Source organism: Streptomyces sp. NPDC048258 (genome assembly GCF_043201995.1).
Lineage (GTDB): Bacteria > Actinomycetota > Actinomycetes > Streptomycetales > Streptomycetaceae > Streptomyces.
Genome location: NZ_JBICZH010000018.1, coordinates 50,561 through 105,777, shown reverse-complemented (window position 1 = coordinate 105,777; position 55,217 = coordinate 50,561). Strand labels below are relative to the sequence as shown.

The 55,217-nt window shown below is 71.1% G+C and carries 52 protein-coding genes and 5 pseudogenes (1 of these 57 cut by a window edge); 29 read left to right on the top strand and 28 right to left on the bottom strand.

Annotation, left to right across the window (positions count from 1 at the left end; translation table 11 throughout):
• On the top strand, nt 1–881 hold the 3' portion of the coding sequence (locus ACGFYQ_RS32100; protein ID WP_393749689.1) for a hypothetical protein. The gene continues 232 nt to the left of window position 1, outside the view; 881 of the gene's 1,113 nt are visible here — the last part of the coding sequence; the start codon falls outside the window, past its left edge; its stop codon occupies nt 879–881.
• A 331-nt stretch (nt 882–1,212) separates the two neighbouring features.
• Here ACGFYQ_RS32100 and ACGFYQ_RS32095 read toward each other — a convergent pair whose 3' ends face one another.
• From ACGFYQ_RS32095 to ACGFYQ_RS32055, 9 genes are all read right to left on the bottom strand, one after another.
• Nucleotides 1,213–2,658 (bottom strand): cytochrome P450, encoded by a 1,446-nt coding sequence (locus ACGFYQ_RS32095; protein ID WP_393749688.1) that lies wholly within the window; start codon nt 2,656–2,658, stop codon nt 1,213–1,215.
• Entirely contained in the window at nt 2,655–3,278 is a 624-nt protein-coding gene (locus ACGFYQ_RS32090) for an ATP/GTP-binding protein (RefSeq protein ID WP_393749687.1), read from the bottom strand. Before ACGFYQ_RS32090 ends, ACGFYQ_RS32095 begins: the two co-directional genes overlap by 4 nt.
• Nucleotides 3,259–3,615 carry a DUF742 domain-containing protein gene (locus ACGFYQ_RS32085; protein ID WP_393749686.1) on the bottom strand — a complete coding sequence of 119 codons (357 nt, stop codon included), beginning with the start codon at nt 3,613–3,615 and terminating at the stop codon, nt 3,259–3,261. The genes ACGFYQ_RS32090 and ACGFYQ_RS32085 overlap by 20 nt, the downstream gene beginning before the upstream one ends.
• Complete coding sequence (locus ACGFYQ_RS32080; protein ID WP_053788756.1) at nt 3,612–4,001, bottom strand: roadblock/LC7 domain-containing protein; 390 nt, start codon at nt 3,999–4,001, stop codon at nt 3,612–3,614. The genes ACGFYQ_RS32085 and ACGFYQ_RS32080 overlap by 4 nt, the downstream gene beginning before the upstream one ends.
• Before the next feature lie 20 nt (nt 4,002–4,021).
• Entirely contained in the window at nt 4,022–5,425 is a 1,404-nt protein-coding gene (locus ACGFYQ_RS32075; RefSeq protein WP_393749685.1) for a sensor histidine kinase, read from the bottom strand.
• 662 nt (nt 5,426–6,087) lie between these two features.
• Nucleotides 6,088–6,735 carry an endonuclease gene (locus ACGFYQ_RS32070; RefSeq protein ID WP_393749684.1) on the bottom strand — a complete coding sequence of 216 codons (648 nt, stop codon included), beginning with the start codon at nt 6,733–6,735 and terminating at the stop codon, nt 6,088–6,090.
• A gap of 18 nt (nt 6,736–6,753) precedes the next feature.
• Nucleotides 6,754–7,674, bottom strand: a complete 921-nt coding sequence (gene ligD, locus ACGFYQ_RS32065) for a non-homologous end-joining DNA ligase (protein WP_393749683.1) — start codon at nt 7,672–7,674, stop codon at nt 6,754–6,756.
• Complete coding sequence (gene ligD / locus ACGFYQ_RS32060) at nt 7,671–8,606, bottom strand: non-homologous end-joining DNA ligase (RefSeq protein WP_393749682.1); 936 nt, start codon at nt 8,604–8,606, stop codon at nt 7,671–7,673. Before ligD (ACGFYQ_RS32060) ends, ligD (ACGFYQ_RS32065) begins: the two co-directional genes overlap by 4 nt.
• A gap of 74 nt (nt 8,607–8,680) precedes the next feature.
• Entirely contained in the window at nt 8,681–9,310 is a 630-nt protein-coding gene (locus tag ACGFYQ_RS32055) for a DNA polymerase ligase N-terminal domain-containing protein (RefSeq protein WP_393749681.1), read from the bottom strand.
• 294 nt (nt 9,311–9,604) lie between these two features.
• Here ACGFYQ_RS32055 and ACGFYQ_RS32050 point away from each other — a divergent pair, with 294 nt between their 5' ends.
• Together ACGFYQ_RS32050 and ACGFYQ_RS32045 are read left to right on the top strand one after the other, a co-directional pair.
• Nucleotides 9,605–10,018, top strand: coding sequence for a CBS domain-containing protein (locus tag ACGFYQ_RS32050; protein ID WP_365957164.1), 414 nt, complete (start codon nt 9,605–9,607; stop codon nt 10,016–10,018).
• A gap of 246 nt (nt 10,019–10,264) precedes the next feature.
• Nucleotides 10,265–11,449: a zinc-dependent alcohol dehydrogenase gene (locus ACGFYQ_RS32045; RefSeq protein ID WP_393749744.1), complete on the top strand. Its 1,185-nt coding sequence runs from the start codon at nt 10,265–10,267 to the stop codon at nt 11,447–11,449.
• 41 nt (nt 11,450–11,490) lie between these two features.
• Here the strand turns inward: ACGFYQ_RS32045 and ACGFYQ_RS32040 are convergent, their stop codons facing one another.
• Entirely contained in the window at nt 11,491–12,006 is a 516-nt protein-coding gene (locus ACGFYQ_RS32040; protein ID WP_393749743.1) for a PP2C family protein-serine/threonine phosphatase, read from the bottom strand.
• Between the two features lie 360 nt (nt 12,007–12,366).
• Between ACGFYQ_RS32040 and ACGFYQ_RS32035 the strand changes: the two are divergent.
• The 3 genes and pseudogenes from ACGFYQ_RS32035 to ACGFYQ_RS32025 form a co-directional block, all read left to right on the top strand.
• Nucleotides 12,367–12,750: pseudogene (locus ACGFYQ_RS32035) on the top strand (ornithine decarboxylase); the annotation flags it as partial.
• 62 nt (nt 12,751–12,812) lie between these two features.
• Nucleotides 12,813–13,025 (top strand): annotated as a pseudogene (locus ACGFYQ_RS32030) (SixA phosphatase family protein); the annotation flags it as partial.
• Between the two features lie 70 nt (nt 13,026–13,095).
• Entirely contained in the window at nt 13,096–13,371 is a 276-nt protein-coding gene (locus ACGFYQ_RS32025; RefSeq protein WP_393749747.1) for a hypothetical protein, read from the top strand.
• Nucleotides 13,372–13,431: 60 nt separating this feature from the next.
• Here the strand turns inward: ACGFYQ_RS32025 and ACGFYQ_RS32020 are convergent, their stop codons facing one another.
• The 5 genes from ACGFYQ_RS32020 to ACGFYQ_RS32000 all read right to left on the bottom strand — a co-directional run bounded on the left by ACGFYQ_RS32020 (nt 13,432) and on the right by ACGFYQ_RS32000 (nt 17,376).
• Nucleotides 13,432–13,935, bottom strand: coding sequence for a hypothetical protein (locus ACGFYQ_RS32020; RefSeq protein ID WP_393749680.1), 504 nt, complete (start codon nt 13,933–13,935; stop codon nt 13,432–13,434).
• A 190-nt stretch (nt 13,936–14,125) separates the two neighbouring features.
• Nucleotides 14,126–14,686 (bottom strand): hemerythrin domain-containing protein, encoded by a 561-nt coding sequence (locus tag ACGFYQ_RS32015; protein WP_393749679.1) that lies wholly within the window; start codon nt 14,684–14,686, stop codon nt 14,126–14,128.
• 134 nt (nt 14,687–14,820) lie between these two features.
• A complete protein-coding gene (locus ACGFYQ_RS32010) occupies nt 14,821–15,822 on the bottom strand; it encodes a PHP domain-containing protein (protein ID WP_393749678.1) in 1,002 nt (333 codons plus the stop codon).
• A complete protein-coding gene (locus ACGFYQ_RS32005) occupies nt 15,819–16,712 on the bottom strand; it encodes an SDR family oxidoreductase (protein WP_393749677.1) in 894 nt (297 codons plus the stop codon). The genes ACGFYQ_RS32010 and ACGFYQ_RS32005 overlap by 4 nt, the downstream gene beginning before the upstream one ends.
• Before the next feature lie 34 nt (nt 16,713–16,746).
• Nucleotides 16,747–17,376 (bottom strand): flavodoxin family protein, encoded by a 630-nt coding sequence (locus ACGFYQ_RS32000; RefSeq protein ID WP_393749676.1) that lies wholly within the window; start codon nt 17,374–17,376, stop codon nt 16,747–16,749.
• Nucleotides 17,377–17,962: 586 nt separating this feature from the next.
• Between ACGFYQ_RS32000 and ACGFYQ_RS31995 the strand changes: the two genes are divergently transcribed.
• Nucleotides 17,963–18,487 carry an isochorismatase family cysteine hydrolase gene (locus ACGFYQ_RS31995; RefSeq protein WP_393749675.1) on the top strand — a complete coding sequence of 175 codons (525 nt, stop codon included), beginning with the start codon at nt 17,963–17,965 and terminating at the stop codon, nt 18,485–18,487.
• On the opposite strand, the gene ACGFYQ_RS31990 is transcribed toward ACGFYQ_RS31995, so the two are convergent.
• Nucleotides 18,479–20,881, bottom strand: a complete 2,403-nt coding sequence (locus ACGFYQ_RS31990) for a molybdopterin oxidoreductase family protein (protein WP_393749674.1) — start codon at nt 20,879–20,881, stop codon at nt 18,479–18,481. The two genes, ACGFYQ_RS31995 and ACGFYQ_RS31990, sit on opposite strands and share 9 nt — an antisense overlap.
• Before the next feature lie 192 nt (nt 20,882–21,073).
• Here ACGFYQ_RS31990 and ACGFYQ_RS31985 point away from each other — a divergent pair, with 192 nt between their 5' ends.
• Entirely contained in the window at nt 21,074–21,724 is a 651-nt protein-coding gene (locus tag ACGFYQ_RS31985; RefSeq protein ID WP_393749673.1) for a hypothetical protein, read from the top strand.
• An 842-nt stretch (nt 21,725–22,566) separates the two neighbouring features.
• Nucleotides 22,567–22,893, top strand: a complete 327-nt coding sequence (locus ACGFYQ_RS31980; RefSeq protein ID WP_393749742.1) for a plasmid stabilization protein — start codon at nt 22,567–22,569, stop codon at nt 22,891–22,893.
• A 127-nt stretch (nt 22,894–23,020) separates the two neighbouring features.
• On the opposite strand, the gene ACGFYQ_RS31975 is transcribed toward ACGFYQ_RS31980, so the two are convergent.
• The gene (locus ACGFYQ_RS31975; protein WP_393749672.1) at nt 23,021–23,425 is read right to left on the bottom strand and encodes a hypothetical protein; all 405 of its coding nucleotides are present in this window, start codon (nt 23,423–23,425) and stop codon (nt 23,021–23,023) included.
• 272 nt (nt 23,426–23,697) lie between these two features.
• Between ACGFYQ_RS31975 and ACGFYQ_RS31970 the strand changes: the two genes are divergently transcribed.
• The 4 genes from ACGFYQ_RS31970 to ACGFYQ_RS31955 all read left to right on the top strand — a co-directional run bounded on the left by ACGFYQ_RS31970 (nt 23,698) and on the right by ACGFYQ_RS31955 (nt 25,670).
• Complete coding sequence (locus ACGFYQ_RS31970; protein ID WP_393749671.1) at nt 23,698–23,973, top strand: isoamylase early set domain-containing protein; 276 nt, start codon at nt 23,698–23,700, stop codon at nt 23,971–23,973.
• A gap of 13 nt (nt 23,974–23,986) precedes the next feature.
• Nucleotides 23,987–24,463: a hemerythrin domain-containing protein gene (locus ACGFYQ_RS31965; protein ID WP_393749670.1), complete on the top strand. Its 477-nt coding sequence runs from the start codon at nt 23,987–23,989 to the stop codon at nt 24,461–24,463.
• A gap of 50 nt (nt 24,464–24,513) precedes the next feature.
• Nucleotides 24,514–24,891: a hypothetical protein gene (locus ACGFYQ_RS31960; protein WP_393749669.1), complete on the top strand. Its 378-nt coding sequence runs from the start codon at nt 24,514–24,516 to the stop codon at nt 24,889–24,891.
• An 83-nt stretch (nt 24,892–24,974) separates the two neighbouring features.
• Nucleotides 24,975–25,670 (top strand): DUF6766 family protein, encoded by a 696-nt coding sequence (locus ACGFYQ_RS31955; RefSeq protein WP_393749668.1) that lies wholly within the window; start codon nt 24,975–24,977, stop codon nt 25,668–25,670.
• 518 nt (nt 25,671–26,188) lie between these two features.
• Here the strand turns inward: ACGFYQ_RS31955 and ACGFYQ_RS31950 are convergent.
• Nucleotides 26,189–26,770: pseudogene (locus tag ACGFYQ_RS31950) on the bottom strand (integrase core domain-containing protein); the annotation flags it as partial.
• A gap of 441 nt (nt 26,771–27,211) precedes the next feature.
• Between ACGFYQ_RS31950 and ACGFYQ_RS31945 the strand changes: the two are divergent.
• The 3 genes from ACGFYQ_RS31945 to ACGFYQ_RS31935 all read left to right on the top strand — a co-directional run bounded on the left by ACGFYQ_RS31945 (nt 27,212) and on the right by ACGFYQ_RS31935 (nt 28,672).
• On the top strand, nt 27,212–27,448 hold the full coding sequence (locus ACGFYQ_RS31945; RefSeq protein ID WP_393749667.1) for a hypothetical protein: 237 nt from the start codon (nt 27,212–27,214) through the stop codon (nt 27,446–27,448).
• Between the two features lie 436 nt (nt 27,449–27,884).
• Nucleotides 27,885–28,304, top strand: coding sequence for an aspartate 1-decarboxylase (gene panD, locus ACGFYQ_RS31940; RefSeq protein WP_393749666.1), 420 nt, complete (start codon nt 27,885–27,887; stop codon nt 28,302–28,304).
• 29 nt (nt 28,305–28,333) lie between these two features.
• Nucleotides 28,334–28,672 (top strand): GNAT family N-acetyltransferase, encoded by a 339-nt coding sequence (locus ACGFYQ_RS31935; RefSeq protein ID WP_393749665.1) that lies wholly within the window; start codon nt 28,334–28,336, stop codon nt 28,670–28,672.
• Between the two features lie 304 nt (nt 28,673–28,976).
• Here ACGFYQ_RS31935 and gndA read toward each other — a convergent pair whose 3' ends face one another.
• Nucleotides 28,977–30,422: an NADP-dependent phosphogluconate dehydrogenase gene (gene gndA / locus ACGFYQ_RS31930; RefSeq protein ID WP_393749664.1), complete on the bottom strand. Its 1,446-nt coding sequence runs from the start codon at nt 30,420–30,422 to the stop codon at nt 28,977–28,979.
• A gap of 185 nt (nt 30,423–30,607) precedes the next feature.
• Here gndA and ACGFYQ_RS31925 point away from each other — a divergent pair, with 185 nt between their 5' ends.
• Complete coding sequence (locus ACGFYQ_RS31925; RefSeq protein WP_393749663.1) at nt 30,608–31,870, top strand: transglycosylase family protein; 1,263 nt, start codon at nt 30,608–30,610, stop codon at nt 31,868–31,870.
• Between the two features lie 105 nt (nt 31,871–31,975).
• Here the strand turns inward: ACGFYQ_RS31925 and ACGFYQ_RS31920 are convergent.
• Nucleotides 31,976–32,719: pseudogene (locus ACGFYQ_RS31920) on the bottom strand (DMT family transporter); the annotation flags it as partial.
• A 270-nt stretch (nt 32,720–32,989) separates the two neighbouring features.
• Between ACGFYQ_RS31920 and ACGFYQ_RS31915 the strand changes: the two are divergent.
• Nucleotides 32,990–34,477 (top strand): SDR family NAD(P)-dependent oxidoreductase, encoded by a 1,488-nt coding sequence (locus tag ACGFYQ_RS31915; protein WP_393749662.1) that lies wholly within the window; start codon nt 32,990–32,992, stop codon nt 34,475–34,477.
• 19 nt (nt 34,478–34,496) lie between these two features.
• On the opposite strand, the gene ACGFYQ_RS31910 is transcribed toward ACGFYQ_RS31915, so the two are convergent.
• Nucleotides 34,497–34,955, bottom strand: a complete 459-nt coding sequence (locus ACGFYQ_RS31910; protein WP_393749661.1) for a hypothetical protein — start codon at nt 34,953–34,955, stop codon at nt 34,497–34,499.
• A gap of 341 nt (nt 34,956–35,296) precedes the next feature.
• Between ACGFYQ_RS31910 and ACGFYQ_RS31905 the strand changes: the two genes are divergently transcribed.
• Nucleotides 35,297–35,470, top strand: a complete 174-nt coding sequence (locus ACGFYQ_RS31905) for a hypothetical protein (RefSeq protein WP_393749660.1) — start codon at nt 35,297–35,299, stop codon at nt 35,468–35,470.
• A gap of 244 nt (nt 35,471–35,714) precedes the next feature.
• On the top strand, nt 35,715–36,698 hold the full coding sequence (locus ACGFYQ_RS31900; protein ID WP_393749659.1) for an NAD-dependent epimerase/dehydratase family protein: 984 nt from the start codon (nt 35,715–35,717) through the stop codon (nt 36,696–36,698).
• On the opposite strand, the gene ACGFYQ_RS31895 is transcribed toward ACGFYQ_RS31900, so the two are convergent.
• The 3 genes from ACGFYQ_RS31895 to ACGFYQ_RS31885 are packed head-to-tail and all read right to left on the bottom strand — an operon-like array spanning nt 36,684 to nt 39,516.
• Nucleotides 36,684–38,123 (bottom strand): lipase maturation factor family protein, encoded by a 1,440-nt coding sequence (locus ACGFYQ_RS31895; protein ID WP_393749658.1) that lies wholly within the window; start codon nt 38,121–38,123, stop codon nt 36,684–36,686. The genes ACGFYQ_RS31900 and ACGFYQ_RS31895 overlap by 15 nt on opposite strands.
• Nucleotides 38,124–38,143: 20 nt before the next feature.
• The gene (locus ACGFYQ_RS31890) at nt 38,144–38,686 is read right to left on the bottom strand and encodes a DUF1990 family protein (RefSeq protein WP_393749657.1); all 543 of its coding nucleotides are present in this window, start codon (nt 38,684–38,686) and stop codon (nt 38,144–38,146) included.
• On the bottom strand, nt 38,683–39,516 hold the full coding sequence (locus tag ACGFYQ_RS31885; protein ID WP_393749656.1) for a YndJ family protein: 834 nt from the start codon (nt 39,514–39,516) through the stop codon (nt 38,683–38,685). Before ACGFYQ_RS31885 ends, ACGFYQ_RS31890 begins: the two co-directional genes overlap by 4 nt.
• 163 nt (nt 39,517–39,679) lie before the next feature.
• Here ACGFYQ_RS31885 and ACGFYQ_RS31880 point away from each other — a divergent pair, with 163 nt between their 5' ends.
• The 5 genes from ACGFYQ_RS31880 to ACGFYQ_RS31860 all read left to right on the top strand — a co-directional run bounded on the left by ACGFYQ_RS31880 (nt 39,680) and on the right by ACGFYQ_RS31860 (nt 45,908).
• Nucleotides 39,680–40,936, top strand: a complete 1,257-nt coding sequence (locus tag ACGFYQ_RS31880) for a DUF6777 domain-containing protein (protein WP_393749655.1) — start codon at nt 39,680–39,682, stop codon at nt 40,934–40,936.
• Between the two features lie 7 nt (nt 40,937–40,943).
• A complete protein-coding gene (locus ACGFYQ_RS31875) occupies nt 40,944–43,007 on the top strand; it encodes a SpoIIE family protein phosphatase (protein WP_393749654.1) in 2,064 nt (687 codons plus the stop codon).
• Nucleotides 43,008–43,366: 359 nt separating this feature from the next.
• A complete protein-coding gene (locus ACGFYQ_RS31870) occupies nt 43,367–44,599 on the top strand; it encodes a hypothetical protein (RefSeq protein WP_393749653.1) in 1,233 nt (410 codons plus the stop codon).
• A gap of 20 nt (nt 44,600–44,619) precedes the next feature.
• On the top strand, nt 44,620–45,480 hold the full coding sequence (locus tag ACGFYQ_RS31865) for an Fpg/Nei family DNA glycosylase (RefSeq protein ID WP_393749652.1): 861 nt from the start codon (nt 44,620–44,622) through the stop codon (nt 45,478–45,480).
• 26 nt (nt 45,481–45,506) lie between these two features.
• The gene (locus ACGFYQ_RS31860; RefSeq protein ID WP_393749651.1) at nt 45,507–45,908 is read left to right on the top strand and encodes a hypothetical protein; all 402 of its coding nucleotides are present in this window, start codon (nt 45,507–45,509) and stop codon (nt 45,906–45,908) included.
• A 10-nt stretch (nt 45,909–45,918) separates the two neighbouring features.
• Here the strand turns inward: ACGFYQ_RS31860 and ACGFYQ_RS31855 are convergent, their stop codons facing one another.
• Nucleotides 45,919–46,419 carry a hypothetical protein gene (locus ACGFYQ_RS31855; RefSeq protein ID WP_355416818.1) on the bottom strand — a complete coding sequence of 167 codons (501 nt, stop codon included), beginning with the start codon at nt 46,417–46,419 and terminating at the stop codon, nt 45,919–45,921.
• A 195-nt stretch (nt 46,420–46,614) separates the two neighbouring features.
• Entirely contained in the window at nt 46,615–47,154 is a 540-nt protein-coding gene (locus ACGFYQ_RS31850; protein ID WP_393749650.1) for a sigma-70 family RNA polymerase sigma factor, read from the bottom strand.
• A 286-nt stretch (nt 47,155–47,440) separates the two neighbouring features.
• Here ACGFYQ_RS31850 and ACGFYQ_RS31845 point away from each other — a divergent pair, with 286 nt between their 5' ends.
• Complete coding sequence (locus ACGFYQ_RS31845; protein WP_393749649.1) at nt 47,441–48,634, top strand: CapA family protein; 1,194 nt, start codon at nt 47,441–47,443, stop codon at nt 48,632–48,634.
• A gap of 25 nt (nt 48,635–48,659) precedes the next feature.
• Here the strand turns inward: ACGFYQ_RS31845 and ACGFYQ_RS31840 are convergent.
• Nucleotides 48,660–49,147 (bottom strand): annotated as a pseudogene (locus ACGFYQ_RS31840) (universal stress protein).
• A 60-nt stretch (nt 49,148–49,207) separates the two neighbouring features.
• Here ACGFYQ_RS31840 and lysX point away from each other — a divergent pair.
• Together lysX and ACGFYQ_RS31830 are read left to right on the top strand one after the other, a co-directional pair.
• On the top strand, nt 49,208–52,522 hold the full coding sequence (gene lysX, locus ACGFYQ_RS31835; protein WP_393749648.1) for a bifunctional lysylphosphatidylglycerol synthetase/lysine--tRNA ligase LysX: 3,315 nt from the start codon (nt 49,208–49,210) through the stop codon (nt 52,520–52,522).
• A 70-nt stretch (nt 52,523–52,592) separates the two neighbouring features.
• Nucleotides 52,593–53,501 (top strand): polysaccharide deacetylase family protein, encoded by a 909-nt coding sequence (locus ACGFYQ_RS31830; protein WP_393749647.1) that lies wholly within the window; start codon nt 52,593–52,595, stop codon nt 53,499–53,501.
• A 36-nt stretch (nt 53,502–53,537) separates the two neighbouring features.
• On the opposite strand, the gene ACGFYQ_RS31825 is transcribed toward ACGFYQ_RS31830, so the two are convergent.
• Entirely contained in the window at nt 53,538–54,200 is a 663-nt protein-coding gene (locus tag ACGFYQ_RS31825) for a class F sortase (protein WP_393749646.1), read from the bottom strand.
• 364 nt (nt 54,201–54,564) lie between these two features.
• On the opposite strand from ACGFYQ_RS31825, the gene ACGFYQ_RS31820 reads away from it, so the two are divergent.
• Nucleotides 54,565–55,065: a hypothetical protein gene (locus tag ACGFYQ_RS31820; RefSeq protein WP_393749645.1), complete on the top strand. Its 501-nt coding sequence runs from the start codon at nt 54,565–54,567 to the stop codon at nt 55,063–55,065.
• Nucleotides 55,066–55,217 lie beyond the last annotated feature (152 nt).

The window sequence follows — 55,217 nt, the reverse complement described above, 5'->3', positions numbered from 1 at the left end:
ACCTCCGGCTCAATCACCGGTTCAACCTCTGGGCTCTGGCCTGGGACGACTACTTCGCCTCCGCCTTCAAACGGACGGGCGACCTCACAGGCGCACAAGCCTTCACCGCCCGCCTCCATGCCTTCCTGCCGCCGGAGCCGGGCGCCCGGTTGCCGGAGCCGACCAATGCCGTCGAACGGGGCATGGCCTACCTCCAGCAACGGCTGTTCCCCCCGAGAATGGCGCACTGGCAGCAGGGGCTCAACCGTGCCCTGGCAAGGTACATCGACGCGGGAGTTCAGGAACTGGCCAACAGCCGCGCCGGCCGTGTCCCGGACCTCATCGAGTATGCCCAGTTCCGCCGTGAGAGCTTTGCCGCCTATACCGCCCCCTATTCCGTCGAACTCTCCACTGGCGCACGGATCCCTGAGCAGATCCGGCACAGCCGAGCCTTCTGCGCATTGCTCGACGCCTTCATGGACTACATGGGAATGGCGAACGACATTGCCTCCTATCAGCGGGAAGTCCATGACGAACACGACGTCAACAACCTCGTCATAGTCCTCCAAACATCCCTGAGCATCACCGTCCAGGAGGCGATGCGTGCGGCCGCCGATCTGGTGACCGCCCGACTGCGCCACTTCGAGCACCTCATACGGAGCGAACTGCCCCCGGTCGTCCAGCGAGCCGGGTTGAACCACGGCGAACGGATCGAGCTGGAGGCGTGGCTCCGGGGAGCCTGCAGTTTCCTGTCCGGCCTCCATGCGTGGTACACCGGGGCGCCCCGCTACGCTCCGGCAGACGGTCCGTTCCGAGAGCAACAAACTTCCACCGCCGCTGCGCCCACCGGCGAGCGGTATGTCTCAGCGTCATCAGGCCTCACAACGTCGACGCACGCGTGAAGGGCGCCGTACGACGAGCGCGACGTGGGCGCCGAGTGGTTCATCGTGGTCCACCTGTCCGCACTGGATACGCGGCAACTACGACCGGGCGAGCGCTGCCCACCGGGCGCTGCACCGCGGAGAGAGTCCCGCCCGGCCGCAGACGCCGAACGCCTGGGCCGGGGAGCTGTGGACGACCTGCTGTTCCCGCACAGCCGCTTTCGACTCAGGAGCCGCGCCCGACGGTACGAGCACTTGGCCGGTGCTCGCCCAGCTCGGAGGAGGCTGCCGACCCACGCCGTCGGGCAGTCTCCTCGGCTGTGGTGCTCGGCTCTGATGCGAGCTGCGAGGCCTACAGCCTCCGCAGAAACCGCCTCAGCCGCGCCCGCCACGAGGTGCGGGGTTCGGTTAGGCGCGACAACTCGGGCTCGGATACCGGCCATTGGGACGCCGTCGGAATACTGCTGCTCGGCGGGGGCGCGGCCGGCAGCGGTGTCAGCACATCATGGGCTTCCCGACTGCGGGACGCGAACTTCACGGGCAGCGCCGTCAGATGCCGGGACCAGGTGGAGGAGCGCCAGGTGAGCTCTTCCTCGGGCACCGCCAGGCTGATGTCGGGAAGCCGGGTGAGCAGGATGTCGATGCCGGTATCGGCGATGACACGGCCGATGTCCTGGCCCGGGCACTCATGGGCGCCGGCGCTGAAGGACAGGTGCGCGCGGTTGTGGTGCACGCGGGTCGAGGGGTCCGGGCGGACCACCTGATCGACGTTCCCGGCGGCCAGGCCCAGCAGGAGCATGTCTCCCGCCTTGATCTCCTGTCCTCCGAGAGAGGTGTCACCGGTGGCCCAGCGGCCCGGGCACACCATCAGCGGTGGCTCGTCCCAGAGCACTTGCTCCACTGCTTCAGGCAAGGTCATCTGGCCGCCGGCCAACGACCCGCGGAACCGCGGGTCGGTGACCACCATTCGGAGCACGTTGGACATGAGATTGGCGGTCGTCTCATAGCCCGCGAGCAGGATGAGGCGCAGGTGGTGCTGAACCTCCTCGTCCGTGAGGCCGGCCGGGTGGGCCATCAGCACGGATGCGATGTCCTGCCCGGGCAGGGCGCGCTTGGCGACGACAAGCTGCTCGAGGGTCTCCAGCACATAGGCGTTGCTCGCGAGCGACGTTTCGGTGCCCTTGAAGAGGTCCCGGGCGGCGTGCACGAGCTTGGGGCCGTACTCGTCCGGCATTCCGAGCAGGTGGGTGAGAACGAGCATGGGCAGGTGCTCGGTGAACTGACCGACCAGCTCCGCGTTGCCCGTTTCGCAGAACTCATCGACCAGCTGGTGCGCGAAGCGGGTGATGTGGCGGCGGATTCCGCGTTGGTCGAACTGGTTGAGGCCGGCCGTGACCGCGCCGCGCAGGCGCTGGTGCTCTTCGCCGTCCGCACATACGCAGTCGGGTCGCCAGCCGATCATCGGCACCAGCGGCGAGGTGGTGGCGTCGATCTCGCCACTCTTCCAGCCGTGCCAGGTGCGGGGGTCGCGGGAGAACTGGGTGGAGCGGCTGGCCACATCACGGTTCTCGAGGTATCCCAGGACGAGCCAGGCCCGTACATTCCCGTCGAGCAGGACGGGCGCCACCGGACCATGGGCGGCACGCAACTTTTCGTACAGGCCCATGGGGTCGGTCTCGGCAGCGGCGCCCCAGAGCGGGGTCGCTGCGTCGAGTCCCGTGGCGGTGTGGGCCGGACAACCCGGGGGCGGGGTGAGCCCTGGTTCCGTGGTGGTGTGGTCAGTGGGTGGGACGGTCATACGGTCTCCTGAGCGGCGGCGAGGGTGCACAGGTAGCCCATCAGCGAGAGCAGGGCGTCGCGGCTGGACGACCGGTCGCGTGCGTCACAGGTGATGATGGGCACCGATTCGTTGAGCGCCAGAGCAGTACGCAGGGCTGGTACCGGGTGCTGCGGCGCCTCGGGGAAGGTGTTGACGGCCACGACGAAGGGGACGCGGCGGTCTTCCAGACGGGTGATGATCTCGAAACAGACTTCGATCCTCCGGGTGTCGACGAGGACCACGGCACCGAGCGCGCCTTCGAAGATGCCGTTCCACAGGAACCAGAAGCGCTCCTGTCCCGGCGTCCCGAAGAGATAGAGGATCAGCTCCTCGTTGATGGTGATGCGGCCGAAGTCCAGAGCAACGGTCGTGGTGTTCTTACCTTCCGCACCGGGATTGTGGTCGATCCCGACGCCGGCCTGAGTCATGGTTTCTTCGGTGGTCAGGGGCGGGATCTCGCTCACCGCCCCGACCATGGTCGTCTTGCCCACCCCGAAGCCGCCGACAATCACGACCTTGACTCCCCTGGCGCCGTGCGGCAGCAGCACGTCCGAGCGGCGGGGGCGGGCGGCGGGTGCATCAGAGCCTGCGTAGTCCATGGATCACCGCCTCCAGAAGGCCAAGTTCGGGGACCGCCGCGACAGGAACGGGAGCAGTAGCCTGAACTCGCTCGTTGTCCACGAGCTTGGAGAGCAGCACCGTGATGACGCTGAACGGCAGGCTGAGATACGCGGAAATCTCGGCCACCGACAGCGGGTATTGGCACATGGTGAGGATGGCTGCCTGCTCGGGCTGCATACCGGGTTCGGGTGCGGACCTCGATGCGACGAGGGTGACCAGGTTGAAGGCTTTGGCTGAGGAACCTGGGCCACCGGAGATGACATAAAGCGGCACGGGACTGCCTTCGTCCCATGCGTCCTGGTTCTGTGACGTCACATCGCCTGCCCGACGTCCTCACGAGGCGGGCTGGTCATGTGCTGGCCGATCCGGACCACCAGCGTACGCATGCGGTCGCCCAGCAACCCCGCGTCCACCTCCGCATCGGCCAGCACCGCGAGATAGGCCCCGGGTCCGGCCGCCATGAGGGAGAAGTATCCGCCGTCGACCTCGATCCCGACCATGTGGGTCGAGCCGTCTCCGTGCGGGAACTTCTGTGCGATGGCCTTCGCCAGGCTTTGGATGCCCGAGCAGGCAGCGGCGATCGCGTCAGCGGTGTCGGGCTCCGTGTTCGCTTGACCGATGCACAGACCGTCCGACGACAACACGACCACGTGTCGCACGTACGGGACGCTGGCTGCGAGCTCCTTGAGCATCCAGTCCATGTTGGGCAGTGGCGGCACGGTTACTCACCCTCGTCTGATGGCTCGTTGGTTCGAATGGAAGGGCCCGTACTCGGTCTCTTTTCGCCGCTGAACGCCTCCCACATCAGGCCCGGCTGCCGAGGTGCGCCGGCCGTTCCCGGGGTGGCGGCCGGAGCGGCCGGGGGATGGGGGGTCGTGCGGACGACCGGTGTCGGGACGGGCGACTCGCGTCGCCGTTGAGGCAGTCCGTTCACCGTCTTTCCGGCCTCGACGGAATCTGCTGCGGCATCGCGCGTCATCGTCGGCCTCGGCACGGCCGGTGCGCCCGTGGGCCTCGGCGCGAACTGTTGGACTTTCGACGCAGGCTGCTGAACTGTGGTGATCAGGCGCCGCGGAACGAGCACGACTGCCCGCACGCCTCCGTACGCGGAGGTGCGCAAGTCGACGTCGAGGCCGTGCTCGCGGGCCAGCCTGCTGACGACGGGCAGGCCGAGCTGCGTCGCCTCGCCCAGGTCGGCCAGATCCATGCCGGATGACCCCTGGGCCATGACGCGGTCGATGCGCTGGCGGGCCTCTTCGGTGAGCCCGACCCCACGGTCCTCGATCTCGATCGCGACACCGGAGGGCACCTCGCTCGCGGTCACCTCGACCGGGGCGTGCGGCGGTGAGAAGGTCGTGGCGTTGTCGAGCAACTCGGCGAGCAGGTGGATCAGCGGCTCGGCTCCCTGGCCGATCACAGCCACCTCTGTCACCGACTGCAGCTTCACGCGGGGATAGTCCACGATGCGTGACATGGCCCCTCGCACGATGTCGTAGAGAGGAATCGCTTTCGACCACTGACGACCGGGCCGGGCGTCACCCAGTACCGCGATGCTGGCCGCAAGGCGCCCGATCAGGGCATTGCGATGGTCGATGTCCTGCAGGCCATGGGAGACCACTACATCCGTACCGTGCAGGATCTGCATGTCGCGCAGGTCCTTGGCGAGCTGATGCACGATCGCCTGGACCCGCCGGGCGATCGCCACCAGTGCCCGCTGCGACGAGTCGCGTGTGCGTTCCTCGGCATCCACGGCTTCCAGGAGCGTCCGCAGAGCTGCCCGGAGCGCTTCGGCGAACTCGCTGTCGAGATGTTCCCCGAACGGGACGGACTGAAGGATCTCCGAAACGGGCTCACCCTGCTGCAGGCGGGCGACAGCCGCGGGGAGGAGCTCTTCGGCGAGCCATACAGTGGTGGCCCGCTGATCGGACAAGCGCGCGAACAGTGCGGTCTCGCGTTGCGCGTAGTACCGCTGTACCTCGGCATTCGCCCGCGCGTGGCGGGCCGCCTCTGCCGAGTGCGTCCGGCGCGCCGTCTCAGCCGAAGTGATGGCCGTCAGGACGACCGCGACGAGGCCGCACCAGGCAACCGGCGTGCGTATCTGCGCGGAAACACAGATCAGCGCCACGACGCAGGCCCCAGCCAGGACACCAGGGGGGATTAGCCATGCTGGAGCCGTTGCACGTGGCAGCGCTCTAGGGGTTGAACCTGCACGAACCATCGAAGGGTCCCTAAACAGTCTGGAATTAGTGGACTGGGCGTGATGCGGTGCGAAGACAAGAACGGTCGGGACTTCGCTCGGCCGGGCAAAGATGTTCCAATGGGTGTGCCCGATGGGCCGGTTCGAGATCGCATCGGTGGTCACGCCTCTCTGTGGCCAGGCTCCGTCTGCGCGCAATGCGACGTTCGACTCGCGGTGAGTGCAGCGCAACACGCGAGGCGAGCATAGTCAGTTCGGGTACGCCAGGTGGCCTTGACTGGAGCGAAAAGCTCCGTTGATCGATCTGGACCCATAGTTGATCGATCACCGCCATGACACACACTGCAAATGGATGGAATCGACTGCATCCAGCAGCTTGCTGCTCATGGCTCCCAGCTCTGGCCTCCGCCGCCTCTAGGACCGTGCGTGCCATGGAGCAAGGACGCCTCTGCAGGCACGGCATTGGCGTCGTCGTACGTCACCTGTCTGTCGGGTGGTGAGGGGGGATCCGTGATCCTCTGGCCCGCCATTCGCTGTCGGAAAAACCTCCTCCGCGAATGGCGCCGCACTGCGCCTGTGCTGCGTGCGGCTCAGCCCGTTCTGAGGAGGTCGTCGGCGGCGTTCTTGGACAGTTCGACCCTCACCAGGGCGGCTGCCAACCGCGGCAAGGTCTCGGTGTCCACCAGGCGGGCGAGGCGGTCGGGCGAGGTCGGGAGGCCGAGCTCGGCGGCGGCCTCGCGGGCGCGGTCGTCGAACGACGGGCGCAGCTCTGGCCATACGGTTTGGGCCTCGCGGCAGAAGATGTTCGCTCCCACCGGCCCGATCCTCGGGATCTCCCGCAGCAGTTCGCGGATCCGGTCGGGATCCCGGCCGGCGGCCTCGCGGAGCCGGCGCAGGTCGCCGCGGTACCGGTCGAGGACGAGTTCCGCTCCGCTGCCCAGCGCGGTGGCCGTGCTCTCGTCGTAGCGGCGGTAGTGAGCGCGGACGAGCGCGTCCACCCGATCCTGCCAGGAGGCGTCCGCCATCGCCCGGGGTGTCCGCATCCCGGCTCCGAACAGCTCGCGGGCGGCGGCTACGGCGATGTCGGCCTTGATGCGTACGGAGAAGAGCACGCAGAGGGTGAGCAGTTGGTAGAGGGGCGCGGGTGTGTTCCGCAGCTTGATGCCGGCTTCCTCGGCGTGTGTCCGCCCGTACGCGTCCATCAGCCTTCGTACGGTCGTGTGTGGTCGCTGTGTCATGGCGTCGGGTTCGTTTCGTCAGGTCAGTGCGGTGAGCAGGCTGTGGGCCCTGCGCAGGGAGCGGGGCCTGGGAGGATTTCGCCAGGGGTCTTCCTTGAGCAGATCGTCGACGGTGGGGAGGGTCCAGCGTCGGGCGGTGAGGTCGGGGTCGTCGAGGTCGCTCCAGGACAGTGGGGCGGCGACAGGGGCACCGGGGCGGGCGCGGACAGCGTAGGGGGCGACGGCGGTCTGCGCGTAGGCGTTGCGCCCGATGTCGAGGTAGAGGCGTCCGTGGCGGGCCTTCTTCCTGGGCTCGGTGGTGAACCGGTCGGGGTTGCGGGCGGCCAGGACGTCGGCGACACCGCGTGCGAAGGCCCGTACGTCGTCGAAGGGCGCGCGGCCGTCGAGGGGGACCACGACGTGGAGGCCGCGGGAGGCTGTGGTCATGAGCAGGGACGGCAGTTCCAGCTCGTCCAGGAGCCGACGGAGCCCGAGCGCTGCGTCCCGCACCGGAGTGAAGGCTTCGCCGGTCGGATCGAGGTCGAACACCAGCCGGTCCGGATGGTCGGGCCGGTCGGCCTTGGACAGGAAGCGGTGCGAGGTGGTGCACGCCTGGTCGGCGAGGTGGAGCAGGGTGGCGGTGTCGTCGCAGATCACGTAGGTGACGGTGCCGGTCTCTTTGGGCAGTTCGGCACGGTGGATCCAGTCGGCGAAGTGGTCCGGGACGTTCTTCTGCATGAAGGCCGGGCCGTCGATCCCGTCGGGATGCCGTTCCAGCATGAGGGGCCGTCCGCGCAGGTGGGGCAGCATGCGCCGGGCGACCGTGCGGTAGTAGTCCGCGAGGTCAGCCTTGGTGATGCCGTCACCGGGGAAGAGGACCTTGTCCGGGCGGCTGATCTCGACGGTGCGGCGGCCGGCTCGTATGCGCTCCGGCGGCGCGGGCTGGTCTTTCAAGGTCATCTGGCCCTCCCGGCCGGTTGCTCGCGGACCACCTCGGCCGCCGGTTTGTCGTCGCGCAGCCCCAGGTAGCGGGGGTGGCGCAGCAGGCCGGCGGTGGTCCATTCGGTGAAGGCGACCTGCGCGACCAGCTCGGGGCGTACCCAGTGGACGGCCCGCTCCCGGACCTCGCCGGCGGGCAGCGGCGGCTGTTCCTGTGCGAGTTCGTCGAGACGGTGGCGCAGGTTTCGGAGGGTGGCGGTGTCGTAGCCGGTGCCGACCTTGCCGGCGTAGCGCAGTCGGCCGTCCTGGTGGTAGCCGAGGAGCATGGCTCCGAAGCCGACGCGCTGGCCGGCCGGTTCGGTGAATCCGCAGATGACGAGCTCCTGGCCGCCCGAGCACTTGAGTTTGAGCCAGTCGGTGGACCGGCGGTGGGCGTACGGTGCGTCGGCGCGTTTGGCGATCAGGCCCTCCCAGCCGCGGGCGCACGCCTCGTCGAGGAGGGCGGGGTCGTACCCGTTGCGGTGTGGGGTGAAGCGCAGAGGCGGGCGGAAGTCGAAGGCGTCGCGCAGCAGTGTCTTCCGGGCGCGCAGGGGCAGCCGGGTGGTGTCGTACCCGTCCAGGAGCAGCAGGTCGAAAAGGTAGTACGTGACGCGTACGGCGGTGGCGCGTACGGCTTCGGGGGCGGTGAGGCCCATGCGCTGCTGGAGGAGTGCGAAGTCGGTACGGCCGCGCCGCAGGGCGACCAGTTCGCCGTCCACCGTGAAGTCGGGACAGTCCTGGGACGCAAGGGCTTCGACGACTTCCGGGTAGGTGGCGTTCAGTGGCCTTCCGCTACGGGAGAGCAGCCGGGGCTTTCCATGGCGGCGGGAGGCGAGCACTCGTACGCCGTCCAGTTTGCGGTCGAAGACCCAGCCTTCGTCGAAATCACGGCGTGCGCTGAGGGTGGCGAGCATGGGTTCTCCCGGCGCGGCTGGTCCCGGGCGCAACAGTCGGTGCTGCTCCTGCGGAAGCCGCTCCAGGGGCGGGGTCACGGATGTTCGCCCTGCCTTGGGCCTGCGTCGGCGGCGACCTGGTGGAGGGTCCGGCCGGTACGGACCGACCTCGCCCGCCGGGGGTTGGGTGTGCCGGTGGCGGCGGCCCGCTCGTCGGCGTGCTTGACCAGCAGCCAGGCCTCCTTGCCGCTGTCCGCGTCGTTACGGATCCGGGTGAGCGAGTAGCCGCCGTGCAGCTTGCGGCCGTCGAGCCGGAACGAGGCATGCCCCTGCTCCAGCGCCTCGGTGAGCGGGATCTCGCGGCCGTCGTGGTCGGCGGTGGCGTTGCGGTACGTCCCCTGGTCCCAGACGATCACCGTGCCGCCGCCGTACTCGCCTGCCGGAATCGTGCCCTCGAAGTCGCGGTACTCCAGCGGATGGTCTTCGGTCGGTGTGGCGAAGCGCTTGTCGTGGGGGTCGTTGGAGGGCCCCTTGGGCACGGCGAAGGATTTCAGTACGCCGTCGGCTTCCAGCCGGAAGTCGAAGTGCATGCTGCGGGCGTCGTGGATCTGCACCACGTACGAGGGCTTCTCGTCGGACGGTTCTTCGAGTCTTCCCTCGGGCTCGGCCGTCCTGGAGAAGTCACGTCGCCGGTGGTAATGAGCCAGTGATCTCTTGGCTGTCATCACAGCCTCCTCACACCGTCGGCCAAGGGGCCCACCTACCAACGCGGCTACCCGGCATCGCGCCCGTCATCCGCAGCGACCCTCCGTCGTACACCCGCAGGGCGACGAGTAAGCCATTCCGCCAGGAGACCCGCGTGGACGGTGTCGACGAGGCGTTTCTTCGCCCATCTGCACACCGTGCCGTGGCGAATAGCCGCGCGTGGGCTGCTTGGCGGATCCGGAAGGGGGCAGGCGCACGGATACCAGGCCACCGGGACCTGCCGCGTGGCCGAATCGAGTCCCGGGAGACGCATCGTGACTACCGCACGCGAGATCATGACGCCGGACGCCACCTGCATCGGTGCCGACGACAGCATCCTGGACGCGGCGAAGAAGATGACCGACCTCGGAGTGGGTGCGCTGCCGATCTGTGGCAGCGATCAACTCCTGAAGGGCATGCTCACCGACCGCGACATCGTCGTGAAGGTCCTCGGCGCCGGGAAGGACCCCGCCACCTGCACGGCAGGTGAGCTCGCCCAGGGCGAGGCGGTCACCATCGGTGCCGACGACGACGCCGCCGAGATCCTGCGGACCATGACCGAGCACAAGGTTCGGCGCCTGCCCGTGATCGACGGCCACACGCTCGTCGGCGTCGTCGCCCAGGCCGATGTCGCCCGCTCTCTCCCCGACCCGCAGGTCGGCCAACTCCTCGAAGCCCTCTCCAGCTGACACTCGCGCCCAGGCGGCTCGTGAAGAGCACCGGCCGCCCGGGCGGAGCGGCATGCCGAGGCCTGCGACGGAGACGAGGGCAAGCCCGACACCGGCCACGAGGGGCCGGTCGACGTCTCCGCGGGATCAGACGCGCGGCCGCCGCCGGCGTCCCCCGGCCCCTCTCCTGCGGAGGCGAAAAGCGCACTGATCGTGCGGCGCCGGCGGCGAGGTGCCGCACTACGCACACGTGACCCAGGAGGCATGATGAAAGCCGTGACCTGGCAGGGCCACCGCAAGATCGAGGTGGCAACCGTTCCGGACCCGCAGATCGCCGAACCCACGGACGCCGTGGTCGAAGTAACGACGACGGGCCTGTGCGGATCGGACCTGCACCTGTACGAGGTGCTCGGGCCCTTCCTGGACGCGGGGGACATCCTGGGACACGAGCCGATGGGAGTCGTCGCCGAGGTGGGGCCCGAGGTCCGCGAACTGAAGGTCGGCGACCGGGTCGTCGTACCGTTCAACGTGTCCTGCGGGACCTGCTTCATGTGCGAGCGGGGACTGCACTCGCAGTGCGAGACGACCCAGGTCCACGAGCACGGCAGCGGCGCGAGCCTGTTCGGATACACCAAGCTCTACGGGCAGGTGCCCGGCGGGCAGGCCGAGTACCTGCGCGTCCCCTTCGCCGACACGCTCCCGATCCGTGTTCCCGAAGGGCCACCGGACGAACGGTTCGTGTACCTGTCGGACGTCCTGCCGACCGCCTGGCAGGCCGTCGTCTACGCCGACGTCCCACCCGGCGGCAGCATCGCCGTCCTGGGCCTCGGACCCATCGGCGACATGTGCACCCGCATCGCCGCCCACCGGGGGGCCGGCAAGGTGATCGGCATCGACCTCGTCCCCGAACGGCTCGCCCGCGCAGCCGGCCACGGCGTCCAGGTCTACGACCTGTCCCACTACGGAGACCAGCTCGTCGACGCGGTCCGCAGCGCCACCGGCGGCCGGGGCCCGGACGCCGTGATCGACGCCGTCGGCATGGAGGCCCACGGCAGCGTCGGCACCAAGGCCGTACAGACCGCGACCGGCCTGCTCCCGGACGCCATGGCTGCCGCCCTGATGAAGAAAGCCGGGGTCGACCGCCTGGGCGCCCTGAAGCTGGCCATAGAACTCGTACGCCGCGGCGGCACGATATCCCTGTCCGGCGTCTACGGCGGCGCCGCCGACCCGCTCCCGCTCCTCACGATGTTCGACAAGCAGATCCAGCTGCGCATGGGACAGGCCAACGTCCGCCGGTGGGTCGACGACCTGATGCCCTTGGTGACCGACGGCGATCCTCTCGGAGTCGAGGGCTTCGCCACCCACCACCTGCCACTGGACGACGCTCCGCGGGCGTACGCGGACTTCCAGGCGAAGCGGGACGACATGGTGAAGGTCCTCTTCCATCCCTGACGGCTGAGCCGCTCAGCGCGTATCAGCTCCCCATCGCGCCGTCAGGAGGTGATGCGGAGGACGCACACATCGTCGCGGCGATCGCCTTGGGCCGTGAGGGCGGTCACCAGGTCGCTGAGACTCGGCTCGGTCGGCGGTGTCGCGGTGACCGCGTGGACGAGGCGGGTGAGGCTGTCGCCGAGATCCTCCCCAGGCCTTTCGATCAGCCCGTCCGTGTAGAGGAAGACCTCATCGCCCTCACGCAGGGTGATGGTGGCCTCGGCGTAGCGGGCGCCGTGGGTGGCGCCCAGAAGCACGCCCTCCGGCGGATCCAGGTAGCGGGCTCGGCCGTTACGGACGAGGAGAGGCGGGAGGTGACCGGCTCTGGCCCAGGTGAGGGTGCCGGTGTCCGGCTGGTAGCGGGCCATGATCACGGTGGCGGTGGCTGCTGCGAGGCTGTCGGCGGAGTGCAGGAGCAGGAAGTTCAGGCGGGCCAGGATTCCGGTCAACGGGGTGCCGGTGACGGCCATGCCCTTGGCGGTGAACCGCAGCTGGGCCATGGTTCCCACCGAGTCCATGCCGTGGCCGGCGACGTCGCCGACGACGAGGAAGACACTGCCGTCGGGGAGCTCGATGGCGCTGTACCAGTCGCCGCCGACGTTGAGGCCCTGGTAGACCACGTCGATCTGCAGGCCGGCCAGGTGCACTGATTGCTGCGGCAGGGGCAACAGAGCGTGCCGCAGGCGGGTCGCGAGGTCGCGTTCGGCGTTGAGCTGGCTGCGGTGGGCTGCCGCGGCGAGCTGCCGCTGGAGGAGTTCGTCCTCGATGACCTTCGTGGCGGTGACGTCCTGGAAGAAGCCGTGGACCTCGACGGTGTTGCCTTCGGCGTCACGCTCGGCCTCCGCGACGGTCCGTAGGTGCCGTACACCGGCCGAGGTGAGCTCACCCACGCCGACGACGACCACACCGCCGGCATTCTGCTCACTGCGCTCACCGACTTCGCGGCTCACGCCCCACGACTGCGCACCGGACAACCCGTGCACGTCCCCTCGCCCACCGGAATGCGCCTGGAGCAGGCGCTACTGCCTCGGGACGCATTCTTCGGACGCACCGAACAAGTCTCCTGGGAGCAGGCCGAGGGACGCATAGCCGCAGAAATGCTCACTCCCTACCCGCCCGGCATCCCTGCCGCACTGCCCGGCGAACGCCTGACCGCAGACGTCCTGGGCTACCTCCGCACCGGAGTCGAGGCCGGCATGGTGATCCCCGATGCCGTCGACACCGATGCGACGAGTGTCAGGGTGCTGCGAGAAGAGGGCTGAAGAGGCCAGCCCGGAGGCGGCAGGGCGGGGCCGTACGCACTCGGAAGCGGAAGGAGGCGGCCATGTTGCCGGACCCCGCGCCCCGGTCGGCGTCCTCGGCCCCCGACAGCGCGGTCACGTGCCGGTTGCTGCTGGTGCGGCATGCGAAGGCCGCGCCGAAGGGCCAGCCGCTCGATGACTTCGACCGTTCCCTGAGCAAGCGCGGAAGGGCGGACGCGCTCCGGACGGGCCGCTGGCTCGCGGAATCCGGTTTCGAGCCAGACCTGGTGCTGTGCTCGCCGGCCCGCAGGACGCAGCAGACCTGGCAGCTCGCGGCCCCCCGCCCTGGAGGACCCATCCCCCGCCGTGTACGACGAGCGTCTCCACAACGCGGCGCCGAGCATGCTGGCCACCGTACTGGCGGAGCGGGACCGGGCTTCTGCTCCCTGGGCCTGGTCGGCCACAACTCAGGCATCCACGAGCTGGCCGCCGGGCTGTGCGGGAGGCCCTCCGGACCTGCTGGAGCGGGTGAGGGCGGGTTTCCCGACAGCGGACGTGGCCGTGATGGACGTACCCGGCGGCTGGGAGCGGCTGTTCCCGGGCAGCGGGACCGTGGCCGCCTTCGTGTCACCGGCCGAATGACGGCGCCGGTCAGCTGCGTCCGGCCACCGGGACCGACCCCCTCCTGGGGCGTAGCCTGCCCTACCTCGTAGCGGCGGTCTCGTTGTCCAGCAGGTCCAGCAGCAGCGCCCGGTGGAGGGCGGCGACAGGCTCCAGCAGGTCGGGATGGCGCAGCAAGGGCGCGGCGCCGTGTTCGTGGTCGCCGGGGCGGGTGAGCCGGGCGACATCTCCTGCCTGGTCGCGATCGACGAGGTGGTGGGCGTCGAGGGCCAGGGTGGGGTCGGCGAGGAGGCAGGCGGCCCAGCTGACGACGGTTTCGTCCACCCATGTCCGCCAGTCGGCTTCGGCGTCGTCGCCGTGGTCGGCGCCGGTCAGCCGGTCCAGCCGGGCGCTTCCGCCCGGGCCGAGGAGATGCAGAAGCTCTGCGTCGAGCGGCGTCGGGTACCGCAGGGCCGTGGCGAGGGTGACGGCCTGGCGGGCCTGGGCCTCGGCCAGGGCCTGGCTGAACGCGCCCGGGGAGGGCGGGAAGGCGGTGAGTAGCCAGCGGGTGCCGGCGGCTATGACGGGCGTGAGATGGGCGGACACGGCGGCTTCCTCGGGGGCGTGCTCGCCTGGGCCCGGCCGGGTCCGCGAGCTGCGGCGCGAAGCTGCGCCGCTCCGCTCGTGGCCGACCAGCGTAGCCGCAAGCGACGGGCGTGCGGCATGACGCACGTCACCCTCCGTCCGGGGCGGCGGGCCGGACGTGTACCCGCGGCCCGCCGTCCCGGAGCGGAGGTCAGGACTTGCCGCGGCCGGTCACGAAGTCGCGTGCCCGGTCCACCAGGCCGGCGCCCGGTGCGACGAGTTTGCTGGCCGTGGGGCTGCTCGGTGCGGCGGGGTGCGGGCGGGTGGGTGCCATGGCCTTGGCGCGGCGGATCTTGTCACCGAGGTCGTCCAGCTGCTGCGGGGTGCAGGCTCTCTTCAGCATCGGGAAGAGGTTGCTCTCCTCGTCCTGGACGTGGGCGGCGACCTCCTCCATGAGCTGCTGCAGGAGCGGGCTCATTTCTGCGTCGTCGGTCTTCATCTTCTCCAGTCGCTTGAGCATCTTCTCGACGCGGCCGTGGTCCTCGATCTCCTTGTCCGCCATCGGCCCGCCGCCCTCGACGTGCTCGCGTACGGCGGGGTAGAGGTACTGCTCCTCGGCGACCGAGTGCCGCACCAGCTCGATGGTGATCTCGTCGATGAGATCGCGGAGCTCCTGCCCGGTGCCGGTCATGGCTTGGATCCGGGCGAACATCCCCTCCACCTCGCGGTGGTCGGCCATCAACTCATCGATCACATTTCCGCCGTGTCCCATGTCGCCTCCATGCGTGTTCGGGTCGGGCCTGTCCGGCCCGATCCGATCGGTTCCCCGCTGGACGTGCGGGCGCCCGCACGCACGGGGCGTCTCACCCGCTCGGGGGAGGCAGCCACCTGCGGAAGGTGGCTGGTTCACCGCGCGATGCTTCTGCTGGTCAGCAGTCGGTCGAGCGGCCAGGTCGTGATCAGCCGGTCCGATCCGAGGCCGATCCGGGCGGCACGTGCGTAGCCGGTGCTCTGCCAGTGCAGCTGCTCGGGGGCGTGGGCGTCGGTGTCCACGGCGAAGAGACAGCCCGCGGCTGCGGCCTGCGCGAGCAGGTCGTCCGGGGGGTCGCGCCGTTCGGGCCGGCAGTTGATCTCCACCGCGGTACCGGCCTCCGCGCACGCGGCGAACACGGCCTCGGCGTCGAAGCGGGACTGCGGGCGCCCCCGCCCGGTGATGATCCGTCCCGTGCAGTGCCCCAGGACGTCGACCCGCGGGTTGTGCACCGCGGCCACCAGGCGGGCTGTCATCGGTTCGGGTTCCGAGCGGAGCTTGGAGTGCACGGAGGCCACGACGATGTCGAGCCGGCCGAGGAGATCTTCGTCCTGGTCGAGCGAGCCGTCGTCGAGGATGTCGCACTCGATGCCGGTGAGCAGCCGGAAACCGGGGCCCGTCCGGGAGTTCACTGCGGCCACGGCCTCCAGCTGGCTTTCGAGCCGCTCGGGGCTCAGTCCGTGGGCGATCGTCAGCCGCGGCGAATGATCTGTCAGAACGGCCCACCGGCGGCCCAGGGCGCGGGCCGCATCGGCCATGTCCTCGATCGGGCTGCCCCCGTCCGACCAGTCGGAGTGCAGGTGGCAGTCCCCGGTACTCGCGGCCGCCAGCTGCCAGCCGGCTCTAGCGGCCGGGTCGGCTTCGGCCTGCAGGCGGGCGAGGTAGTTCGGTACCGCCCCGGTCGATGCCTGGGCGATCACCTCGGCGGTGACCGGCCCCACCCCGTGCAGTTGTGTGACCTGGGCGGCCTCCACCGGGCCCGGTGGTAGATCGCGGACGGCGTCGGCCGCCGTGTGGAAGGCCCGCACGCGGTACGGGGACGCCCCGCGCCATTCGAGGAGGAAGGCGATCCGACGCAGGGCTTCGTCCGGGGTCACGGCAGCGGGGTTCCGCCCGTGGCGTTGACGATCTCGCCCGTGATGTAGGAGGCCCCGTCGGAGGCGAGGAAGACGTACGCGGGTGCCATCTCCGCCGGTTGTGCGGGCCGGCCCAGCGGTGACTGCTCGCCGAACTTCGTCGGGTCGGGCATGGTCGCCGGGATCAGGGGGGTCCAGACCGGCCCGGGGGCGACGGCGTTCACCCGGATTCCCCGCTCGGCGAGCATCTGGGCCAGGTTGTGGGTGAAGGAGATGATCGCGGACTTGGTCATGGCGTAGTCGAGGAGGTGCGGGCTGGGTTGGTAGCCCTGCACCGAGGCGGTGTTGATCACCGAGGCGCCGCGCGGCATGTGGGCCAGAGCGGCCTTGGTGAGCCAGAACATCCCGTACAGGTTGGTCTTCATCACCCGGTCGAACTGCTCGGTGGTGATCGCCTCGATCCCGTCCGGCTGGGCCATCTGGTAGGCGGCGTTGTTGACGAGCAGGTCGATGCCGCCCAGCTCGTCCTCCGCCTTGTCGACGAGGGCGGTGCACTCGTCTTCGTGCCGGATGTCGCAGGCCACGGCAACCGCCGTGCGGCCCGCCTCGCGGATCAGGCGGCCGGTTTCGTCGGCCTCCTCCGCTTCCTCGGACAGGTGGGTGAAGACGACGTCGGCGCCTTCCCGCGCGAAGGCCAAACAGACGGCCCGGCCGATCCCGGAGTCCCCTCCGGTGACCAGCGCCTTGCGGCCGTGCAGCAGGCCGTGGCCCTGGTAGGTGTCCTCGCCGTGGTCGGGGCGGGGATCCATCGCCTCCGTCGAGCCGGGATGGCTCTGGTCCTGCTCGGGAAACGGGGGGCGGGCGTGGAGCGACACCGGATCGGTGAGGCGGGGCTGGTCGTGGGAGGGCATCGCGGTCTCCTTCCGGCATGGTCAGCGCGGGGTGTCAGGCAGAGGGCGGGCAGGGGGCGGCCTTGAGGCGGCGCGCGAGGTGCGCGGTGTTCGCGGCCAGGGTCTTGGTGGTGGCGGCGGTCTTCTCGGGAGTCTTGTCGAGGTCCTGGTAGTCGGTGCCCTGCATGGCTTCGCCGACCCAGTAGGTGACGGCGTTCGGGGCGAGGGAGAAGCCGACGTCGCCCAGGCCTTGGAAGAGTTCGGCACTGACGTGGTGGGCGCCGTCCTCGTTGCCGACGACACACACCGCGGCGGCCTTGCCGTACGTGAGCATGCGGCCCTCGTCGTCGCTCTCGCCGAGTTCGGCGTCGAGCCGTTCCAGGACGCGCTGCGCAATGCTGGAGGGGTGGCCGAGCCAGATCGGCGTCGACAGGACCAGGATGTCGCAGCCCAGGATCGTGTCGCGGATCTCCGGCCAGGCGTCACCGTCCCCCATGTCGACCTCGACGCCCGGCTTGACGTCGTGATCGGCGATACGGATCACCTTCCCGGTGACCCCGTGATCGGCCAGGGCGGCCATGGTCTGTTCGGCCAGCAACTGGGAGCTGGACGGCTTGGGCGAGGGCGAGAGCGTGCAGACCAGCGCGACGGCGCGCAGCGGGGTGGTTTCGGTAGTGGTGTCCATGTGGTCCGGCTACCCGGATCGTCACCGCGTATCCCGCTCCCTGTGTGGCGAGAGCGTCGATCTGGGGCGGGAAGTGCATTCCGGCCGCTCCTACCGCCCGGTTGAACCCGGGCGGTAGGAGCTGCCGGCGGTGCCCTTCCGCCTTGAGGGTGTCGGGCAGGACCTTGTCGGCCATGCTCTGAGTCATGTTCCGCGTCTACCCGTGCCGGGCAGACCACGCCACGGCATCCCGACAGGGCCGGCTGACGTGGGGCACCCCCTTGCGGCGGCCGTCCCACGGAACGCAGCCGCCCTGAGCCGTACGCGGCGTGGCTTGCGCGCCGGAAATGGGCCGAGGCGGGAAACTGTTCGGCCACCTCGTCTCCGTGCTGGATGGAGGACCCGCCATACTGCTGACCCACACCCTCGATGGAGGCGTGCTCATCGTCCGGCTCGCCCCTGCCTTGGCCGTACGCCACCGCGGGCCTGCCGCGCCTGCGGGACACAGGCCGCGGCCGTGAGTGGCGGTCGCGTTCCCGGCAGCCGTCCCCTGGGCCGCGTGGCGGAAAGCGGCGACGCATGTCGCACAGCGCTCATCGTGATCGACATGCTCAACACCTATGAGCACGAGGACGCCGAGGTGCTGGTGCGGTCCGTGCGCGAAGCCCTGCCGGGCGTCGGGGCGCTGCTCCGGCTGGCGAGGGATGCGGGGGCGCCGGTCGTGTACGTGAACGACAACTTCGGCCGCTGGCGCTCCCACCACGGCGAGATCCTGGAAGCCGCCCTGGCGGGCCGTTACTCCGACCTGGTGGAGCCGATCGCGCCGGACGAGGAGTCCCTGTTCGTCGTCAAGGCGCGGCACTCGGTCTTCTACGAGACGCCCATGGCCTACCTGCTGGGCCAGCTCGATGTGCGGCGGGTGGTGCTGTGCGGGCAAGTGACCGAGCAGTGCGTCCTGTACTCGGCCCTCGACGCCCACATCCGGCACCTTGAGGTCGTCGTGGCCATCGACGCGGTCGCCCACATCGACGCCGGTCTCGCCGAAGCGGCCCTGCGCATGATGGAACGCAACATGTCGGCCGAACTCCGTCCGAGCGGCGAGATCACCTTCGAGGGCGCCCCTTCAGGCTGACGGCGGCCCGGACGACGTCGGCCGCTCGGGGCCACCCGCTCGTTCGACAAGGGTGAGGGCGGCTGCGGCGGTCTTGAACTGCGGCTGCTTGGAGACGGGATCCCAGACGGTGGCGATCAGCTCGTTCGCGGCACGCCCCACAGCCCCCGGGGCCGGGGCGTTGCCGGCGGGGGTGTCCCAGTACCCGTAGTGGAAGGGGACGAACAGCACGCCGGGGCGGATGGAGCCGATGCGCAGGCGCCCGCGCAGCGCACCGCACCGCGTGGTGACCTCCACGAGGTCGCCTTCCGCCAGTCCGAGGCCGGCCGCGTCGGAGGCTGCGATCTCCACCCACACGTCCGGCGCCGCGGCCGCGAGTTGGGGCACCCGGCCCGTCTTGGTGCGGGTGTGGAAGTGGTAGATGGTGCGCCCGGTGGTCAGGTGGAAGGGGTGGCTCTCGTCCGGCCACTCCTTCGGCGGGACGTAGGGGGCGGGCTTGATGAGCGCCTTCCCGTCCGGGTTCATCGACCGGTACCGCTCCTCGCCCAGCGGCTCGCCGGTCACCAGGTCCTTCCCGTACGTCTCGCACAGGTCCGGGTGCGCCCAGGCCGCGCCGTCGCCATAGAGGCGGTCCGTACCGTCGGGGGCGCGCTCGGTACACGGCCACTGGATGCCGCTGGGGCCTCGGAGCTTCGCGTAGCTCAGGCCGGTGTAGTCGCAGGGCCGTCCGGCACTGCACCGCTTCCACGCCTCGAAGGCCTCTTCCGGGCCGCTCCAGTGGACCAGGGGTCCGCCGTCCTTGTCCTCGAAACCCATGCGGGCCGCGTAGTCGAGGAAGACGTCCAGGTCCGGGCGGGCCTCGCCGGGCGGGTCCACGGCCTTCTCGGACAGGTGGACGGTGCGGTCGGCGTTGGTGAAGGTGCCGGTCTTCTCACCCCAGGTCGCAGCGGGCAGCACCACGTCGGCGAACTGCGCGGTCTCGGTCAGGAAGAGGTCCTGGACGATCGTGAACAGGGCTTCCTGGGCGAGAACGGAGCGGATCCGTGACAGTTCGGGCAGGGACACGGCAGGGTTGGTGGCGCTGATCCACAACATCCGTACCGTGCCCTCTTCCGCCAGTCGGAAGATCTCCATGGCGTGGGTTGGGGGCCCGTCGTGCGGGATGGCCGACGGCTCCACGTTCCACACGCGGGCGAGGTCGGCAACATGTGCCTCGTTCTGCCAGTTCCGGAAGCCGGGCAGGTCGCCGTCGGCTCCGCATTCGCGGGTGTTCTCGGCGGTGGGCTGGCCGTTCATCTGGAGCACCCCCGCCCCGGGACGACCGAGCATGCCGCGGATCAGATGGAGGTTGTTGACCTGGACGGCGGCCGCGGTCGCCTGGTTGGCCTGGTAGAACCCCTGCAGCACGGTCGACAGCAGCCGGTCGGCGGTGCCGAGCAGCTCGGCGGCCTCCTCGATCGCGGCTGCCGGCACATCGCAGATGCCCGCGGCCCACCGCGCCGTGCACGGTTCGACCTGCCGGCGCAGAGCCTCGAAGCCGACCGTGTGCCGGGCGATGAAACCGGGGTCGGTCCACCCGTGCCGGATGACCTCGTGCAGGAGCGCGTTGAGCAGCGCCACGTTGGTGCCGAGGCGGGGCGCCAGGTGCACGGTCGCCCGGCGCGCCACCGGGGTCAGCCGCGGGTCCACGCACAGCAGCTGCGGCGGGTCGGGGCCGTCCAGCCGGTCCAGGATGCGCATCCACTGGACTACTTGTGTCTCGGCGATGTTGTGCCCGAACAGAGCGATCGCATCCGCGTGGTCGATGTCCTCGTACGAGCCGGGCTGGCCGTCGCTGCCGAAGGACTGCTTCAGCGCCTCGGCCGCCGTGGCCGTGCACAGGCGGGTGTTGCCGTCCAGGTGAGGGGTGCCGATCCCGGCGCGGGCCAGCACCGCGAGGGTGTAGTACTCCTCCAGGAAGAGCTGTCCGGACGTGTAGAACGCGATCGCTTCCGGCCCCCGGGAACCGATGAGCTCCCGCGACCTGGCGACGATGCGGCCCATTGCCGTCGGCCAGTCGCTGTCCACGAGGCGTCCGTCCTCGCGGACCAGCGGCCGGGTCAGGCGGTCGGCGGAGCCGTTGGCCTGCCACGCGTAGAGGTCCTTCGGCTCCAGCCGGCCACGGTTGACGCGGTCGCCGGCCCGGCCACGGACCCCCACGATCCGCCCGTCCCGGACGGCGATGTCCATCGCGTCACCATCGGAATGCAGGAGCGATGCCGACCGCACCCACGCGTCGACCTCGCCCTCGGCCACGCCCGTTGCCAGGCAGGAGTCGGTACGGACGGGCCACTGCCCGCCCCGGCCGTATGGGGTGCGGCGTCCCCACGGATCGCCGATCCGATCGGCGGACGCGTCCACCGGATTCCGCCTCATGGCCGCTCCTCTCCACCGGGCGGCGCCTGCACCGGGGCGGCGCGCGCCGCCGAACCCTCGATGAGCGGCGCCTACCCGGCGCGCGCCGCCTGACACGGCTCGCGCCGCAGGCGTGACACACGCGGAGCGGGGCAGGTGCCCAAGGCGGACAGGCCTGACCGCACCAGTTGCCGGCCGGAAGGAGAATGGACCATGGCCGCGCCCACTTTGCCGCGCCACGTCACCACGACCGTCTTGCGGCCCCTCGGCACGCCCGTACCGCTGGGCTTTCTGGCTCTGGCGGGGGCAGCGTTCGTCACCGCGGGCCTCCAGCTCGGATGGGCGCCGCCTACTGAACGGCACGCGGCCGCCGTGGTCATGATTGCGTTCGCCTTCCCGCTGCAGCTCCTGGCGTCCGTACTGGGCTTTCGCGCCAGGGACACCGCCTTCGGCACGGCCATGGCCGTCCTGGCCGGGAGCTGGCTCGTCCAGGGTGGCCTTCTGAGCGTCGGGCCCGTGCCCGGTGCACGGCACGTCCTCGGCATGTTCCTGCTGGTCACCGCCGCGAGCCTGCTCGTACCGATCGCCGCCGCAGGCACCGGCAAGCTCGCGGCCACGGCCGTCATCGGCTGCGCCGCGCTGAGGCTGTGCGCGTCCGGGATCCACGAGCTGACCGGGGCACCGGGATGGGAGAACACCGCCGGCGTCATCGGGCTCATCCTGACGGTAGCCGCCCTGTACGCGGCGGCGGCCTTCGCGTTGGAGGACGCCCGGCACCGGCCCGTCCTCCCCGTGGGACGCCGCGGCCCCCGCTACGACGCTGTCGGCGAAGGCATCGAGCCAGGAGAACGCCGAGAACTGTGACCGGCACCGGCCCCCATCGGGCGTACCGGTACGGCGCCAGCCGTTCGGCGGCGCGTGTGCGGAAGGCGATCGGCATGAATCCGTCCGCCGACAGCACCCCGCCCTTCTGGCCCTGCATTGCTTCCCCGCCGTCCGGGAGGAACTGCGCGCGGACGACGGACCCTGCGCCCGGGCCTTCGCCCACGAGGTGCGGCGCTGCTACCCGTTCGCGCCGTTCGTCGGCGGCCTCGCCGCCCGCGACCTGCGATTCGATGCCCAAGACGCGCCCGAGGGCACGCTGGTGCTCCTCGACGTACCCGGCCACCCCCGCGACCCGGACCTCTGGACGGAGCCACACCGCTTCGACATGCCGGAGCAGGACCTGCGCATCCCCGTCAACCGCGTCCCCACCCGGCCCCGCAGCGGTGTTGTCCTGCACGTCCCGCCTCGGGCGCGCGCAAACGTATCCGTTCGACGGCTTCGCCTGCGGCGGATACTGCCCAGACTTCGAGTCCGGTGTATGGCGGGCCTCGCCTGGCATGGTGATCGCCGCAGGGGAGTGGCGCCAGCGCTCTGGAGGTGCTGGTGCCTTCGGCGCGCTGCATGTCCATCTCACCAGATACGCGCGCGACGATCGGCGCCTGCGGGGTCTGCCGTCGATCGAGGACCGGACCGACCTCCCCGTGTCGGCGCCGGAACTGGATGCATGGCTTCTGCCCGGGCAGCTACGGGCCGGCCCGGAAGTTGCCGCCGCCGTCCCGACGGCAGTTCGGCCGTCGTCCGCGGGGACCAGCGGGAGATGCGGGAACGCTCCGGGTGCGCACACGATGGCCTTGTACGCACCGTCGATGAAGGGATTCGTCGTGCCCAGAGGATCCAGCTCCAAGCGCGAGCGCCAGTACGAGCACATCAAGGAATCCGGCGAGAAGCGCGGTATGTCCGAGTCCCGTGCCGAGGAAATGGCCTCCCGCACCGTGAACAAGGAACGCGCGCGATCCGGGGAAAGCAAGACCTCGAGCCGCAGCTCGACCCAGGGCAAATCTGCCTCGCAGCGGGGCGGCCAGAAGTCCAGTGGCGGCGGCTCGTCTGAGCGGACCAAGGACGACCTCTACCAAGAGGCGAAGAAGCGCGGCATCGAGGGCCGCTCGACCATGACCAAGCAACAACTGAAGAACGCCCTTGGCCACTGACTCCGGCCGCCGCGCACTCCCACCAGGCCAGCGGAGCGCCCAGCGTCCGGTCCGGGCTCGCTCCGCTCAGTGGGCGGCACGCAGCCGCGTCCCGGGTGGCGCTGTTCTGCGCCGCCGTCGTGCAGCCTCAGCCGACCAGGGCGACGAGCTTCCGGTACTCCAGCTGGTCCGTTCGTTCAGCGATCAGGTGGACGCGGGCATCTGCAAGGCAGTCCTTGAGGGACGCGAAGGCCGCTGCGTAGTTGTCCGTCTCACCGCCGCCGGCAGCAGTAGGCTGCCAAAGGATCAACAGCTGTTCGTGTCTGCGTGCGCCCTCCCGGGAGGCGAAGGACAGCTCGTGGACGACCAGACGCGGCTCCCCGTCGGGCAGGGCCTGGAGCAGCTCCTCGTGGGTCAAGTTGGCCTCGACCTCCACCACCAAGGCGCCCGCAGGATCCGCACGGCGCAATACCACCGTGTTGATCTCCCGTGTCTCCTTCATGTGCCGGAGGGCCTCAATGGCCCCTGCGGAGAGGAACGCACGACTGCTCACAGGAATCTCGCCTCATTTCGTGGCCGCTACCCCGGCTTCAACGGTGCGGGCCCCACCGGGGTTGCGGTGCTCGGGCTCGCACGACGTGTCCGACGGGGTGACCGACAGACGATGCGGAAGGGCGGCCACGAGCCGCCGGCCCGGCGGGGGCTTCGCCCCTGCCTCCAGGTGAGTGACCGTTTCCCTTCCGGCGGCGTGTGCGGAGTCGGGGCGATGAGCACTGTGCGAGGGTGCTCGGGCTTCGGCCAGCACTCGCCAGTCAGGAGTCATCCATGCTCGAACGCAAGCAACTCAAGGGCCGCACGCAGATCACCTTCGTTCTTCCCGCCGACACCCCGGACGGTCCGGTCAGCGTGGTGGGGGACTTCAACCACTGGGACCCCGCCGCGCACCCGCTCCAGGTCCGGGGCGACGGCATGCGCGCGGCCACGGTGGTCCTGCCCACGCACAGAGGCCACTCATTCCGGTACCTGGCGGCCGGCGACCACTGGTTCGACGACGATCAGGCCGACGGCCATGACGGCACGAACAGCCGCGTCAACACCTGACGAGGAGTGCCCCATGGATGCGATCGTGCTGCTGCGCGAGGACCACAAGACCGTCGAGAAGCTGTTCAAGCGGTTCGAGAAGACCTCCGACGACGACACGGCCGAACGCCGCCGGCTCGCCGACGAGGTGATCGAGGAGCTCACCGTCCACGCCTGGATCGAGGAGAAATTCTTCTACCCGGCCGCCCGCGAGGCCGCACCCGACACGACGGATCACATCCTGGAGAGCATCGAGGAGCACCACGCGGTGGTGTGGATGCTGTCTGAGATCAAGGACATGGACCCCGGCGACGAGCGGTTCAAGGCCAAGATGAGCGTGCTGATGGAACAGGTCCGCCACCACGTCGAGGAAGAGGAACAGGACTGGTTCCCGGAGGTCCGCAAGGTGATGGGCCGCAACAGACTCACGGAGCTGGGCGGTGAGCTGGAGGCCGGGAAGAAGCAGGCCCCACGCGATCCCCTGGCCGTTCCCAGCGCCGACTCGAAGTGACCCGACCACGGCGCCGGACAGCCGGCCGCCCCTGCGGCAGACTGGGTCTGGTGGCAGCGGCGGTGATCGCAGCGGCCGGGTGCGGGGCCCCTGCGGCACGACAGGACGCCGCAGCCGCGGCAGGAGCCGCCTTCGAAGCCGCCGTCGCGGCCGACGACCACGTCCGGGCTTGCGGGCTACTGGCTCCGCAGACCCGCAAACAGCTGGAGCAGGACGAGCAGAAGGCCTGTCCCGCCGCATTCGCGTCGCAGGAGTTGCCCAGGACGCGCGGTATCCAAGGGGTAGAGGCGTACGGGCGGCAGGCGATGGTGCGTATGACGGGCGACACCCTGTTCCTGTCGCTGTTCACCGGAGGCTGGAAGGTCGTCGCCGCCGGCTGCACACCGCGGCCCGACCAGCCCTACGACTGCCTGATCAAGGGGGCATGAGGCGTGCGGATCCTGTTCGTCGCCACCCTGGTGGTCATCCTGGGCGGGCTCGGCTACTTCATCACCATCGGGGTGCTCCAGCGATGACCGACAGCCGCGAAACGCGCAAAGGGCTCTGGCGGGAGAACAGCCTGACCCTCGCCTTCGGCATCGCCTTCCTGGTGGTGCTCGTCTGCCAGGCCATCGCCGGGCACGCCGAGTTCAACGAACAGATGACGGTCGACGGCCTCCAGCCGCTCAGCTTCGGCGAATACCTGACCTCATCCGACTTCGCCGTGGACGTCACCGAGAACTGGCAATCGGAGTTCCTGCAGTTCTTCCTCTACATCTTCGGCACGGTGTACCTCGTCCAGCGAGGCTCCCCGGAGTCCAAGAAGGTCCACAAAGCCGGTAACGAAAGCGAGCAGGAGCAGCGCATGGGCGACCACGCGCGCCCCGACTCGCCGCGCTGGGCGGGCACCAAGGACTGGCGCCAGACCCTCTACGCCCGCTCCCTGGGCACCGTCATGGGCACCCTGTTCGTGCTCTCCTGGCTGGCCCAATCCATCACCGGCACCGCCGCCTACAACGACCAGCAGCTCCGCCAACTCGAGGATCCTGTCAGCTGGGCCGGCTACGTGGCCACCCCTGATTTCTGGAACCGGACCCTGCAGAACTGGCAGTCCGAACTCCTCGCCGTCGCCGCCATGGTCGTCCTGTCCATCTACCTCCGCCAGCGCGGCTCCCCTGAATCCAAACCGGTCGGTGCCGCCCACACCACCACTGGCATCGAAGGCTGACCAGCCCCGGCCGGTAATCCCCAATTCAAGCCTCTGCCGCCTGCGGGGAGGCTGCCAGGGACCTGATCACGACCGCGCTGACACTCAGCTGACGCAGTCGGTCACGGGCGGGTGGGCCTCTGGTGTTGCCACTGCTCGAGCAACACCTCTGCGGGCAGCGCGCTGCCGTCGGGAGCCACGCCCTCACCCGCCTGCCCCATCCCGACCGGCCAAGGGGGAAAACCATTCGCCGACCACACCCGATTCGAGGCTGAGGTCTTCATCCTCAGCCCGGACGAAGGTGAGCCCCGCCGGACCACGGAACGGCGCAATAGGGGCAATAGCCAGCGGACGGCCGACCCGATCCTGCTTCGGTACGAGTGCCGTGGTCGGGCATGGAGATCGTCACTCCGCATGATTCCGAGGCCCGATACAGCCAGAAGGTCACTGCCGCCGGACAGCGGGACTGGATCGGCTACCGCGACCACCAGACCGAAACCTGCGATGGCACAGGTCCCATCGTGCGGCCCTGCGGCGTTCTAGGTGTATTGACCCGCAGCGTTGTTGACTCGGGTGATGGGCGGGTGTCCGCCGAGTGCGGTGTGGCAGCGGTGGTGGTTGTAGGTGTGGAGGAAGTCTGCCAGGGCGGCGGTCCGCTCGTCGTTGGAGGTGTAGGGCCGCAGGTAGGCCCATTCGTCGAGCAGGGTGCGGTTGAAACGCTCGACCTTGCCGTTCGTCTGCGGCCGGTAGGCGCGGGTGCGCTTGCCGGCCGCGCCGAGGTCGGCGAGGGCCTTCTTCCAGGCCTTGGCCTTGCGGTAGGACCAGGCATTGTCGGTCAGGACCCGTTCGATCCGGTCGATGCCGTGGCCGGCGAAGAACTCGGCGGCCCTGCGCAGGAAATCCGCACAGGTGTCGGCCTTCTCGTCGGTGTGGATCTCGCTGTAGGCCAGGCGGGTGTGGTCATCGACCGCGGAGTGGACGTAGTCGTAGCCCACGCCGCTCTTCCTGGCCCGTCCGGCCTGGCGGCCCAGCACCTTGTGGCCGCCGCCGTCGGGGATCCGGCCGAGTTTCTTCACGTCGACGTGGATCAGCTCGCCTGGCCTCTCGCGTTCGTAGCGGCGGATCACGCGGATTCAGAACGACGGTGGGCCGACTACCGGGCCATACGGCACGAGCCTCAGAGAGCACTATTTTTTCGCGGGATGGGACTCATGGGGTCCAGGTATCCCGGCACCACTGAAAGACCATATCGAGGCGAGGATAATTGCAGCTACTCCCGAAGGCGCGGACCCCGGCGTACAATGAATATGCAACGGCGGTATTCGTATGTGGGGCCTAAACATCTACTGCAAGAGACGCAGAACTGGGGAAAAGGACGTGCGGTTCGGGGGGTCGAACAGCTGACGCGGGCCGACCTCGAAGAAATGCAGACATACGTTGTGGACGTAACGGGGACCCTACTACTGGCCCCTAGGGGAAGTGAGCATGTTGCATGCGCCGGCGGGAAAGCAGTCCTAGGTGCCGGTGAAATCCGCTTCGCGCAAAGCGAGAACACCTGGCGGGTGAGCGAGATAAGTAATCTGTCCACGGGCTACGGGCCGGATGTGCTTTCCTGGCTTTCAGTAGCCCATGCGCTCGATCTGGCCGGTATCCAGCGGCCGGACGGGTTCACACACGCGGTGATCTTTCGCCGGTGCGTGGATTGCCTAGGTCTCAATATCGGCCGGGACGGGTGGTTCGTGTGCGCCCTCTGCGACGGCGACCTCCCGGCCGATTGGAACGTTGAAGTTCAGGAATGATTCCTATAACGGATTCGAGCCAGTGGGCTGACCTCGGGGGGGACTCTAAGGAAATGGCAGTACGGCAACAGGCTTGGATGCGGAGGGTGCGACCTGCCTTGCGACGACCGGTTGCTTGATCATGGTGGGCAAGTCTGAGGTGCCCCGGGGGGAAGCGAGTGTCGGCCTGAGCCCTCCCAATCTGCGTGACGTGCCGTCAGGCAAGTCAGCATCTGGTCAGCATCGGTCCCCCCACAGTCCGAAGCGGCTATCCGATGCGACGCCTGGTCGGCAGCGTCACAACAGCCTGGTGCCCACAGAAGTGCAGGCCAGGAGCCTTCTCGTCAGAGGCAGCCGATTTTCCTTAGGATCTCCGATCCTACGTCTGCCGGTGTAGAGTGCAGGACGCCCTTGACCTGCAGAAAGCGGGCAGGGAGCCGTCTTCCAGGAGTCCAAAATGCTGCGCACCATGTTCAAGTCCAAGATCCACCGGGCCACCGTCACCCAGGCCGACCTGCACTACGTCGGATCCGTGACCATCGACGCCGATCTGCTGGACGCCGCGGATCTGCTGCCCGGGGAGCTGGTCCACATCGTGGACGTCACCAATGGCGCGCGCCTGGAGACCTACGTCATCGAGGGGGAGCGCGGGTCCGGGGTCATCGGGATCAACGGCGCCGCCGCGCATCTGGTGCACCCCGGGGACCTGGTCATCCTCATCAGCTACGCGCAGGTCGAGGACGCCGAGGCGAGGGTGCTCAAGCCCCGCGTCGTGCATGTCGACGGCGACAATCGGATCGTCGAGCTGGGCGCGGATCCCTCCGCCCCGGTGCCGGGTACGGATCAGGAGCGCAGCCCGCACGCCGTGGCTGTCTGACCTGAGCCGTCTGAGGGGAGTGGGGGACCATGGTCGAGTTCACGGACGAGCGGAAGGCCGGAAGGCTGCTGGCCGTCGAGGGCGGGACGGCGGTGGGGTTCATCGCCTACTTCGTGCTCGCCGAGGCCCCGCACGCCCTGGTGGCGGTGCACACCGTCGTCGAGCCGGGCCATGAGGGCCGGGGCATCGCCGGGGATTTGGTGAAGACCTTCTACGGGATCGCCGCCGCCGAGGGCGTGCCCGTGGTTCCGCTCTGCCCGTACGCGGCGAGCTGGGCCGCCAAGCACCCCGACCAGGCGCCCGAGCCGGCCGCCGAGGTCGTGTCGGCGGCCAAGCTCCAGCTCGCCGCGGATTCGGAACTCTGGTGACGGACCCGCTCGGGCTGCTCGCCCAGGGCGCTCAGGCCCGGGCCCAGGCCGGGGCCCGGCAGGCCCCGTAGGGGCATTTCTCGCGCCGTCGCGGGAAAATGGCCATATGGTGCGAAAACTCGAAGAGACGCAGCCACCGGTGCCCGAGCCCGAGCCGACCCCGGACCCCAGCCCGTTCCCCGACCCCGGGCCGATCCCGCGCCCCGTGCCGCCCGTGCCCGGCCCCTTCCCGGAGCCGGACCCGGTGCCTCCGCCGCCAGGGCCCGCGCCGATACCGCAGCCCGGGCCCTGGAGCTGAGCGGCCTCAGCTCGTCTGGACCTCGGAGCGGTCACCGCTCCAGAGGGTGTGGAACGAGCCCGCGCGGTCGGTGCGCCGGTAGGTGTGCGCCCCGAAGAAGTCGCGCTGCCCCTGCGTGAGGGCCGCGGGCAGCCGCTCCGTGCGCAGGGCGTCGTAGTACGCCAGCGACGCCGCGAAGGCGGGCACCGGGATGCCCTGGCGCACCGCCGCCACCAGCACGGACCGCCAGCCCTCCTGGGCCGCCCCGATCTCCTCGGCGAAGTGCGCGTCCGCCAGCAGGCTCGGAAGCCCGGGCCGCGCGTCGTACGCGGCCCGGATCCGGTCCAGGAACGCGGCCCGGATGATGCAGCCGCCGCGCCACAGCGAGGCCACCGCGCCCAGGTCGATGCCCCATCCGTACTCCTGGCTGCCGGCCTGGATCTGGTGGAAGCCCTGGGTGTACGAGACGATCTTCGAGGCGTACAGGGCCTCCTCCACCTGGGCGGCGAAGGCCTCCGCCGCCTCCGGGGAGAGGGCGGCGGCCGTCGGGCCGCCGAGCCCGCGTGCGGCCGTACGCAGGTCCGCGTGGCCGGAGACCGCCCGGGCGAACACCGCCTCGGCGATCCCCGACACCGGCACGCCCAGGTCCAGGGCGATCTGTACGGTCCAGCGGCCGGTGCCCTTCTGTTCGGCGGCGTCGGCCACGACGTCCACGAACGGGCGGCCCGTCGCGGCGTCCGTGTGGGCGAGCACCTCCGCCGTGATCTCGATCAGGTACGAGTCCAGGCGCCCCCGGTTCCAGGTCCGGAAGGTCTCCGCGATCTTCGCGGGGGAGTAGCCCGCGACCTCGCGCAGCAGGTGGTACGCCTCGGCGATGAGCTGCATGTCGGCGTACTCGATGCCGTTGTGCACCATCTTGACGAAGTGGCCGGCACCGTCGGGGCCCATGTGTGAGGTGCACGGCGTCCCGTCGGCGGCCTTCGCGGCGATCTTCTCCAGCAGCGGGCCGAGGGACGCGTACGACTCCTCCGAGCCGCCGGGCATGATGCTCGGGCCGAGCAGCGCGCCCTCCTCGCCGCCCGAGATGCCCACGCCCACGAAGTGGATGCCCTGCTCGCGCAGCTCCTTCTCGCGGCGCCGGGTGTCCTCGAAGTGCGCGTTGCCGCCGTCGATGATGACGTCGCCCTCCTCCAGGAGCGGCGCGAACTCGCGGATCACGGCATCGGTCGGATCCCCGGCCTTCACCATGATGACGAGGCGTCGGGGGCGCTCCAGCGCGTCGACGAACTCCTTCGCGGACTCGGCCGCCACGAACCTGCCCTCGTGGCCGAACTCCTGCACGAGCGCCGTGGTCTTCGCGGCGGTGCGGTTGTGGACGGCCACGGTGAAACCGTTGCGGGCGAAGTTCCGGGCGAGATTGCTGCCCATGACCGCGAGCCCGGTGACGCCGATCTGGGCTGTGCTGGTGCTCATCGTTGCGCTCCTGCGTGCTTCGGTGTGCGGGGAATGCCGACGCTACATCGACGCGGGCGGCTACCGGTCCGATCGCCGCCGAGAGAGTGTCAAATTCCGCTGGAGGGCGCCCTGTTGCGCCCCTTGTCATGCTCTGATCGTGACGTTAGGTTGTGCGGTTCCTGATGTCTTCGATGGGGGCTCCCATGGGTGTACGGGGCCGGCACCGCCGGTATCAGCCGAGCAGCATCAACCGCGCCTCGCTCGCCGTCACCGCCGGCGGCGCCGGGATCGCGCTCCCGCTCATCGGCGCCGGAGCCGCGCACGGCGCCTCCGTGGACACCTGGAACAAGGTCGCCGCCTGCGAGTCGACGAACAACTGGCACGTCAACACCGGCAACGGCTATTACGGCGGCCTCCAGTTCAGCCAGAGCACCTGGCGGGCCTTCGGCGGTACCGCTTTCGCCGCCCGCGCCGACCTGGCCACCAAGGACCAGCAGGTCGCGGTCGCGGAGAAGGTCCTGAAGGGCCAGGGGCCGCAGGCCTGGCCGCAGTGCGGGAAGCAGGCCGGCCTCAGCCGCAGCGCCGCGTCGCCCGCCGTCGCGCCACAGGGTCAGGACCCGAAGGCGCAGGGGGCGCAGGGGGCGAAGGCCGAGACGCGGCAGACCAAGGCCACCGTGCCCCGCCCCACCGGAACCTCCGTGCTGCCGAACCCGTATGTGGTCGCGCCCGGCGATTCGCTCTCGGCGATCGCCACCGAGCAGCACGTCGAGGGCGGCTGGCAGGCGCTCTACGAGACCAATCGCGCCACCGTGGGAAGCAATCCGGACATGATCTTCCCCGGGCAGCGGCTCACCCTGCGGATCACCGCGGCGCCGCCGGCGCAGAACCCGGAGAAGCCGCCGCGCACGGCCGACCCGGTGAAGCCCGTGGAGCCGGCGGCGGAGAAGCCGGCCGCCAAGACCGCGGAGAAGCCGGCCGAGAAACCGGTGGAGAAGCAGGCCGAGAAGCCCGTCGAGAAGCCGGCGCCGCAGCCCGCCTCAGCGCAGCAGAAGCCGGCCGCGGGCGGATTCTCCGCCCCCGTCGACGCCTCCATGGGTACCGCCTACCGCGTCGCGGGCTCCTCCTGGTCCAGCGGCTATCACACGGGCGTCGACTTCCCGGTGGCGACCGGAACCTCCGTCAAGTCGGTCGGCCCCGGACAGGTCGTCTCCGCCGGCTGGGCCGGTGCATACGGCTACCAGGTCGTCATCCGGCACACCGACGGCCGGTACTCCCAGTACGCCCACCTGTCGGCGCTCGGCGTCAAGTCCGGCCAGCAGGTCTCCGGAGGCCAGCGGATCGGCCGTTCCGGCTCGACCGGCAACTCCAGCGGCCCGCACCTGCACTTCGAGATGCGGACGGGACCCGGCTACGGCTCCGACATCGACCCGCTGAAGTACCTCCGCTCCCACGGAGTCGACATCTGACCCGCGTACGTGCGAAGGCACGGCGGTGAGCAGGACCAGCCCGGTGGCCGCCACCACGGCGCTGGCCAGGGCCGCCGCCGTGCCTCCCGTTCCGTACCGGAAGCCCTCGTCGAACAGCGAGATGCCGACCGCCGCCGCGACCACGGGATTGACCACGGTCACCGTGGCCAGCGGCGCGGTCAGCCCGGCGCCCCGGTAGGCCGCCTGCGAGAGCAGCAGCCCGCCGGACGCCAGCACCGCGATCGCCGCGAGATCGGGCCACAGCGCGCCCAGCGTGCCCAGGCCCAGCGTGCCCAGCGAGTCGCTCTCGGCCACCGACTTGGTGAACACCGACGCCATGCCGAAGGCCGTCCCGGCCGCCGCGGCCAGCAGCACGCTGCGCAGCACCGCCCGGTGCATCCGGTGCGCCGCCAGGAACAGCGCCGCCACCCCGGCCGCGGTCGTGACGAGCAGCAGGCTCCGCTCACCGCCCGCCAGGGCCTGCGCCCGCCCGTCCCCGCCGGTCAGGGCCAGCAGCCCGGCCAGCCCCACCGTGGCCAGCACCGCCCCGCGCCAGGCCGCGGCGCCCGCCCGGCGCCGTACGAAGACCGCTGCCATCGGGAGCGCGAAGACGATCGTGAGCGCGCCGAGCGGCTGGACCAGACTCAGCGGCCCGTACGCGAGGGCCACCACGTGCAGCAGGGCGCCGAGACAGTTCAGCCCCACCGCGACCCACCAGCCGCCCCGCCGCAGCAGCGCGTACGGGCGGTTCGGCATGGTCGCCGCGACCTGTTCCTGGACGATCGCGCCACCCGCGTACGCAAGGGCGGACACGAGGCAGAGCAGGGCCGACAGCGCCAGTGCACTCATGAAGTCCACAATGCCCGACCCGACTTCGCTATTCCTCCGCCCACAGGGGGTCACGGGTCATACTCCTGGCGTAGTACAGGAGTACGCGATCAGGCATGCGGGGTGGCGCCGAAAGGCCACGTCCGGACGCGTACGGTGACACCGCGCACGCGTTATGTGAGCCCGGGGGCAGCGGGTTTTGTCCCGGGCGCGTCGGATCCGTACAGTTCCCCTTTTGGGGACTTCCGCAGCAGGCGGATGCGGACGAGTGATCAAGGAACGGCAGCGGCCATGACGGTGACCGAAGACAGCCAGGACTACGGGCACGCATACGGACCGGGCATCGACCCCGAGCGGCTGGCCCTCTGCCTCAGCGTGCTCGACGAGCTGGACAAGCTCGACGTCGACCACCCCGACGCGATCACCGTACGCCGCGCCACCGCCGGCCTGTACCGCACGGTCAAGCAGCGCCGCCGCCAGGAGCGCCGCGCCGCCAAGACCGCCAACGACAAGGCCGTCACCGAGGCGACCGCCACCGGCTCCGCCGAGCGCATCGACGACGAGACCGAGGGCATCCTGCCCTCCTCGGTAACGGAGACCGGCCGGATCGCCGGAATACTCCAGCGCCCGCGCTCCTGCTACATCTGCAAGACGCGGTACGTCGAGGTCGACTACTTCTACCACCAGCTCTGCCCGAGCTGTGCCGGCGAGAACCGCGCCAAGCGCGAGGCCCGCGCCGACCTCTCCGGCAAGCGCGCGCTGCTCACCGGCGGCCGGGCCAAGATCGGCATGTACATCGCGCTGCGGCTGCTGCGCGACGGCGCCCACACCACGATCACCACCCGCTTCCCCAAGGATGCCATCCGCCGCTTCAAGGCGATGGAGGACTCGGCGGACTGGATGCACCGCCTGGAGGTCGTCGGCATCGACCTGCGCGACCCGGCCCAGGCCGTGGCGCTCGCAGACCAGGTGGCCGAGGCCGGTCCGCTGGACATCCTGATCAACAACGCGACGCAGACCGTGCGCCGCCTGCCCACCGCGTACGCCGCGCTGGTCGAGGGGGAGAGCGCCCCGCTGCCGGCGGGCGAGCTCCCCGCCCACCACGTCATCGGCGCCTTCAACTCCGGTGCGGTCGACGGCCTGGCTGCACTGCCCATCGGCGTGAGCGGGCTCGAGGCGCAGAAGGTCGCCGACCTCGCCCTGGTCGCGGGCAACGCCAGCCTCGAACGGCACCTCGACGGCACCGCCATCGACGCGGGCGGCCTGCTGCCGGACGTAGTCGAGTCCAACACCTGGGTGCAGACCATCGACCAGATCTCCCCGGTGGAGCTGCTCGAGACCCAGCTGTGCAACTACACCTCGCCGTTCATCCTGATCAGCGCGCTCCGGCCTGCGATGGCCGAGGCGGCCCGGAAGGCGTCCAGCGGGCGTGCGTACGTGGTCAACGTCTCGGCGATGGAGGGCGTCTTCAGTCGCGGCTACAAGGGTGCGGGGCACCCGAACACCAATGCCGCCAAGGCTGCGATGAACATGGTGACGCGGACCAGCGGCCAGGAGATGTTCCAGACCGACCGCATCCTGATGACCTCGATCGACACCGGATGGATCACCGACGAGCGCCCGCACTTCGACAAGCTACGCCTCGCCGAGGAGGGCTTTCACGCCCCCCTCGACCTGGTCGACGGCGCGGCCCGCGTCTACGACCCGATCGTGCGCGGCGAGGCCGGCGAGGACCTGTTCGGCGTCTTCCTCAAGGACTACGCCCCCGCGAACTGGTAGTCCGCCCCGGCCCCCGGCCCTACTGGATCCCCGCGATCGACCCCCTCGGCGAACCGAGGGGGTCGTTCCCGTTCCGGGCGTGAACGGCCCGGTAGGCGCCCGCCGCGACCAGCTCCAGCACCGGCCGCCAGTCCTCCAGCACGCCCGCGTCCAGGCCCGCCGCGTCGGCCGTGTCATGTGCCTGGCGCAGGGCCGCCGCCGCCTCGCCGTCCGGTCCGGACGCCGCCAGCGCGCGGAGCCCGGCCTCGTCCCCGGCCCGCGCCTGCAGCCGTACCAGCCGGGTCACCCGCTCGCCGAGCAGCGGGCGGACCGCCTCCGCGTAATCGGTCCGGGACGCTCCGTCACCCGGACGGAGCAGTTCGCCGAGATCCTGTACGAGCCCCGCGATCTGGAGCTCCTTGTCGAAGGGGTGTGCGCGGCGCAGCAGGGCCGCGGTCCGCATCCCACGGCCGTCGCGGCAGGCATGGAGAAGATCCATCAGCTCCGGAACGCTTGAGATGTACGGCACTTCGAACCCCCGCATTCCGGACCTCGCCACCGCCGCTCCCTCCGTCGCCCCCGCGCGCATCCGGCGTCGAGCGGACCATGCTTGACGCACCCGCGGGTCGAAGACTTCCTGAACTCGCGGCGAAAACAAGAGGGCGACGCGGTTTTTGCCTTTCTATCGAGCGGAGGCCCGCTCATATGTGTACTCTGGGGCATCAAGAAGGCCCCATCCGGGCCACGCTCCACCAAGGCGCCACCGCGTCCGGAAACCCTTGAAGCCCTTGCCCGGCGCGCGGTCCGCCTGCCGGGTTGCGCGACACTAAGGAGTGCGCGGTGACAGAAACCACGAAGCCCGAACCGACGTTGCTGGAGCGACCGGGGCCGCGGCCCAAGTCGCGGACCGACGAACTCGGCAGCCTCGAAGTCTGGGCGCGGTCCGCCCCCATCCGGCTGGCGGGGTACGAGGACGACCTGGCGGAGTCGCACATCCTGCCCGGCGTCGACTAGCGCGACCTGAGTGACGAGAGCGACCGGATCGGCCGGGTCGGCCAGACCGTCCTGAGCGACCGGACCGACCCGTCCGAAGTGAAGAGCGGTACAGAGCGCCCCCGTGCCCACCCGCACCGGGGGCGCTGCCCTGTCCCGTCGAGGACGCCGCCGCGCGGGTTCCCGAACCGCGTACGCCGTGAGCGTCATCGCTGAAAGCGATCACCACTTCCCGCGGCCCGGCCGCCCCGGCAGGCTGAGCCGCATGAAGCTGCTGATGCTGGGTGGAACCGAATTCGTAGGACGCGCGATCACCGAGGACGCCCTCGGCCGGGGCTGGGAGGTGACCGTCTTCCACCGCGGCCACCACGCGCCCCCGCCGGGCACCTCCGCCCTGCACGGCGACCGCACCGCCCCCGGCGGCCTGGACGCCCTCGCCGAGGGGGAGTGGGACCTCGTCGTCGACACCTGGGGCGGCGCCCCCACCGCCGTACGCGACAGCGCCCGCCTGCTGCGCGAGCGTGCCGGGCGGTACGTGTACGTCTCCAGCCGCTCCGTGTACGCCTACCCCGCCCCGGCCGGCCAGGGCGAGGACGGCCCGGTCGTGGAGGGCTCGCCCGACGCCGCCTCCGTCGCGTACGCCGAGGACAAGCGGGGCGCCGAACTGGCCGCCCTGGACGCCTTCGGCGACCGCGCCCTGCTGGTGCGCGCCGGGCTGATCCTCGGCCCGTACGAGAACGTCGGCCGACTGCCCTGGTGGCTGCACCGCACCGCCCGCGGCGGCCCGGTGCTCGCCCCCGGCCCGCGCGAACTCCCGCTCCAGTACATCGACGTACGCGACCTCGCGCGCTGGACCCTGGACGCGGCCGGCGCCGGGCTCAGCGGCGCGTACGACGTGGTCTCCCCGGCCGGGCACGCCACGATGGGCAGCCTGCTGGAGGCCTGCGCCGCCACCACCGGCGGCACCGCCGAACTGCGCTGGACCGACCCGGCCCCGATCCTGGAGGCCGGCGTCCAGCCCTGGACCGAGCTGCCGGTCTGGACCGGGACGGGCGAGCCCCACGAGTACATGCACGGCGGTGACGTGTCCAAGGCCCTGGCGGCGGGCCTGAAGTGCCGCCCGGTCGAGGAGACCGTGGCCGACACCTGGGCCTGGCTCCAGAGCCTCGGCGGGATCGCCCCGCAGCGTCCCGACCGGCCGGCCCCGGGCCTCGACGCGCAGCGGGAGGCCGCGCTACTCGGGCTCTGACCAGGCGGCTTCCGCGAGCCGGGTGGGCGGCAGGTACTCGCGCAGCAGTGTGCGGTGCCACCAGGCACCCGTCTCGCGCAGCTCCCGCCAGGTGGTGAACCGGTAGCGGTACAGCAGGGCGCGGACATAGCGGGGCGGCGCGTCCGGGAAGGGGTTGTGGCGCAGCAGCCGCAGCGTGTCCCGGTCGCCCGCCAGCAGCCGCTCCACGAACGGCCCGAACCAGTCCCGCGCATAGCCGGGGGAGAGCGCCGCGAACCACATCAGCCAGTCCAGGCGCAGATGGTACGGGGCGAACTGGCGCGGAATCCTGCGAAGTCCGCCCGGCTTCCCCTTGAAGCCGTACTCCCGCCAGTCCCCGTCCGCGTGCGGCATCCGGTCGGCGGTTCCCTCCACCACCACCTCGTCCCGGATCCGGCCCACCGTGCCGAACGCCCCGTAGGTGTTGACCAGATGGAGCGAGTCGAAGGAGCGGTTCATCACCTGGCGGCGCGAGACCATGTTGAGCACGGGATGCCTGCTCAGTGCCAGCACCAGCACGGTCACCGCGCAGACCAGGACCACGAACCACACCGGAGCCGCCCGCGAGGCCGCGGCCGGGGGAGCGCCAGCGAGCCCGGTGAAGTCCACGGCCGACAGGGCCAGCGTGATCGTCAGCCAGTTCAGCCAGGCGAAGTTGCCCGACAGCACCAGCCACAGCTGCGTCGCCACGATGATCCCCGCGGCGTACGAGGCCACCGGCTGCGGAGTGAACAACAGGACCGGGACGACCAGTTGGGTCACGTGGTTGGCCGCGCACTCCACCCGGTGCAGCGGCTTCGGCAGATGGTGGAAGAACCAGCTCAGCGGCCCCGGCATCGGCTGCGTCTCGTGGTGGTAGTAGAGGCAGGTGAGCTTGCGCCAGCAGGAGTCCCCGCGGATCTTGATCAGTCCCGCGCCGAACTCCACCCGGAAGAGCACCCACCGCAGCAGCCACAGCACCAGCACCGGCGGCCCGGCCCGCGCGTTGCCGAGGAAGACGGCGAGGAATCCCACTTCCAGCAGCAGCGACTCCCAGCCGAAGGAGTACCAGGTCTGCCCGACGTTCACGATGGAGAGGTAGAGCAGCCACAGCAGGGCCCACATCCCCATGGCCGCGCCCAGCGGCACCTCGTCCCCGGCGCCGGCGGCCAGTGCGGCGGCCAGTACCGCCCCGGCCCAGGCGCATCCGGCGAACAGCCGGTCGGAGTAGCGCAGTTGGAACAGGCTCGGGGCGCGCCGGAAGGGCACGTACCGCACGTAGCGCGGTACGGGCAGCATGCCCCGCGCCCCGATCAGGGCCCGGAACTGCAGGGCGGCCCCGACGAAGGCGAAGAGGTAGACACCGGCGAGGGCCCGCTGGAAGACCAGCCGGCCCAGCCAGTACCCGGGCGCCGTGAACCAGTCCATCGCCTCCAGTATCGGACCGGTCAGGCGGTGGTGGCCAGCCTGCGCACGTGGCGGCCCAGATGGCGGGCGTAGCGCAGCTGGAGGAAGGGGACCACCGGGCCCGCGAGCCGGGTGTACCAGCAGGCGGGGCGACTGAAGGCGGTCACCGTGAACCACACGACGCCGTCCCGGTCCATGTCCACGATGAAGGACTCCTCCCCGCACTCCGGGTGGCCCGTCAGGGTCCCGTACGCGAAACCGATCCGGGCGGGCTCGTACGCCGTCCAGACCACCTGGCACGGAGCGTCGATCCGCAGCGGCCCCGAGCCGATCCCGACGGTCACGCGGTTGCCGGTCCGGACGGCGACGGTGCTGTCGATGTCGCCGCGGACCCGCATGCCCGAGGCCCGGTGCGCCTGGAAGGTGGTCACCGCGATGCCGGCGGCCTCGAAGGCGGCCCGGCCGTGCCCTATGCGGGTGCGGTGGTGCAGGTGGTGGTATCCGGCGGGCAGCGGCCGCTCGGCGGTGGCGCCCCGGTCGGGGTAGCTGAGGGCGTTCCGGCCGGCGCTGATGAGGCGGGTCATGGCGTGGTCTCCTGTCGGTCTGCGGTCAGTCGGCGCCAGGCCAGCACCGAGCACAGGGCGAATCCGAGGGCGTTTCCGAGGCCGTGGGTCGCGGCCATCCAGGTCAAGGTGGGGTGCGCGATCCCGGTGGCCTCGCCGACCGCCCACCACAGGGCGAGCAGCATGGTGGCCAGCAGGACCGCCGCCGAGGTCGCGAGCAGCGCCCGCGTGGTCCGGTCTCTTCCGGCCGGCCGGATCTCCCGCCAGGTCAGCAGGGCCACGGCCCACATCCCGCCGGTCAGGACCACCGCGCCCGCCAGTTCGGCCCAGTCGTCGACGAAGTAGCCGAGGAGTACGAGCAGGGTGCCCGCGGGGACGCTGTACGCGGCCCGGCGCGCGCCGGGTCCGGGTACCGCGGCCCGGCACACCAGACCGGCGACCAGGGCGGCGGTGAATCCGGCGAAGTGGAAGTGGGGCACGGTGAGCGCCAGGATGTCGAGGTCGAAGCCGAACAGCCGGTGACCGGCGCGCTCGGCGACCATGGCGGTTCCGGCGATCGACGGCGAGACCAGCGCGGTGGCCACCGCGACGTCCGCGGGGCCAGGGGGTGTCTTGCCTGTCAGGACGGCGGGGGCCCGCACCGCGAGGGCCAGCGTGGCCGCCGCGTACAGTGCGGCGAGCGTCGTGGCGAGTGCTCCGCGCGGCAGCCAGAGGGACACCGCGCCGAGGGTGGCGGGCAGCGGCCACAGGCGGGCGGCCCGGCGGAACCCGGCCGGGTCGATCAGGCGCAGCCCGGCCGGGACCACGTAGAGCATGCCCAGGGTGACGATCATGTTCACCAGTACCGTCACCGCGGGCTCCCCTCCCGGTTGCGGCCGAACGCTTTGAACGCGTTCAATCCACGGCCGTGACTCTATGGGATTCCTTGAACATGTTCAAGAAGCGCTCCGGTTGCGGCCTTCGCGCGGATGCGGCAGACAAGAGGGAGCATCCGGGGCGAAAAGGGAGATCCACGTGTACGCACCGACACCTCCGACACCTCGTCAGGCGCCGCGCCGTCATGCACCGGCTGGCGCCGCTCTGTTCGCGGCCCTCGGCCTGTTCGCCGCGGCATGCGGCGGCTCCGAGGAGCCGCGCGGGGCCGCGGGATCCGAGAGCCAGGAGGTCCACCTCCAGCCCGTGGCCGCCGCGGGCCCCGCCCCCTTCACGGCCACCTCGGCCACCGCCGAGTCCGCCCCCGTACAGCCCCCGCTGCCCAACCCGACCGGGCAGGGCATCCGCACGGTGAACGCGGGCACCCCCGGCCTGTACGGCGGCACCGAACGGCTCGGCAGCTGCGACGTGGAACAGCAGGTCCGCTCCCTGACAGCCGACAACGCCAAGGCCCGCGCCTTCGCCAAGGCATCCGACATCGAACAGGCGAAGATCCCCGAATTCCTCCGCGGCCTCACCCCGGTGGTGCTCCGCGCCGACACCCGGGTCACCAGCCACGGCTTCCACGACGGCCGAGCCGACAGCTTCCAGGCCGTCCTCCAGGCCGGCACCGCCGTGCTCGTCGACCAGCACGGGATGCCCCGGGTCCGCTGCGCCTGCGGCAACCCGCTGCTCGCGCCGCGCGCCCCCAAGGGCTCCCCGGTGCACAAGGGCGACCCGTGGAACGGCTACCAGCCCAACCAGGTCGTGGTCATCGAGCCCACCACCCACGTGATCAACAACCTGGTCATCGTCAACATCGCCGACAACACCTGGATCGAGCGCAAGAGGGGCGACGACGGAGCCCAGGACCGGACCCCGCAGGTGCTGCCCGAGTTCGACCCGGCCGACGGCATCCCCACCGGGCCCGTCACCCCGCCCGGGGCCGCGCCCGCCGAGCCCTGCCCGACCTCTGACAGGAACAGCCTCGCCCGCACCGCGCCGCCGGCGGCCGGGCCCGAGGACTGTTCGTCGCAGCCGCCGAACGCACAGGCCGCGCCGGGCGAGGGGCAGCGGCAGGATCCGGCGCTGCCGCCCGGCCCGGCCAACCCGCCGCAGCAACAGCAGCAGCCGCCGAACGACCTGTCGCCGGAGGACGGGCCGCTGTCCGACCTGCCGCCGTCCGACCTGCCCTCGGACGTTCCCATGGACGTTCCATCGGACCAGCCGTCCGAGGTGGCGCCGGACATCCCGACCGACCCGTCGCAGCTCCCGTACGACCCCTTCGACCCCAACGTCGTCCCGGACGAGCAGCAGCCGCCGCCGGTCGACCCCGGCTACCCGCTGGAGAGCGCCTGACCGGCCCGTGTGTCATGGTGGATCGGTGCCGACCACCGTATCGCTGCCGGACGACTGGCCCGCACACCCGGACCGGTCGCTCGCACTGAACCGCATGGGAAGTTTCGACTGGGACCTGGTCACCGGGCTCATGCACCTGGATGCTGCCGCCCTCGACGTCTTCGACACGGCCCCCCACGAGTACGACGGTCGGCCCGAGTCCCTCTCCCCGCGCGTCCCGCCCACCGAGGCCACCCGGCTCGACGCCCTCGTCTCCAGCGCCCTCAAGAGCAGGGAGGACAGCTACGGCGCCTACTTCCGCATTCGCCGCCACGACGGCCGGCTGCGCTGGACGCACACCCAGGGCCGCGTCATGCGCGGCCCGGACGGGCGCCCGTACCGGATCATCGGCATCGTCCGGGACGCGACCGAGGAGCTCAGCCACTCGGCGGAACGCCTCGGCCTCGACGAGGAGCGGCGCCGCCAGACATCCGTGGTCGAGAGCACCACCGCCGCCCTCGCCCACGCCCGGACCGTGCAGGACGTCATCGACGCGCTCGGCGACGCCCACGGCCTGGAACGCCTCGGCTCGATGGGCATGGTGATGGGCCTCGTCGAGGCCGGGCGGATCCACCTCGTCGCCGAGGGGCCGGTGGGCAGCTTCGTACCCGGCACCCGGTACACCCGCATCGACGAGCAGTACCCGATGAGCGAGGTCGTGCGCTCGCTCCAGCCGCGCTTCCTCGACTCCGCGCAGGAGTTCGCCGACGGCTATCCCGGTCTCTGGGCGAAGATCTCGAGCATGGAGATCTCGGCAGCCGCGTATCTGCCGCTGATCGCCCAGGCCAGGCCGATCGGCGCGATCGGCCTGCTCTACCAGGACAAGGACGGCTTCACCCAGGACGAGCGGAACCTGCTCGTCGCGCTCGGCAGCAGCATCGCGCAGAGCCTCCAGCGCGCCATGCTGCTGGAGCAGGAGCACGACCTGGCGGAGGGCCTCCAGCAGGCCATGCTGCCGAGGCGGATCCCGTCGGTGCCGGGCGCGGAGATCGCCGTACGGTACCGCTCCGCCCGGATGGGCCAGGACATCGGCGGCGACTGGTACGACGTCATCCCGCTGCCGGGAGGCCGGGTCGGCGCCGTCATCGGCGACGTCCAGGGCCACGACACGCACGCGGCGGCGGTGATGGGCCAGCTGCGGATCGTGCTGCGCGCGTACGCCGCCGAGGGGCACTCGCCGGGCACGGTCATGGCCCGGGCCTCCGTCTTCCTGCACGAACTGGACACCGACCGCTTCGCGACCTGTACGTATGTGGAGGCCGACCTGACGACGGGGGTGCTTCAGCTGGTCCGGGCGGGCCACATCGACCCGCTGCTGCGCACCCGGGACGGGGACTGCCGGCGACTTCCGGTGGGGGGCGGCATGCCGCTCGGCCTCTCGGCGGAGTTCGGCCGCCTGGAGTACCCGGTGACCACCGTGGAGCTGGATCCGGGGGAAACAATTCTGCTGTGCACGGACGGCCTGGTGGAGCAGCCCGGCGCCGACCTCGACGACGGGATCCGGCTCCTGACCTCGCTGGTCCGCCGCGGACCGGCGGACCTGCAGCTCCTCGCGGACCGGTTGTGCGGGGTCGTCGACGAGCGGGGCGGCGACGACGACATGGCGCTGCTCCTGCTGCGCCGGCGGGTGCCGGACGCCCCGCAGGGCGGCGGCCGCCTCCAGCAGCACGTGGCGCCGGGAGACCCGGAGGCGCTGGTGGCGGCACGCCACATGATCGGGGCGGCGGTGCGGGCGTGGGGTGCGCGGGAGCGGGCCGACGAGATCGAACTCGTCGCGGACGAGCTGATCGTGAACGCCCTGATGCACACGGACGGCCCGGCGATCGTGACCCTCCGGATCCTGGCCGGCACCGACCGGCGCCTGCGGGTGGAGGTCGAGGACCGGTCCAGCGCCCTGCCGAGGCGCCGGGAGGCGGGCGAGTCGGGGGTGTCGGGTCGGGGGCTGATGCTGGTGGACCGGTTGGCGGACGTGTGGGGCGTGGAGCCGCGGGGGAGCGGCAAGTGCGTGTGGTGCGAGTTCGTAATGGCGTAGCCGGCCCCTGCCGGGGCTCGGCGGGTCGGGGCTCGGCTGGGCCGGGGCCGGGGCCGCAGTCCTCGCGGGGGCCGGTGCCGGGGTGGGCGGGCGCTGCGCCGTTGCCGGAGGCGCTGCCCCCGGACCCTCCCCCAGACTCCGTCCGGGGGGACCCCCAGCGCCTCAAACGCCGGCGGGGCTGGATTTGGCCGATGCCGTCCGTCTGGCACAACCCAGCCCCGCCGGCGTTTGAGGCGCGGGGTCTGGGGCGGAGCCCCAGGTCCTTGAGCCGCGCCGGTAGGTGAGGCGCAGGCCCGGACAGGCTTCGCGGAGCGGAAAGGCGTTGCGGGGGCGGGGACGGTCGCGGAGGATCCATGGCGATGACTATCGCCATGGATGACGTCCGCCGACTGCTGAGGGCCGGGGACCTGCCCGGAGCCGTACGGTCCCTGCGACCCGGTGCCGAGACGGCACCCCTCACCGAACTCGCCGAGGCCACAAGGGCCTTGGCCGATGCCGCCGGGCTCATGGACCTGGCCGCCGCCGCCGAGGCCACCGCCGAGCGGCCGGCCGACCCGCAGGCCCTCTACGACTTCGGCTACGGCTGCGTCGAGCACGGCCTCGCCTTCCTCGCCGTCGCGCCGCTGCGCGAGTCGCTGCGGCTGGTCCCCGATTCGCGGCCGCTCCTCGCCGAGCTGGTGTCCGCCCTGGAGGACGAGGAGCGGCACGCCGAGGCCGCCGCGCTGCTCGCCGCCCGCGGCGACCGGCTGGCCGCCTGGCCCGAGACGTACCTGCTCGTCCACCACACCCTGCTCAGCGGGGACCTCCCCACCGCCCGGGCCGTCGCCGCCCGGCTGCCCACCCCCGAGGACGAGAGCTGGCGCTGGGCCCACGCCCGCCAGCGCCGCATGCTGGACCGTGCCGAACTGGCCGCCACGGCAGGGCCGTTGGACGGCGCCGACCTGCGTGGCTGGCAGTTCGCCCTCACCGGCACGCTCCTGGGCACCCTCTCCCCGTACGGCTACGGCGCCGGCATGGCCGGCCGGTACGCCTTCCTCGGCGACAGCCACGACCAGTGCCGGCGCGGCCTGGCCCGGCTCGCGCTGGCGCTGGAGGCGACCGGGCAGCGGCCCGGCACCGTCTCCCTGCTGCCGGGCCGGTCCGACCGGATCCTCGGGCTCGCCGCCGCGGCCGTGATCGGGCTGCCCGCCGTACCGTACGAGCCAGCGCGCACCGACACGCTCGTCGTCGCGTACGACCTGAACGACTGTGATCCCGAGGTCGCGCGGAGCCTGCGCCTGCGCGCCGACGGGCAGGTCCTGTACGAGCACGCCACCCGGTGGACCAGCCCGCCCCCGGTCAGCGCGGACTTCAGCGCCCTGCTCGCGCGGCTCGTCTCCGTACCGTGGAAGGAAGACGAGCGGCCCGAGGAGGAGATCGCCCGCGACATCGCCTCGGCCGACCCCGCCGCGGACGAGGGCGACGGCGAGACCCCGCCCGACCCCGACGAGGCCTTCCGGGCCTACGCGGCGGCCGTCGCCCCCGGCTGGCTCACCGGGACCCGCGACCGGCTCGGCTCGGCCGGACCCGTGCACAGCTCGCGTTTCGCCTGAGGCCGGGGCAGGCTGGGACCATGCCGGAGCTGCCCGAGGTCGAGGCCCTGCGGGAGTACCTCGACGAACACCTCGCCGGGCGGGTGGTCGAGCGCGTCCTCCCGCTCGCCGTGAGCGTGCTCAAGACGTACGATCCGCCGCTGACCGCGCTCGAAGGGCAGACGGCCGGGGCCACCGCCCGCCACGGCAAGTTCCTGGCCATGCGGATCGGCGAACTCCATCTCGTCACGCACCTGGCCCGGGCCGGCTGGTTGCGCTGGCAGGACACCCTGCCCGCGCAGCCGCCGCGCCCCGGCAAGGGGCCGCTGGCGCTGCGTGTGGTCCTGGAGGGCGGCGGCGGGTTCGACCTCACCGAGGCGGGGACCCAGAAGCGGCTCGCCGTGTATGTCGTACGGGACCCGCGGGAGGTGCCCGGCATCGCCCGGCTCGGGCTTGATCCGCTCGCCGAGTCCTTCGACCGGGACGCGTTCGCCGCCCTGCTGGCGGGGGAACGGCGCCAGATCAAGGGCGTGCTCCGCGACCAGAGCGTCATCGCGGGCATCGGCAACGCCTACAGCGACGAGATCCTGCACCACGCGAAGATGTCGCCGTTCAAACTGGCCGCCTCCCTCGAGGAGGACCAGGTGACCCACCTCCACACCGCGGTCCGGGACACCCTGCGTGAAGCCGTCGAGCGCACGCACGGGGTGGCGGCCGGCAAGCTCAAGGCCGAGAAGAAGAGCGGGCTGCGGGTGCACGGCCGGGCCGGGGAGCCGTGCCCGGTGTGCGGGGACACCGTGCGCTCGGTCTCCTTCGCCGACTCCTCGCTCGAATACTGCCCCACGTGCCAGACCGGCGGGAAGCCGCTCGCCGACCGGCGGCTCTCACGCCTCCTCAAATAGCCGGGCGCTGCGTAGACTCCCACGCCATGGCCGAGGAGCAGCAGTCGCCGCCCCGGCGCGAGATCGTCACCGGGGTACCCCGGGGCACCCGCCGCCGGCCGCCCGCGCACACCCCCGCCCGCTCGGAGATCTCAGAGCAGACCACCCTCGGCGCCACGTACGTACGGGCCCTCATGCGCAGCCAGCTGCGTGCCGGGATCGGGGCACTGGCCGCGCTCGCGCTGCTCATCGGGACGCTGCCGCTGGTGTTGGTGCTGCCGCGCACCGCGTCGGGGCCGCTGGTGTGGGTGGCGCTCGGCCTGCTGGTGTACCCGGTGATGTGGGTGATCGCGCGCTGGTACGTCACGCGGGCCGAGCGCAACGAGGCGGATTTCACCGGGCTGGTGATGGATCCGGCCGAGGCGCCGGGGCCCCGCCTCCCCGGATAGCGGCCCCGCGTCAGAACAGGTGCATCGCCAAGTGCCCCAGCGGCAGGCCGAGCTGCCAGGCCGGGGTCCACACCCGCGCGTTCTCGTCCAGCCCCGGCGGGGTGTCGGCGTGGCCGTGCCGTCCGGGGTCGAGGTTGGTGGCGAACAGCTCGGTGTGGTCCAGCCAGCGCCAGGCCGCCCGGGCCAGTTCCAGATCGGGCTCCTCGGCGCGGCCGCGCTCCCGGGCCTCCTCGCCCAGCGCGAGGAACCGGGTGTGCACCCAGTCGCGCCAGGGGTGGCCGTACGCCGTCAGCGAGAGCCACTCGTCGAGCTGGGAGACCACCCGGATCCCGGAGAGCTCCCCGGCCGCGTCCGAGAGGTAGATGGTCAGCGCGAGCGTGTCCCGCCCGGCCCGGAACTCCAGGGTGCTGACCGGGATCAGCCGGCCCGTGCGCAGCAGTTCGTCTGCGATGTACTCGGCGTAGAGCCAAGCCATGGGCACCGCGAGCCCGCCGTCACTGGTGCCGTTCATACCCTCGGGCTGCACCGTTCCACCTTCTCCCGCGCTTCGAGCGTCCCGCCGTCAGCCCTGAGCCTTCACCGAGCGGCTCTCGGAGCGGGGCATGTTTACTCAACTTGAACGGTCTAATGCCTCATTCCAAGCGCTTTCTGTCCGGTCCGTGCGCATAGGAGGCGGTCCCCGATCTGTTGCCACGGTCCCCGGAGCTCAGGCGCCGAGGCCGTACCCGTACCCCTGGAGGTCCTTCCGCAGGGCCCGCAGGGCGTAGTACGTACGGGATTTGACGGTCCCGGCGGGAATCCCGAGCTCGGCGGCGGCCTCGGCCACCGACCGGTCCTGGAAGTAGACCTGCATCAGCACCGCGCGGTGCTCCGGGCCCAGGGACCCGACGGCCCGCCGGACGTCGATCGCCGTGACCGACCCGGCCACCGCGTCCTCGGGAGCGGGCGCCTGCTCCAGCCCCTCCGGGTCCACCTCCTGCGGCCGTGACAGCCGGGCCCGCCGCGCGTCGATCGCGAGCCGCCGGGCGACCGTGAACAGCCAGGGCCGCATGGACTCGTGCTCGCTCGACAGGACCTCCGGGTGCTGCCAGACCCGTACGAGGGTCTCCTGTACGAGGTCCTCCGCGCGCTGGGCGTCCCCGGCGGTGAGCCCGACCAGGAAACCGAACAGGGCCCGCCCGTGGTCGCGCTGGAGTTCGGCCAGCGTGTCGGGATCGGTACGCCGGAGGGTGGGGGAGAGCGGCACGAGGGGCTCCTTCCAGGGCGAGTGGAGGTCTGTCGGGAGGGCGACACATCCACCCTGACCTGCACGGAGCCCACCGGGAACCGTCCGGCCCCGGCGGTGCGCCCAAGCACCCGCGTCATCCGGTGGGCGGCCGCGCGGGGCGGTGAACGGTCGAACGGCGCGGCGAACGGCAGCGGCCATCGGGGTGGGCTCGTGTCCGGCGGACGGAGCCGTTCCTTGACTTGTGACGTCCTGTTATGTGGATTACGAAAGAGTCCGATAGTCGTACTAATGAGAGCTGGGATCGATGACCAAGCGCACCCGCAGGGCCGTCGCCCTGCTCTCGGCCCTCCTGCTGTCGGCGGCCGCAGGCTGCTCCGCCGCGGGGGGACCGGCACCGGCCCGCCTCGCGGAATCCGGCGGACCGGCTGCCTCCACCGCCGCCGGGTCTCCCGCGGCCAAGGGGTTCACGCTGGTCGCCAGTGGCGACGTACTGCCGCACACCTCGGTCATCCAGCGGGCGGCGGACGACGCGGGCGGCGACGGGCACGACTTCAGGCCGATGTTCTCCGGGGTGAAGCCCGTGGTCTCCGGGGCCGACCTGGCCCTCTGCCACATGGAGACCATCTACGGGGAGGAGGACGGGCCCTTCTCCGGCTATCCGGCCTTCGTCTCCCCGCCGAGTGTGGCCGACGCGCTCAAGGACACCGGGTACGACGGCTGCTCCACGGCCTCGAACCACACCCTGGACGACGGGGCCGACGGGCTGCGCCGCACGCTGGACCGGTTCGACAAGGTCGGTCTCAAGCACGCCGGCTCGGCCCGCACGGCGACCGAGGCGGCCACGGTGACGACGTACGCGGCGGGCTCCGCGAAGGTCGCGCACCTCGCCTACACCTATGACACCAACGGGTACCCGCTGCCCGAGGGGCAGCCGTGGGCGGTCAACCCGATGGAGCAGGACAAGATCGTCGCGGATGCGCGGGCGGCCCGGAAGGCCGGTGCGGACGTGGTCCTGGTCAGCCTCCACTGGGGCACGGAGTGGCAGACCGAGCCGGACGAGAAGCAGCTCTCCCTCGGCAAGGCGCTGACGGCCTCGCAGACCGGCGGCCGCCCGGACATCGACATGATCCTGGGCACGCACGCGCACATCCCGCAGCCCTACGAGAAGGTCAACGGGACGTGGATCATCTACGGCATGGGAGACCAGGTCGCCGGCGAGATGTTCAACTACTCCGGCGCGCGGGACATGCGCGGCAACTACGGCTCGATCGGCCGCTTCACCTTCGCCCCGCCGGCCGCCGCCGGACAGCGCTGGCAGGTCACCAAGGCCGAGTTCGTTCCGCAGATGATGGACCTGTCCATCGGCCGGGTCGTCAACCTCCCCGCCACCCTCGCCAAGGACGCGGACCGGAGCGACTACGAGACCGCCCAGGACGCCATCAGCGAGGCCGTCCTCAGCCGCGGCGCGGCCAAGGACGGCCTCACCATGGCGAAGTAGCGGACCGAATCCTCCCGGACAGGGCCTAGGGGACCACGGTCACCGGCCAGCGGCCCGCCTTCACCAGGCGGATCGCCACCGAGCCCACGATGCGGTGGCCGGCCTGTTCGGAGGCGCCGACCACCACGGCGTCCGCCGTCAGCTCCTCCGCCGCGCTCACGAGGCCCGCTGGGGGCACCTCCCAGCGGTAGCCGGGGGAGGGTCGCCGTGGAAGGTGTGGAACTGCCAGCGCACCTCGTAGATGCCCTTGAGGCGTTCCGCCGCCTCGCGGATCTCGGCCACCAGGCCCTCCGCGATCTCCCCCGTGGTGCCGGCCACCGGCGCGCCCAGCGAGGCGCCGGCCGGCATCACCGGCTGGACGTACACCAGCGCCGGCAGCGCGTTCTGCCGCCGGGCCAGCCCCGCCGCGTAGGCCGCAGCCCGCAGCGAGGACTCCGATCCGTCGACTCCGGCCAGGATCACCTTCGGGCCGTCGGTACCGCGCTCGAATCCCGTGTTCACGTGCCCAGTCACCCTCCCGAGGCTATCCGGCTCGGCGCGCGGTCCGCCGCCGCCCTCCCTACAGTGCGAACCATGAGTGCCACCGTGGAGGAGACGCGCGGAACCCGGAACCGCTTCCTGAACCGGGTGCCCGACGCATTCGGGGCGTTCTTCGGAGCGCTCGGCCTGCTGTGCGCTCTGCTGGCGCTCTCCCCGACACTGCGACGCCTGCTGCGCCACGTCGTGCGCTTCCTCGACCTCATCGTCGTCCCGGTCAGCGCGAACCTCGCCTACGCCGTCTTCCTCTTCCTGCTCGCCGCGGCCCTCGGCACCCGCAAGAAGGTCGCCTGGTGGATCGTCGTCACCTATCTGGCCCTGCTGATCCTCGACGACGTGCTGGACATGGCCGTCGGCGACTACTGGGTCGGCGTCCCCTCCATGGCGCTCGCCGTCGCCGCCATGGCCGTACTGATCGCCGCCCGCGACGAGTTCTACGCGGCCTCCCGCCCCGGGGCCCTGTGGCGGGCCATGATCGTGCTCGGGCTCGGTCTGCTCGCCGCCGTGCTGGTGGGCTGGGGGCTCGTCGCCCTGTTCCCCGGCACCCTGCCCAAGGGCCAGTGGCTGGACTGGGCCGCCAAGCAGGTCTTCGGCGGCCTCTTCTCGGCCCGCGAGTTCGACGGCAGGCCGCCCCGACCGCTGTACTTCCTGCTCGGACTGTTCGGCGCCCTCGCCCTGCTGAACGCCGCCACGGCCCTCTTCCGCTCCCAGCGCCTGACCGCGGCCCTGCACGGGGACGAGGAGCCCCGTATCCGCGCCCTGCTCGGCGCCTACGGACGTAACGACTCCCTCGGCTACTTCGCCACCCGGCGCGACAAGGCCGTCGTCTTCGCCCCCAACGGCAAGGCCGCCGTCACCTACCGCGTCGAAGCGGGAGTGTGCCTGGCCAGCGGCGACCCGGTGGGCGACCCCGCCGCCTGGTCCCCGGCCATCGACGCCTGGCTGGCCGTGGCCCGCCGCTACGGCTGGCAGCCCGCCGTCATGGGCGCCTCCGAGGAGGGCGCCACCGCCTACGCCCGCTCCGGACTCGGCGCCCTCCAGCTCGGCGACGAGGCCATCCTCCACGTCGCCCACTTCGACCTCGACGGCCGCGACATGCGGGTCACCCGCCAGGCCGTCAACCGAGTGAAGCGCACCGGCGCCACCACCGTCATCCGCCGCCACTCGGCCCTTTCCGAGGACGAGATGCAGATGATCGTGGAGAGCGCCGACAAGTGGCGCGACACCGAGACCGAACGCGGCTTCTCCATGGCCCTGGACCGGCTCGGCGACCGCGCCGACGGGGACTGCCTGCTGGTCGAGGCCTTCGACGCCGACGGTGAGCTGATCGCGCTGCTCTCCTTCGTCCCCTGGGGCAAGGACGGCATCTCCCTCGACCTGATGCGCCGTGACCGCACCGCCCCCAACGGGGTCATGGAGTTCATGGTCGCCCAGCTCTGCGCCGCCGCGCCGGGCCTGGGAGTGCGCCGGATCTCGCTCAACTTCGCCGTCTTCCGCTCCGCCTTCGAGGAAGGCGGCCGGATCGGCGCCGGCCCGGTCCTCAAGCTGTGGCGCAAGCTGCTGCTCTTCTTCTCCCGCTGGTGGCAGCTGGAGGCGCTCTACCGTTCGAACGTCAAGTACGGCCCCGAGTGGTACCCGCGGTTCCTCTGCTACCAGGACGCCGGCTCGCTCGCCCGGGTCAGCCTCGCCTCCGGCATCGCCGAGGGCTTCGTCTCCGTACCCAGCCTGCGCACCCTGTGGGGCAACGGCCACCCCAAGGGCCTCACCAACCCCGCCACCACCGAGGGGCTGCCGTCCATCGCCTCCATGAACCTGGACGCCGTAGGAGAGGAGGGCGTGACCGTCCCGGCCGAGCGGCTGCCCGAGCAGGTACGGGTGCGCCACGACAAGCTGGAGCGGATCCGGGCCGCCGGCACCGACCCCTACCCGGTCGGGATACGTCAGCGGACCCACACGGCGGCCGAGCTGAACGCCGAGCTGAAAGCCGCGCAACCCGGCCATCCGCCCGGCACCCGCTCCGGCGGACAGGCCACCCTCGCGGGACGCGTCATGGTCGTACGCGACCTCGGCGGCGTGGTCTTCGCCGTCCTGCGCGACTGGTCCGGGGACATACAGCTGATGTTCACCCGCGACGAGGCCGGGGCCGGCGTACTGGACTCCTTCACCTCCCAGGTCGACTTCGGCGACCACGTGGTCGCGAGCGGCGAGGCCGGCACCAGCAAGTCCGGCGAACCCTCCCTCGTCGTCCGGTCCTGGCAGCTCACCGGCAAATGCCTGCGCCCCCTCCCCGACAAGCGCAAGGGACTCGCCGACCCGGAGGCCCGCGTCCGGCGCCGCTACCTCGACCTCGTCGCGAGCCCCGAGGCGCGGGACGTCGTCCGGGCCCGCTCCAGCGCGGTGCAGGCCCTGCGCCAGGGACTCCTGGAGCGCGGCTACCTGGAGGTCGAGACCCCGATGCTCCAGCAGATCCACGGCGGCGCCAACGCCCGGCCCTTCCGCACCCACATCAATGCCTACGACCTCGACCTGTACCTGCGCATCGCGCCCGAGCTGTACCTCAAGCGGCTGTGCGTCGGCGGCATGGAGAAGGTCTTCGAGATGGGCCGCACCTTCCGCAACGAGGGCGTCTCCTACAAGCACAACCCCGAGTTCACGATGCTGGAGGCTTACCAGGCCTTCGCCGACTACGACGTCATGCTCGACCTCACGCGCGAGCTGATCCAGGGCGCCGCCACCGCCGCCTTCGGCTCACCCGTCGCCCACAAGGCGGGGCCGGACGGGAAGCTCGTCGTCCACGACATCTCCGGGGCCTGGCCGGTGAAGACGATGTACGGGGCGATCAGCGAGGCCCTCGGCGAGGAGGTCGACGCCGACACCGAGGAGCACGTGCTGCGCCGGCTCTGCGACCGGGCGGCGGTCCCGCACGCCCCCGAGGACACCCGCGGCGACGTGGTCCTGGAGATGTACGAGCGGCTGGTGGAGGAGCGGACCGAGCTGCCCACCTTCTACAAGGACTTCCCGACCGACGTCTCCCCGCTCACCCGCCAGCACCGCGAGGACCCGCGGCTCGCCGAGCGCTGGGACCTGGTCGCCTTCGGCACCGAACTGGGCACCGCCTACTCGGAGCTGACCGACCCCGTCGAGCAGCGGCGCCGGCTCACCGCGCAGTCCCTGCTCGCGGCGGGCGGCGACCCGGAGGCGATGGAGCTCGACAACGACTTCCTGGACGCGCTGGAGTACGCGATGCCGCCGACCGGCGGTCTGGGCATCGGTGTGGACCGCCTCGTCATGTTCCTCACAGGGCTGACGATCCGCGAGACGCTCCCCTTCCCCCTGGTGCGGCGCGGCTGATCGGGTGAGGGGGAGGAGGCGCGTCCGCGCCTCTCGACATCCGCGGCGATGTCGTTGATACGTAGTAATAATGAAAAATGACGAGCCGACAGTAGGGCGACGCGCGCTCCTGCGCACCGCCGTCTTCCTCGGAGTCGCGGCCGCCGCCGGGCTGATCGACGTGAGCGGCGAGGGCGGTACGCCGGGTCGCGGATCGGTGCCCGCAGCCGGCCCCGCGTCGGGGCCCGGACCCGCGGCCCGGCCGGGGCCGCATCCCGCGGCCGGTCTCCCAGGGGTGCTCCCCGAAGCGCGACTGGAGAAGTCCTACCGGCTGCGGCCGATGACCGCCGAGGCCCCCGCCCGCCCACAAGCGGCGAAGCCCGCCGTACGGGCCCGCCCCATCCTGGAACTCCCGTCCGGCACGGCAACGACGAGCTCCATGCTTCTCACGTTCGACGACGGGCCGGACCCGCGCTACACCCCGGCGATCCTCGACACCCTCGCCCGGTACGGCGTGCGCGCCGTGTTCTTCGTGTGCGGGGAGATGGCCACCGAGAACCGCGACCTGCTGCGCCGGATGGTCGCCGAGGGCCATGTCATCGGCAACCACACCTGGACCCACCCGCTCATCCCCAAGCTCAGCCGCCCCGCCCTCGTCTCCGAGATCGGCCGCACGAGTGAGGTCGTACAGAAGGCGGTGGGTGAGGCGCCCGTCTGGTTCCGGGCGCCGTACGGGGCGTGGAACCGGGCCGCCTTCGAGATCGGGGCCGAGCTCGGCATGGAGCCGCTCGCCTGGACCGTGGACACCCTGGACTGGAAGGAGCCGGGGACCGCCACGATCGTCTCCCGGGTCCTGTCGGGCGCCGGGCCCGGCGTGATCGTGCTGTCGCACGACGCGGGCGGCAACCGGTCGCAGAGCGTCCAGGCGATCTCCTCGTACCTGCCCCAACTGCTCGCGCGCGGCTACCGGATGACGCTGCCGACGCTGCCGCCGCGCTGAGCGCAGTCCCGGCCCGGCGGGGCGGCAGCGCGTCGCTCAGCGGGCCCCCACCATCCGGGCGAAGACGACCACGTTGCCGTCGTACCCCCGGGCCTTGGAGTAGCCGCCACCGCAGGTGATCACCCGGAGTTCCGGATGCCCGGTGTCCCCGTACACCCGGGCTCCGGGGAAGGACTCCTTGGAGAACACCTCCACGCCGTACACCTCGAACACCGCCGTGCGCCCGTCGTACCGCTCCACCTCGATCTGGTTGCCCGGCTTGACCGAGCCCAGGCCGTAGAAGACCGCCGGGCCCTGCGCGTTGTCCACGTGGCCCACGATCACCGCCGAGCCCCGCTGGCCCGGCGAGATGCCGTTGAGGTACCAGCCGGCCAGGTTCCGGTCCTGCGGCGGCGGCGCGTCGATCCAGCCCTCCGCGTCCAGCCCGACCGTCATCACCGGAGCGTCCACGTTGATCGTGGGGATCCGGATGCGCTGCACCGAGGAGTGCTCCAGTACCTCCAGGTCCTCCGGCACCTCCGGAGGGTTCGCCGGCAGCTGGTCCGCGGTCACCGCGACGGCCGAGGCCGCGGTGGGCTGGGGCGGCCCGTCGTCGATGTCCACACCGTTTCGCACCATCGCGAGGCCGGTGAGCATGACCAGGGCGAGCACGCCCCACGGTGAGCGTTTGCGTGACTGCCCGGTCTCGTCCTCGCCCATCGTTCTCCCTTCCCGACGCGGGGGTCCCGACCCGCGATCCTTTCCCGCCCCAGTACGCCCTACTTCACGCACGCTAAGGCTGCGTCGGCGGGACGGCGAGGGGGGAGGGGGCGAACGGGTGGCGCGGCCCGGAAGGGGCCGGAAGGGGTGCGCCCATCCAGGTAATCGTCACATAAATGCCTGACGGGTCGTGACCTGCGGATCCGTCAGTTGCCCGGCCCGCGCTTCGGCGTGTCGCTCAACCGGGCGGCCCAAAGCCGGAAATGCGGAGGTTGCGGGCCGCCCCGAGGGTTCGACGTGGGAGGCGTTCTCGTCGATCATCCGGGGCCGACGCTCCGGGGCGCTTCCCGCTGGAGGTTCCATCATGCGTGCATTCCGCGCTCTCACCGTGACGGCGGCAGTCTGCGCCGCGATCGGCCTCAGTACCCCATTCGCCGCTGCGAACTCACCGATGGGCGGGGGTGGCGGACCGAGCAACGTCTCGGTCAACCCGTTCGCCGTGCACCAGGGATCCACGATGCAGGTGAGCGCGTCGGGCTGTGGACACGGCGGTACCGTCACCTCGCCGGGCAACTTTCCGCCAGCCAACCTGTCCGCGGGGTCGATCGGCTTCGCCACCGTCCGGATCTTCAACCACGCTTCTCCGGGCAACCACACGCTGCAGGTCAAGTGCAACGACAACAGCCTGGTCGCCACCGCCCGCTTCAGGATCCTGGAGGGCAACCCCGCCCAGGGCGGTATCGGCGGCTCCTTCGGCCCGTCCACCGCCGAGACCGCCATCGGTGCGGGTCTCGTCGGCGCGGCGGCGCTCGGCGCGGGCGCCCACGTGATGCGCCGCCGCCGCCCGGTCCGCGGCCGGGCCTGACCGGCCGACCTCCCCGGTCAGTTCCCCAGGGGGTGCCTTCCGGGTCGGGCCGGACCCGGAAGGCAGCCCCCAACCGCCGGGGGGCCCCGGGGGGGGGGCGGGGCCGGGGCCGCCCGCCGGGGGCAAGAGGGTTGGGGGCAAAGCGGCTGGGG

Coding starts and splice junctions, on each gene's coding strand:
- ACGFYQ_RS32095 (WP_393749688.1), bottom strand. CDS start 2,658: ATGACCGTCCCACCCACTGACCACACCACCACGGAACCAGGGCTCACC.
- ACGFYQ_RS32090 (WP_393749687.1), bottom strand. CDS start 3,278: ATGGACTACGCAGGCTCTGATGCACCCGCCGCCCGCCCCCGCCGCTCG.
- ACGFYQ_RS32080 (WP_053788756.1), bottom strand. CDS start 4,001: ATGGACTGGATGCTCAAGGAGCTCGCAGCCAGCGTCCCGTACGTGCGA.
- ACGFYQ_RS32070 (WP_393749684.1), bottom strand. CDS start 6,735: ATGACACAGCGACCACACACGACCGTACGAAGGCTGATGGACGCGTAC.
- ligD (WP_393749683.1), bottom strand. CDS start 7,674: ATGACCTTGAAAGACCAGCCCGCGCCGCCGGAGCGCATACGAGCCGGC.
- ligD (WP_393749682.1), bottom strand. CDS start 8,606: ATGCTCGCCACCCTCAGCGCACGCCGTGATTTCGACGAAGGCTGGGTC.
- ACGFYQ_RS32055 (WP_393749681.1), bottom strand. CDS start 9,310: ATGACAGCCAAGAGATCACTGGCTCATTACCACCGGCGACGTGACTTC.
- ACGFYQ_RS32045 (WP_393749744.1), top strand. CDS start 10,265: ATGAAAGCCGTGACCTGGCAGGGCCACCGCAAGATCGAGGTGGCAACC.
- ACGFYQ_RS32040 (WP_393749743.1), bottom strand. CDS start 12,006: ATGGACTCGGTGGGAACCATGGCCCAGCTGCGGTTCACCGCCAAGGGC.
- ACGFYQ_RS32015 (WP_393749679.1), bottom strand. CDS start 14,686: ATGGGACACGGCGGAAATGTGATCGATGAGTTGATGGCCGACCACCGC.
- ACGFYQ_RS32005 (WP_393749677.1), bottom strand. CDS start 16,712: ATGCCCTCCCACGACCAGCCCCGCCTCACCGATCCGGTGTCGCTCCAC.
- ACGFYQ_RS32000 (WP_393749676.1), bottom strand. CDS start 17,376: ATGGACACCACTACCGAAACCACCCCGCTGCGCGCCGTCGCGCTGGTC.
- ACGFYQ_RS31995 (WP_393749675.1), top strand. CDS start 17,963: ATGCTCAACACCTATGAGCACGAGGACGCCGAGGTGCTGGTGCGGTCC.
- ACGFYQ_RS31990 (WP_393749674.1), bottom strand. CDS start 20,881: ATGAGGCGGAATCCGGTGGACGCGTCCGCCGATCGGATCGGCGATCCG.
- ACGFYQ_RS31985 (WP_393749673.1), top strand. CDS start 21,074: ATGGCCGCGCCCACTTTGCCGCGCCACGTCACCACGACCGTCTTGCGG.
- ACGFYQ_RS31970 (WP_393749671.1), top strand. CDS start 23,698: ATGCTCGAACGCAAGCAACTCAAGGGCCGCACGCAGATCACCTTCGTT.
- ACGFYQ_RS31965 (WP_393749670.1), top strand. CDS start 23,987: ATGGATGCGATCGTGCTGCTGCGCGAGGACCACAAGACCGTCGAGAAG.
- ACGFYQ_RS31955 (WP_393749668.1), top strand. CDS start 24,975: ATGACCGACAGCCGCGAAACGCGCAAAGGGCTCTGGCGGGAGAACAGC.
- panD (WP_393749666.1), top strand. CDS start 27,885: ATGCTGCGCACCATGTTCAAGTCCAAGATCCACCGGGCCACCGTCACC.
- ACGFYQ_RS31935 (WP_393749665.1), top strand. CDS start 28,334: ATGGTCGAGTTCACGGACGAGCGGAAGGCCGGAAGGCTGCTGGCCGTC.
- gndA (WP_393749664.1), bottom strand. CDS start 30,422: ATGAGCACCAGCACAGCCCAGATCGGCGTCACCGGGCTCGCGGTCATG.
- ACGFYQ_RS31925 (WP_393749663.1), top strand. CDS start 30,608: ATGGGTGTACGGGGCCGGCACCGCCGGTATCAGCCGAGCAGCATCAAC.
- ACGFYQ_RS31915 (WP_393749662.1), top strand. CDS start 32,990: ATGACGGTGACCGAAGACAGCCAGGACTACGGGCACGCATACGGACCG.
- ACGFYQ_RS31910 (WP_393749661.1), bottom strand. CDS start 34,955: ATGGATCTTCTCCATGCCTGCCGCGACGGCCGTGGGATGCGGACCGCG.
- ACGFYQ_RS31900 (WP_393749659.1), top strand. CDS start 35,715: ATGAAGCTGCTGATGCTGGGTGGAACCGAATTCGTAGGACGCGCGATC.
- ACGFYQ_RS31895 (WP_393749658.1), bottom strand. CDS start 38,123: ATGGACTGGTTCACGGCGCCCGGGTACTGGCTGGGCCGGCTGGTCTTC.
- ACGFYQ_RS31890 (WP_393749657.1), bottom strand. CDS start 38,686: ATGACCCGCCTCATCAGCGCCGGCCGGAACGCCCTCAGCTACCCCGAC.
- ACGFYQ_RS31870 (WP_393749653.1), top strand. CDS start 43,367: ATGACTATCGCCATGGATGACGTCCGCCGACTGCTGAGGGCCGGGGAC.
- ACGFYQ_RS31865 (WP_393749652.1), top strand. CDS start 44,620: ATGCCGGAGCTGCCCGAGGTCGAGGCCCTGCGGGAGTACCTCGACGAA.
- ACGFYQ_RS31860 (WP_393749651.1), top strand. CDS start 45,507: ATGGCCGAGGAGCAGCAGTCGCCGCCCCGGCGCGAGATCGTCACCGGG.
- ACGFYQ_RS31855 (WP_355416818.1), bottom strand. CDS start 46,419: ATGAACGGCACCAGTGACGGCGGGCTCGCGGTGCCCATGGCTTGGCTC.
- ACGFYQ_RS31845 (WP_393749649.1), top strand. CDS start 47,441: ATGACCAAGCGCACCCGCAGGGCCGTCGCCCTGCTCTCGGCCCTCCTG.
- lysX (WP_393749648.1), top strand. CDS start 49,208: ATGAGTGCCACCGTGGAGGAGACGCGCGGAACCCGGAACCGCTTCCTG.
- ACGFYQ_RS31830 (WP_393749647.1), top strand. CDS start 52,593: ATGAAAAATGACGAGCCGACAGTAGGGCGACGCGCGCTCCTGCGCACC.
- ACGFYQ_RS31825 (WP_393749646.1), bottom strand. CDS start 54,200: ATGGGCGAGGACGAGACCGGGCAGTCACGCAAACGCTCACCGTGGGGC.
- ACGFYQ_RS31820 (WP_393749645.1), top strand. CDS start 54,565: ATGCGTGCATTCCGCGCTCTCACCGTGACGGCGGCAGTCTGCGCCGCG.